The 54,842-nt window shown below is 71.4% G+C and carries 50 protein-coding genes and 2 tRNA genes (1 of these 52 running past the window's edge); 27 read left to right on the forward strand and 25 right to left on the reverse strand.

The window, feature by feature from the left end:
* Positions 1-210 precede the first annotated feature (210 nt).
* Entirely contained in the window at positions 211-1,125 is a 915-nt protein-coding gene (locus tag ACE3TA_RS14315; RefSeq protein WP_374574845.1) for a mechanosensitive ion channel family protein, read from the reverse strand.
* 257 nt (positions 1,126-1,382) lie between these two features.
* Here ACE3TA_RS14315 and ACE3TA_RS14320 point away from each other — a divergent pair, with 257 nt between their 5' ends.
* From ACE3TA_RS14320 to leuA, 4 genes are all read left to right on the forward strand, one after another.
* Positions 1,383-1,994 (forward strand): hypothetical protein, encoded by a 612-nt coding sequence (locus ACE3TA_RS14320; RefSeq protein ID WP_374574847.1) that lies wholly within the window; start codon positions 1,383-1,385, stop codon positions 1,992-1,994.
* A gap of 297 nt (positions 1,995-2,291) precedes the next feature.
* Entirely contained in the window at positions 2,292-3,899 is a 1,608-nt protein-coding gene (locus tag ACE3TA_RS14325; protein ID WP_374574849.1) for a GMC family oxidoreductase, read from the forward strand.
* An 85-nt stretch (positions 3,900-3,984) separates the two neighbouring features.
* Positions 3,985-5,118, forward strand: a complete 1,134-nt coding sequence (locus tag ACE3TA_RS14330) for a zinc-binding dehydrogenase (protein WP_374574851.1) — start codon at positions 3,985-3,987, stop codon at positions 5,116-5,118.
* A gap of 310 nt (positions 5,119-5,428) precedes the next feature.
* Positions 5,429-7,099: a 2-isopropylmalate synthase gene (gene leuA / locus ACE3TA_RS14335; RefSeq protein ID WP_374574853.1), complete on the forward strand. Its 1,671-nt coding sequence runs from the start codon at positions 5,429-5,431 to the stop codon at positions 7,097-7,099.
* A gap of 133 nt (positions 7,100-7,232) precedes the next feature.
* Here the strand turns inward: leuA and ACE3TA_RS14340 are convergent, their stop codons facing one another.
* Positions 7,233-8,528: a cytochrome P450 gene (locus ACE3TA_RS14340; protein ID WP_374574855.1), complete on the reverse strand. Its 1,296-nt coding sequence runs from the start codon at positions 8,526-8,528 to the stop codon at positions 7,233-7,235.
* 199 nt (positions 8,529-8,727) lie between these two features.
* Here ACE3TA_RS14340 and ACE3TA_RS14345 point away from each other — a divergent pair, with 199 nt between their 5' ends.
* From ACE3TA_RS14345 to ACE3TA_RS14355, 3 genes are all read left to right on the forward strand, one after another.
* The gene (locus ACE3TA_RS14345) at positions 8,728-9,630 is read left to right on the forward strand and encodes a LysR substrate-binding domain-containing protein (protein ID WP_374574857.1); all 903 of its coding nucleotides are present in this window, start codon (positions 8,728-8,730) and stop codon (positions 9,628-9,630) included.
* Between the two features lie 47 nt (positions 9,631-9,677).
* Positions 9,678-10,490, forward strand: coding sequence for an acyl-CoA thioesterase (locus ACE3TA_RS14350; RefSeq protein ID WP_374574859.1), 813 nt, complete (start codon positions 9,678-9,680; stop codon positions 10,488-10,490).
* Positions 10,491-10,591: 101 nt separating this feature from the next.
* Positions 10,592-11,881, forward strand: a complete 1,290-nt coding sequence (locus ACE3TA_RS14355; RefSeq protein ID WP_374574861.1) for a spinster family MFS transporter — start codon at positions 10,592-10,594, stop codon at positions 11,879-11,881.
* A 6-nt stretch (positions 11,882-11,887) separates the two neighbouring features.
* Here the strand turns inward: ACE3TA_RS14355 and ACE3TA_RS14360 are convergent, their stop codons facing one another.
* Entirely contained in the window at positions 11,888-12,706 is an 819-nt protein-coding gene (locus ACE3TA_RS14360) for an enoyl-CoA hydratase/isomerase family protein (RefSeq protein WP_374574863.1), read from the reverse strand.
* Between the two features lie 81 nt (positions 12,707-12,787).
* On the reverse strand, positions 12,788-14,554 hold the full coding sequence (locus ACE3TA_RS14365) for a DEAD/DEAH box helicase (RefSeq protein WP_374574865.1): 1,767 nt from the start codon (positions 14,552-14,554) through the stop codon (positions 12,788-12,790).
* Between the two features lie 166 nt (positions 14,555-14,720).
* Here ACE3TA_RS14365 and ACE3TA_RS14370 point away from each other — a divergent pair, with 166 nt between their 5' ends.
* Positions 14,721-15,068, forward strand: coding sequence for a GIY-YIG nuclease family protein (locus tag ACE3TA_RS14370; RefSeq protein ID WP_374574867.1), 348 nt, complete (start codon positions 14,721-14,723; stop codon positions 15,066-15,068).
* A 4-nt stretch (positions 15,069-15,072) separates the two neighbouring features.
* On the opposite strand, the gene ACE3TA_RS14375 is transcribed toward ACE3TA_RS14370, so the two are convergent.
* The 3 genes from ACE3TA_RS14375 to ACE3TA_RS14385 all read right to left on the reverse strand — a co-directional run bounded on the left by ACE3TA_RS14375 (position 15,073) and on the right by ACE3TA_RS14385 (position 17,944).
* Positions 15,073-15,570, reverse strand: coding sequence for an FKBP-type peptidyl-prolyl cis-trans isomerase (locus tag ACE3TA_RS14375; RefSeq protein ID WP_374574869.1), 498 nt, complete (start codon positions 15,568-15,570; stop codon positions 15,073-15,075).
* Positions 15,570-16,778: a threonine ammonia-lyase gene (locus ACE3TA_RS14380; RefSeq protein ID WP_374574871.1), complete on the reverse strand. Its 1,209-nt coding sequence runs from the start codon at positions 16,776-16,778 to the stop codon at positions 15,570-15,572. The genes ACE3TA_RS14375 and ACE3TA_RS14380 overlap by 1 nt, the downstream gene beginning before the upstream one ends.
* 77 nt (positions 16,779-16,855) lie before the next feature.
* Entirely contained in the window at positions 16,856-17,944 is a 1,089-nt protein-coding gene (locus ACE3TA_RS14385) for a GNAT family N-acetyltransferase (protein WP_374574873.1), read from the reverse strand.
* Positions 17,945-18,070: 126 nt separating this feature from the next.
* On the opposite strand from ACE3TA_RS14385, the gene ACE3TA_RS14390 reads away from it, so the two are divergent.
* Positions 18,071-19,195: an AGE family epimerase/isomerase gene (locus ACE3TA_RS14390; protein WP_374574875.1), complete on the forward strand. Its 1,125-nt coding sequence runs from the start codon at positions 18,071-18,073 to the stop codon at positions 19,193-19,195.
* On the opposite strand, the gene ACE3TA_RS14395 is transcribed toward ACE3TA_RS14390, so the two are convergent.
* The 3 genes from ACE3TA_RS14395 to ACE3TA_RS14405 all read right to left on the reverse strand — a co-directional run bounded on the left by ACE3TA_RS14395 (position 19,192) and on the right by ACE3TA_RS14405 (position 22,150).
* Positions 19,192-19,995, reverse strand: a complete 804-nt coding sequence (locus ACE3TA_RS14395; RefSeq protein ID WP_374574877.1) for a metallophosphoesterase family protein — start codon at positions 19,993-19,995, stop codon at positions 19,192-19,194. The two genes, ACE3TA_RS14390 and ACE3TA_RS14395, sit on opposite strands and share 4 nt — an antisense overlap.
* Positions 19,996-20,111: 116 nt before the next feature.
* Positions 20,112-21,608, reverse strand: coding sequence for a globin-coupled sensor protein (locus ACE3TA_RS14400; protein WP_374574879.1), 1,497 nt, complete (start codon positions 21,606-21,608; stop codon positions 20,112-20,114).
* Positions 21,609-22,074: 466 nt separating this feature from the next.
* Positions 22,075-22,150: transfer RNA gene (locus ACE3TA_RS14405), tRNA-Ala, on the reverse strand.
* A 122-nt stretch (positions 22,151-22,272) separates the two neighbouring features.
* Between ACE3TA_RS14405 and ACE3TA_RS14410 the strand changes: the two genes are divergently transcribed.
* Positions 22,273-22,578: a YggT family protein gene (locus ACE3TA_RS14410; RefSeq protein WP_374574881.1), complete on the forward strand. Its 306-nt coding sequence runs from the start codon at positions 22,273-22,275 to the stop codon at positions 22,576-22,578.
* Between the two features lie 5 nt (positions 22,579-22,583).
* Complete coding sequence (locus tag ACE3TA_RS14415) at positions 22,584-22,859, forward strand: DUF167 family protein (protein WP_374574883.1); 276 nt, start codon at positions 22,584-22,586, stop codon at positions 22,857-22,859.
* A gap of 9 nt (positions 22,860-22,868) precedes the next feature.
* Here ACE3TA_RS14415 and ACE3TA_RS14420 read toward each other — a convergent pair whose 3' ends face one another.
* Together ACE3TA_RS14420 and ACE3TA_RS14425 are read right to left on the reverse strand one after the other, a co-directional pair.
* Entirely contained in the window at positions 22,869-23,336 is a 468-nt protein-coding gene (locus tag ACE3TA_RS14420) for a chemotaxis protein CheW (RefSeq protein ID WP_374574885.1), read from the reverse strand.
* Between the two features lie 145 nt (positions 23,337-23,481).
* Positions 23,482-24,234 (reverse strand): NAD-dependent deacetylase, encoded by a 753-nt coding sequence (locus tag ACE3TA_RS14425; protein ID WP_374574888.1) that lies wholly within the window; start codon positions 24,232-24,234, stop codon positions 23,482-23,484.
* 57 nt (positions 24,235-24,291) lie between these two features.
* Here ACE3TA_RS14425 and ACE3TA_RS14430 point away from each other — a divergent pair, with 57 nt between their 5' ends.
* A complete protein-coding gene (locus ACE3TA_RS14430) occupies positions 24,292-25,278 on the forward strand; it encodes a D-2-hydroxyacid dehydrogenase (protein WP_374574890.1) in 987 nt (328 codons plus the stop codon).
* 7 nt (positions 25,279-25,285) lie between these two features.
* Here the strand turns inward: ACE3TA_RS14430 and ACE3TA_RS14435 are convergent, their stop codons facing one another.
* Complete coding sequence (locus ACE3TA_RS14435) at positions 25,286-25,672, reverse strand: PaaI family thioesterase (protein ID WP_374574892.1); 387 nt, start codon at positions 25,670-25,672, stop codon at positions 25,286-25,288.
* 120 nt (positions 25,673-25,792) lie between these two features.
* Between ACE3TA_RS14435 and ACE3TA_RS14440 the strand changes: the two genes are divergently transcribed.
* From ACE3TA_RS14440 to ACE3TA_RS14450, 3 genes are all read left to right on the forward strand, one after another.
* On the forward strand, positions 25,793-26,824 hold the full coding sequence (locus tag ACE3TA_RS14440; RefSeq protein ID WP_374574894.1) for an aspartate-semialdehyde dehydrogenase: 1,032 nt from the start codon (positions 25,793-25,795) through the stop codon (positions 26,822-26,824).
* Positions 26,821-27,753 (forward strand): EamA family transporter RarD, encoded by a 933-nt coding sequence (gene rarD, locus ACE3TA_RS14445; RefSeq protein ID WP_374574896.1) that lies wholly within the window; start codon positions 26,821-26,823, stop codon positions 27,751-27,753. Before ACE3TA_RS14440 ends, rarD begins: the two co-directional genes overlap by 4 nt.
* An 80-nt stretch (positions 27,754-27,833) precedes the next feature.
* Positions 27,834-28,913: an MBL fold metallo-hydrolase gene (locus ACE3TA_RS14450; RefSeq protein ID WP_374574898.1), complete on the forward strand. Its 1,080-nt coding sequence runs from the start codon at positions 27,834-27,836 to the stop codon at positions 28,911-28,913.
* Positions 28,914-28,917: 4 nt separating this feature from the next.
* Here the strand turns inward: ACE3TA_RS14450 and ACE3TA_RS14455 are convergent, their stop codons facing one another.
* The 4 genes from ACE3TA_RS14455 to ACE3TA_RS14470 all read right to left on the reverse strand — a co-directional run bounded on the left by ACE3TA_RS14455 (position 28,918) and on the right by ACE3TA_RS14470 (position 33,991).
* Complete coding sequence (locus ACE3TA_RS14455; RefSeq protein WP_374574900.1) at positions 28,918-30,048, reverse strand: serine hydrolase domain-containing protein; 1,131 nt, start codon at positions 30,046-30,048, stop codon at positions 28,918-28,920.
* Positions 30,049-30,055: 7 nt separating this feature from the next.
* Positions 30,056-30,886, reverse strand: coding sequence for a PfkB family carbohydrate kinase (locus tag ACE3TA_RS14460; RefSeq protein WP_374574902.1), 831 nt, complete (start codon positions 30,884-30,886; stop codon positions 30,056-30,058).
* Between the two features lie 107 nt (positions 30,887-30,993).
* Positions 30,994-32,385: an adenosylhomocysteinase gene (gene ahcY / locus ACE3TA_RS14465; protein ID WP_374574904.1), complete on the reverse strand. Its 1,392-nt coding sequence runs from the start codon at positions 32,383-32,385 to the stop codon at positions 30,994-30,996.
* A 109-nt stretch (positions 32,386-32,494) separates the two neighbouring features.
* A complete protein-coding gene (locus tag ACE3TA_RS14470; protein ID WP_374574906.1) occupies positions 32,495-33,991 on the reverse strand; it encodes a CHAD domain-containing protein in 1,497 nt (498 codons plus the stop codon).
* Between the two features lie 62 nt (positions 33,992-34,053).
* Between ACE3TA_RS14470 and bioB the strand changes: the two genes are divergently transcribed.
* The 3 genes from bioB to ACE3TA_RS14485 all read left to right on the forward strand — a co-directional run bounded on the left by bioB (position 34,054) and on the right by ACE3TA_RS14485 (position 35,541).
* Entirely contained in the window at positions 34,054-35,055 is a 1,002-nt protein-coding gene (gene bioB / locus ACE3TA_RS14475; RefSeq protein WP_374574908.1) for a biotin synthase BioB, read from the forward strand.
* Positions 35,052-35,405, forward strand: coding sequence for an Inorganic pyrophosphatase (locus ACE3TA_RS14480; protein WP_374574910.1), 354 nt, complete (start codon positions 35,052-35,054; stop codon positions 35,403-35,405). Before bioB ends, ACE3TA_RS14480 begins: the two co-directional genes overlap by 4 nt.
* Before the next feature lie 59 nt (positions 35,406-35,464).
* Positions 35,465-35,541 (forward strand) — tRNA-Arg (locus tag ACE3TA_RS14485).
* A 29-nt stretch (positions 35,542-35,570) separates the two neighbouring features.
* Here ACE3TA_RS14485 and ACE3TA_RS14490 read toward each other — a convergent pair.
* From ACE3TA_RS14490 to ACE3TA_RS14500, 3 genes are all read right to left on the reverse strand, one after another.
* Positions 35,571-37,991 (reverse strand): TonB-dependent receptor, encoded by a 2,421-nt coding sequence (locus ACE3TA_RS14490; protein ID WP_374574912.1) that lies wholly within the window; start codon positions 37,989-37,991, stop codon positions 35,571-35,573.
* Between the two features lie 31 nt (positions 37,992-38,022).
* The gene (locus ACE3TA_RS14495; protein ID WP_374574914.1) at positions 38,023-39,009 is read right to left on the reverse strand and encodes a FecR domain-containing protein; all 987 of its coding nucleotides are present in this window, start codon (positions 39,007-39,009) and stop codon (positions 38,023-38,025) included.
* Between the two features lie 97 nt (positions 39,010-39,106).
* Positions 39,107-39,628 (reverse strand): RNA polymerase sigma factor, encoded by a 522-nt coding sequence (locus tag ACE3TA_RS14500; RefSeq protein ID WP_374574916.1) that lies wholly within the window; start codon positions 39,626-39,628, stop codon positions 39,107-39,109.
* Between the two features lie 171 nt (positions 39,629-39,799).
* Here ACE3TA_RS14500 and ACE3TA_RS14505 point away from each other — a divergent pair, with 171 nt between their 5' ends.
* The 6 genes from ACE3TA_RS14505 (at position 39,800) to ACE3TA_RS14530 (ending at position 44,274) form a co-directional block, all read left to right on the forward strand.
* Positions 39,800-40,462 carry a thermostable hemolysin gene (locus tag ACE3TA_RS14505; protein ID WP_374574918.1) on the forward strand — a complete coding sequence of 221 codons (663 nt, stop codon included), beginning with the start codon at positions 39,800-39,802 and terminating at the stop codon, positions 40,460-40,462.
* A complete protein-coding gene (locus tag ACE3TA_RS14510; RefSeq protein WP_374574920.1) occupies positions 40,459-41,913 on the forward strand; it encodes an AMP-binding protein in 1,455 nt (484 codons plus the stop codon). The genes ACE3TA_RS14505 and ACE3TA_RS14510 overlap by 4 nt, the downstream gene beginning before the upstream one ends.
* 31 nt (positions 41,914-41,944) lie before the next feature.
* Complete coding sequence (locus tag ACE3TA_RS14515; RefSeq protein WP_374574922.1) at positions 41,945-42,628, forward strand: TenA family transcriptional regulator; 684 nt, start codon at positions 41,945-41,947, stop codon at positions 42,626-42,628.
* Complete coding sequence (locus ACE3TA_RS14520; RefSeq protein WP_374574924.1) at positions 42,618-43,373, forward strand: SDR family NAD(P)-dependent oxidoreductase; 756 nt, start codon at positions 42,618-42,620, stop codon at positions 43,371-43,373. Before ACE3TA_RS14515 ends, ACE3TA_RS14520 begins: the two co-directional genes overlap by 11 nt.
* 17 nt (positions 43,374-43,390) lie before the next feature.
* Positions 43,391-44,047, forward strand: a complete 657-nt coding sequence (locus ACE3TA_RS14525; protein ID WP_374574925.1) for a tetratricopeptide repeat protein — start codon at positions 43,391-43,393, stop codon at positions 44,045-44,047.
* A 65-nt stretch (positions 44,048-44,112) separates the two neighbouring features.
* On the forward strand, positions 44,113-44,274 hold the full coding sequence (locus tag ACE3TA_RS14530; protein WP_374574927.1) for a hypothetical protein: 162 nt from the start codon (positions 44,113-44,115) through the stop codon (positions 44,272-44,274).
* Positions 44,275-44,429: 155 nt separating this feature from the next.
* Here the strand turns inward: ACE3TA_RS14530 and ACE3TA_RS14535 are convergent, their stop codons facing one another.
* Complete coding sequence (locus tag ACE3TA_RS14535; protein WP_374574931.1) at positions 44,430-45,500, reverse strand: aromatic ring-hydroxylating dioxygenase subunit alpha; 1,071 nt, start codon at positions 45,498-45,500, stop codon at positions 44,430-44,432.
* 87 nt (positions 45,501-45,587) lie between these two features.
* Positions 45,588-46,262, reverse strand: coding sequence for an OmpA family protein (locus ACE3TA_RS14540; protein WP_374574933.1), 675 nt, complete (start codon positions 46,260-46,262; stop codon positions 45,588-45,590).
* Positions 46,263-46,644: 382 nt separating this feature from the next.
* Between ACE3TA_RS14540 and ACE3TA_RS14545 the strand changes: the two genes are divergently transcribed.
* Entirely contained in the window at positions 46,645-47,628 is a 984-nt protein-coding gene (locus tag ACE3TA_RS14545) for an NADP-dependent oxidoreductase (RefSeq protein WP_374574935.1), read from the forward strand.
* Here ACE3TA_RS14545 and ACE3TA_RS14550 read toward each other — a convergent pair.
* Entirely contained in the window at positions 47,612-48,574 is a 963-nt protein-coding gene (locus tag ACE3TA_RS14550) for a LysR family transcriptional regulator (RefSeq protein ID WP_374574937.1), read from the reverse strand. The two genes, ACE3TA_RS14545 and ACE3TA_RS14550, sit on opposite strands and share 17 nt — an antisense overlap.
* A gap of 136 nt (positions 48,575-48,710) precedes the next feature.
* Here ACE3TA_RS14550 and ACE3TA_RS14555 point away from each other — a divergent pair, with 136 nt between their 5' ends.
* Positions 48,711-49,379, forward strand: coding sequence for a glutathione S-transferase family protein (locus ACE3TA_RS14555; protein WP_374574939.1), 669 nt, complete (start codon positions 48,711-48,713; stop codon positions 49,377-49,379).
* Positions 49,380-49,474: 95 nt separating this feature from the next.
* On the forward strand, positions 49,475-52,291 hold the full coding sequence (locus ACE3TA_RS14560) for a M16 family metallopeptidase (protein ID WP_374574941.1): 2,817 nt from the start codon (positions 49,475-49,477) through the stop codon (positions 52,289-52,291).
* Between the two features lie 204 nt (positions 52,292-52,495).
* On the opposite strand, the gene ACE3TA_RS14565 is transcribed toward ACE3TA_RS14560, so the two are convergent.
* Together ACE3TA_RS14565 and ACE3TA_RS14570 are read right to left on the reverse strand one after the other, a co-directional pair.
* Positions 52,496-53,797, reverse strand: a complete 1,302-nt coding sequence (locus tag ACE3TA_RS14565; protein WP_374574943.1) for an Hsp70 family protein — start codon at positions 53,795-53,797, stop codon at positions 52,496-52,498.
* Between the two features lie 95 nt (positions 53,798-53,892).
* Positions 53,893-54,842 carry the 3' portion of an NADP-dependent malic enzyme gene (locus ACE3TA_RS14570; RefSeq protein WP_374574945.1) on the reverse strand. It continues 1,342 nt past the right edge of the window, so only the last 950 of its 2,292 coding nucleotides appear in the window; the start codon falls outside the window, past its right edge; it ends in the stop codon at positions 53,893-53,895.

The raw sequence follows: 54,842 nt of genomic DNA on the forward strand, positions 1-54,842 counted from the left end.
GGTCCCCCTCCCCCACAGGGGGAGGAGAATTCACGCCCATCCCCGCTCATTCCCGCGAAAGCGGGAGCTTAGGCTTCTCGCCCCCCACGCCGTCATCCTCCGGTCGGCCGCAGGCCGATCCGGGGGACCCAAGCTGCGGCCCCGCCTGGATCGCCCGGACAAGCCGGACGAAGACGCTTGGCGATGGCGCCGCCCCACCGCAGGCGCCCCTTAAGCCCCGCGCCGGTCGCGCAGGGTCACCTCCAGCGGGGCGAGCTTTTCGATGTTGAGGGTCGAGGCGGCCACGCCCACCCGGCCCTCGGAGGCGTCGATCTCTTCCAGAAGGCGCGTGAACAGCCGGTCCTTGGTCGAGCGGCGGGCCTTGTAGTCGACCACGTAGCGCAGGGTGAAGGCGATCCAGTTCTCGTCGGCGATCAGCGAAACGGTCGGCTTTACGCTGGCCGGCTCGATCAGGTAGCGGCGGGTCACCGGCGCCCAGGCCTTCTCGGCCTCGCGGGCGTAGTCGCCGACCACCTCGGCGGCCACCCGTTCGATCATCCGGCGGGCGAAGGCGTGATCGGAACCATACTTGATGGGCACGACGATCTCGTCCCACAGGAAGGGGAAGTCGGCCGAGTAATTGAACACCGGCTCCTTGAAGACAAACGAATTGGCCACCCGCACGATGCGGCCGTTGTACTGGTCGCCGTGCACCCACTCGCCGATCTGCATCAGGGTGGTGCGCAGGGCGCCGATGTCGATCACATCGCCCTTGATGCCGCCCAGCTCCACCCGGTCGCCCACCTTGAAGAAACCGCCGAAGGCGATCGCCAGCCAGCCGGCCACCGAGGCGATCACCTCCTGCAGGGCGAAGGCGATCCCAGCGCCGGCCACGCCGAACGCCACGGTCAGCCCGCCGAGCTGACGGGCGAAGATGGTCAGCGCCGTTACCCCAACGGCCACATATCCCAGCAGGCTGACGGCCTTGCGCAGCTTGTAGCGCCGGTCGGCGTCGCCCACCCAGTCGGTCACCAGCCGCCGCGCGAGGTTGGCGGCCAGCCAGACGACCGCTAGGCCGATCGCCAGACGCGCCCAGCGAGTCCCCAGCAACGCGGCGGCCGTCGCGCCGATATCGTTCAGCTCCATCCGGGCTCCTCCGCCCGGATCGTTCCACACCCCGCCCCGCCGCTCCAGCCCTCAGCGCGCGCGGCGTCGCACGGCGAGCAGCCCCTCCACCGCTTTGCAGTCCCCTTCCCCGTCATCCTCCGGTCGGCCGAAGCCGATCCGGGGGACCCAGGCTGAGCCCTGGATCGCCCGGACAAGCCGGGCGAAGACGCCTGGGGATGGCGCCGCTCCCCCGAAAATCCTTGACTTCGGGCTTGACCTATGTTCTCTTTTTGTTCATGTTCGACGCGGCCGACATCGCTGACCGGCAGGGCCGCATCCTCGGCGAACTCGCCGACATGGGCCTGGAGATCGCCCGCGACCTGAAGGACCGCGCCCTCAAGGCCGCCTCCCGCGAGGAGGCCGAGGGCTTGGCGCTCGCCTTCCACCGCATCTCCCGCTCGATCCGCCAGTCGCTCGCCCTGGAGGTCAAGCTCGCCAAGGACCGCTGCGAGGCCGCCAGGCTCCAGCGCATCGACCGCGACCGCAGGACCCAGGCCCGCAAGGCCCAGGTCCGCGCCGCCGTCGGCCGCCTGATCTGGACCGAGCACGAGCCCGCCGAGGCCGAGCGCCTCACCGAGGACCTCGACGGCTTCCTCGCCGAGGACGCCCTCTTCGAGGCCTTCCTCCGCGCGCCCCTCGACGACCTCGTCGCCCGCCTCGCCCAGGACCTCGGCCTGCCCGCCAACGACCCAAGGGAAGACGCCCCCTCCACCCCTTCGGGGTCCCCCTCCCCCGCTGGCGCGGGGGAGGAGATCGAAGCGGCGCGCGCCAATTCTCCTCCCCCATTGGGGGAGGGGGACCGCGAAGCGGTGGAGGGGGCCGCGCCCACCTACCAGAACTCGGCCTGAAAGATCCTTCTCCCCTTGCGGGGTTCGGCGCGGCCGCGCCCAAACTCGCATGGCCCGAGCACCGCCAGATGCTCCCCTCTTGGGGGAGCTGGCCCGAAGGGCCTGAGGGGGACTTTGACTCCAGCACAGCGACTCCAGCACAGCCGCGCGGAACGGCCGCGGCGGGCTTGCAGCCCCCCTCCGTCGGCTTCGCCGACACCTCCCCCAAGAGGGGAGGATCAAGGCGCTGGCCCCCGCCTGGTTCAAACATCGCCCCGCCTCGGCTAGACCTGCCCCAACCACGAGGGGCGGGAACGCATGGACGCGGCCTACGACTACATCGTCATCGGCGCCGGCTCGGCCGGCTGCGTGCTCGCCGACCGGCTCTCGGCGGACCCGAAGACCCGCGTGCTGGTGCTGGAGGCCGGCGGGCGCGACGACTGGATCTGGTTCCACATCCCGGTCGGCTACCTCTTCTCCATCGGCAATCCCCGCGCCGACTGGATGTTCGAGACCCAGCCGGTGCCCGGCCTGGGCGGCCGCTCGCTGAAGTATCCGCGCGGCAAGGTGATCGGCGGCTCCTCGGCGATCAACGCGATGATCTACATGCGCGGCCAGGCGGCCGACTACGACCGCTGGCGCCAGATGGGCCTGTCCGGTTGGGGCTGGGACGACGTGTTGCCGCTCTTCATGGACCAGGAGGATCACATCGATCCGCCCTCGGCCCTGCACCGCTCGGGCGGCAAGTGGCGGGTGGAGCATCCGCGCATGCGCTGGGACGTGCTGGAGGCGTTCGGCGAGGCCGCCGCGGCCGAGGGCGTTCCGCCCGTCGCCGACTTCAACGGCGGCGACAACTTCGGCGCCGGCTACTTCCAGGTGAACCAGAAAGCCGGCGTGCGCTGGAGCGCCGCGCGCGGGTTCCTGAAGCCCGCCCTGAAGCGGCCGAACCTTCGCCTCGTCACCGGCGCCCTGGTCGAGCGGCTGATCATCGAGGACGGCCGCTGCACGGGCGTCGCCTGGCGGGACGGCGGCGGCGCGCGGCATGAGGCCCGCGCGGCCGGCGAGGTGGTCGTCTCCTCCGGCGCCGTCGCCACCCCGGCCCTGCTCGAGCGCTCGGGCCTGGGCGACGGCGAGCGGCTGCGCGCCCTGGGCGTCGAGGCCAGGGCCCACCTGCCCGGCGTCGGCGAGAATCTGCAGGACCACCTGCAGATCCGCCCCTATTTCGCCGTCTCCGGCGTGCCGACCATGAACGCGCTCTACGCCTCGCTCTGGCGGCGGCCGCTGATGGCCGCCGAATACGCCCTCTTCCGGCGCGGGCCGATGTCGATGGCGCCCAGCCAGTTCGGCGCCTTCGCCCGCTCCTCGCCGGAGGTGGAGACGCCGAACCTGCAGTTCCACGTCCAGCCCCTGTCGCTGGACCGCTTCGGCGAGCCGCTGCATCCCTTCCCGGCGATCACCATCAGCGTGTGCAACCTGCGCCCGGCGAGCCGCGGCTCGATCCACGCGGCGAGCGCCGATCCGGCCGCCGCGCCCGCCATCCAGCCCAACTACCTCTCCGCCCCCGAGGACGAGCGCGTCGCCGTGGAGAGCCTGAAACTCGTGCGCCGCATCGTCGCCCAGCCGCCGCTCGCCCGCTTCCATCCGCAGGAGCGCGGCCCCGGCGCGGACGCGCGGTCCGAAGACGAGCTGCTCGCCGCCGCCCGGGCGCTGGGCGCGACCATCTTCCATCCGGTCGGCACCGCGAAGATGGGCGCGGCCGCCGATCCGATGGCCGTGGTCGACGAGCGCCTGCGGGTGCGCGGGATCGCCGGCCTGCGGATCGCCGACGCCTCGATCATGCCCACCATCACCTCGGGCAACACCAACTCGCCGACCCTGATGATCGCCGAGAAGGCCTCGCGGATGATCCTCGAGGACGCCCGCTAGCAATCGGCGCCCGCCCGCCCCATCTGCCCGCTGGGGCCGATGCGCGTTCGCGCGTCCAACAACGAGATCAATGGGGAGCCGCCACGTGGCCGACACCGGAAAAAGCCTGCAACTGCGCTCGCTGGTCAAATCCAGCGGCGAGCTCGAACTGTCGCTCGTGGAGGTTCCGATCCCCGAGCCGGGGCCCGACGAGGTGCTGGTGCGCATCGAGGCGACGCCCATCAACCCCTCCGACCTCGGCCTCCTCCTCGGCCCGGCCGACCTGTCGACGGTGCAGGTCGCCGGCACGGCCGCCTCGCCGGTGGTCACCGCCAAGCTCCCGCCGCGGGCGATGCCGATGCTGGCCGCGCGGCTGGACGAGTCCATGCCCGTCGGCAACGAGGGCGCCGGGACCGTGGTCAAGGCCGGCGCGTCGGCCGAGGCCCAGGCGCTTCTTGGCAAAACCGTCGCCATCCTCGGCGGGGCGATGTACGCCCAGCACCGCTGCGTGAAGGCCGCCGACTGCCTCGTGCTGCCCGAGGGAGCCACCGCGGCCGACGGCGCCTCCTGCTTCGTCAATCCGCTGACCGCGCTCTCGATGGTCGAGACCATGCGCCTGGAGGGCCACACCGCCCTGGTGCACACGGCGGCGGCCTCCAACCTCGGCCAGATGCTCAACAAGATCTGCCTGAAGGACGGGGTCGGCCTGGTGAACATCGTGCGCAACGCGGCGCAGGCGAAGATCCTGCGCGACATCGGCGCCAGGCACATCGTCGATTCCAGCGCGCCGAGCTTCCTCGACGACCTCACCGCCGCCCTGGTCGAGACCGGCGCGACGCTCGCTTTCGACGCCATCGGCGGCGGCAAGCTGGCCAGCCAGATCCTCGCCTGCATGGAGGTGGCGGCCAACAAGACCGCGACCAGCTACAGCCGCTACGGCTCCTCGACGCACAAGCAGGTCTACATCTACGGCAGCCTGGACACCGGCCCGACCGAGCTCTTCCGCGCCTACGGCATGGCCTGGGGCCTGGGCGGCTGGCTGCTCACCCCGTTCCTGGCGAGGCTCGGGCCGGAGGGGGTGCAGCGCCTGCGCGCCCGCGTCGCCGCCGAGCTGAAGACCACCTTCGCCAGCCACTACACCGCCGAGATCTCGCTGGCCGAGGCGCTGAAGCCGGAGGTGATGGCCGCCTACAACAAGCGCGCCACCGGCGAGAAGTACCTGATCAATCCCAGCAAGTGATCGCGCCCCGCCGGCGGTCCCGCCCTTGACAGGACCGCCGGCGGCAGGGCACGGCTTGGCCCATGAACGCCGCGCGCGCCCTCGACCTGCGACTTCTTCGCCCGACCCTCTGAGGGGGTCGGGACCGATAGCTGTCGTTCAGGGCGTGGAGCCGAAAAATGCCGTTCGCAATTCCGCAGTATCTTGTCGCCAAACCCGCGCCGGGCCACGCCTGGGCGCGACTTAGGGGCGGCCGCCGGGCCTGACGGCGACCCGGCGGCGGCGCGCCAGCCGCACCCCTGACCCCAGACGACAAGCAAAGGCGCGACCCATGATGCTGCGCGATCCTTCGACCAAGTACCGACCCTTCCAGCCCATCGACCTGCCGAACCGCCAGTGGCCCTCGCGGGTGATCGACAAGGCGCCCCGCTGGCTCTCCACCGACCTGCGCGACGGCAACCAGGCGCTGATCGACCCCATGGACGGGGAGAAGAAGCGGCGCTTCTTCGACCTGCTGGTGAAGATCGGCCTGAAGGAGATCGAGGTGGGCTTTCCCTCGGCCTCGCAGACCGAGTTCGACTTCATCAGCGGCCTGGTGCGCGGCGGGACCATCCCGGCCGACGTCTGCATCCAGGTGCTGACCCAGTCGCGCGCCGACCTGATCGCGCGCACCTTCGAAGCGCTGGACGGCGCCGAGCAGGCCTGCGTGCACCTCTACAACGCCGTCTCGCCGGCCTTCCGCAAGATCGTGTTCGGCATGGACCGGGCCGGGATCAAGGACATCGCCGTGACCGGCGTCACTCTGCTGCGCGAAGAGGCCGAGAAGCGCCCCGGCACGCGCTGGACCTTCGAATATTCGCCGGAGACCTTCTCCACCACCGAGCTCGACTTCAGCCTGGAGGTCTGCGAGGCGGTGCTCGACGTGCTGGAGCCGACGCCCGAGCGGCCGGTGATCCTGAACCTGCCGGCGACGGTGGAGGCGGCCACGCCGAACATCTACGCCGACCAGATCGAATGGTTCTGCCGCCACATCTCGCGGCGGGATTCGGTGGTGATCAGCCTGCACCCGCACAACGACCGCGGCTCGGGCGTGGCCGCCGCCGAGCTCGGCCTGATGGCCGGCGCCGACCGGGTGGAGGGCTGCCTGTTCGGTAACGGCGAGCGCACCGGCAACGTCGACCTGGTGACCCTGGCGCTCAATCTCTACACCCAGGGGGTCAGCCCGAACCTGGACTTCTCCGACATGGAGGAGGTGGTCAACACGGTCACCTACTGCAATCAGATCGGCGTGCACCCCCGCCACCCCTACGCGGGCGAGCTGGTGTTCACCGCCTTCTCCGGCTCGCACCAGGACGCGATCAAGAAGGGCTTCGCCGCCCGCGAGCAGCAGAACGACGACCATTGGGAGGTGCCCTACCTGCCGATCGACCCGGCCGACCTGGGCGCCTCCTACGAGGCGGTGATCCGGGTGAACAGCCAGTCGGGCAAGGGCGGCGTGGCCTGGGTGCTGCAGCAGGACAAGGGCCTGAAGCTGCCCAAGCGCATGCAGGGCAGCTTCAGCCGCGTGGTCCAGGCCCTGGCCGACGAGACCAGCCGCGAACTCAACGCCGCCGACATCTGGAGCGCCTTCGTCAAGGCCTACCACATGGACGGCCCGCAGCGCTTCGAGCTGGTGGACTACCGCGAGACCGGCGCCCCGCGGGCCGGCGGCGAGCGGGTGTTCTCCGGCGAGATCAAGGTCGACGGCCAGATGAAGTCGGTCAGCGGGCGCGGCAACGGCTTGCTCTCCAGCGTGCTGGCCGCGCTCAAGGAAGGCTGCGGCGTGTCGCTCGACATCCTGGACTATACCGAGCACGCCATCGGCCACGGCGGCGGCGCCCAGGCGGCGGCCTATGTGGAGTGCCAGACCTCCGACGGCCGCATCGTCTACGGCGCGGGCATGGACACCGACGTCGCCACCGCCTCGGTCCGCGCGATCCTCTCGGCCGCCAACGGGCTGTAGGGCGTCGGCCCCCTCCACCCCTTCGGGGTCCCCCTCCCCCGCTGCACGGGGGAGGAGAGCGCGCGGCCAGGCAGTGAATTCTCCTCCCCCTCTGGGGGAGGGGGACCGCGGAGCGGTGGAGGGGGCTCGCCGCCTAGCTCCGCACCTCCACGCGCAGCGGCAGGCCGCCCTTGGGGCGCAGGGCGATGTCGGCCTGGACTTCGACCTGGCGGCCGGGAACCGGACTGAAGCGGTAGCGGGAAAGCCAGGTCGCCAGGATGAGCTGGGCCTCGGCCAGGGCGAACTGGGCGCCGATGCACACCCTGGGGCCCGCGCCGAAGGGGATGTACTGGAAGCGGTGGTGGCCCGCCTTGGCCTCCGGGCTGAAGTTCTCCGGATCGAACAGGTCCGGGTCCTTCCAGAGCGCGCGATGGCGGTGCACGACCCAGGGCCAGACGGAAACGAGGTCGCCCTTCCTGATCTCGTGGCCGCAGAGCTCGTCGTCGGCCACGGCCTGGCGCTCGATGCGCGGCGCGGGCGGATAGAGCCGGAGCACCTCGTCGAGCACCCAACGCAGATAGGGCGTCCACTCGATGATCGCGTCCGGGTCGGTCTCGGTGAGCGCGTCGCGCGCCTCGGCCGCCAGGACGTCCTGCACGTCGGGCTGTTCGCTCAGCACGTAGAGCGCCCACGACAGAGCATTGGCGGTGGTCTCGTGGCCGGCCACCAGGAAGGTCACGGCGTTCTCCAGGGCGAGTCGGGCGGCCTCGTCGGGCGGGTGGGTCTCGGCGAAGACCCGCAGGAGCCGGGTCATGAAGTCGTCGGGCGGATCGTCCGCCGCGCGGCGCTCGGCCAGGAACCGCGCCATGGCGTCCCGGATGAAGGCCCGCCCCTTCGCGGCGCGGCGCAGGCGCGGCGAGGCGTCGAGCCAGGGCACGCCCATCAGCGCCCCGGCGCGGAAGTCGCCCAGGCTGGCGAGCGCGGCGGCGACGTTCTCGGCCGCCTCGTCGGTGGCCATCAGCGGCTCGGACGAGCACAGCGCCCGGCAGATCACCCGGAAGGTCGTGGCGGTGGCCGCGGCCGCCACGTCGATCACGCCGGGCGCCTCCGCAGCCCAGCCGTCGGCGGTGACCCGCGCTTCGTCGAGGAAACCGGGCATGAAGCCCTTGATCGCCGCGGGCGTGAACACCGGGGCCATGAGGCGGCGCTGCTCGCGCCAGTCCTCGCCCTCGGCGGCGAAGATCCCGCGCCCTAGAAGGTCGCCGGCCAGGCGGCCGAGCAGCGCCGGCTTAGCGTAGGTCGACACCCGGTCCAGCAGCACCGCGCGGATGGCGTCCGGATCGTTGACCGCATGGAAGTGGAAGCCGAACAGCGGCCGGCTGAGGATCGGAACCTCGTAGGCCTCCTCGGTCCAGCTCAGGATCACGTTGCGGCGAAGCTCGCCCGTCATGAATTCCCAGAGCGGCGGGGACTTGGAACGCGGGACGGGCGCAGCAGGTCGGAAGCGACCGTCATCGGCCGCATAGGCGAGGCTATCCATGGTCTCCCCCGGACGGGCCGCAACCCGCCGTTGCTTTTCGCGGAGCATGGGTATTCCGCCGCAACGCAGCAAACGATATAAGGGCCTGATCCTTGTGAGCTGAAATCACATGGCGAGACGCGATCTTCCGCCGCTGACAGGCCTGCGCGCCTTCGAGGCCTTCGCGCGGCTGGGGCAGATGACCCTGGCGGCGGACGAGCTGTGCGTCACCCACGGGGCGATCAGCCGGCAGATTCGCAGCCTGGAGCGGGCCACCGGCCTGACGCTGACGCAGGGGCCGCGCCACCGCCTGCGCCTGACCGAGGCGGGCGCGCGGCTGGCGGCCACGCTGTCGGCGAGCCTGGACTCCATCGAGCGCACCTTCCTGGACCTGCGCGGCGCCGCCGACCGGGAGTTGCGCCTGTCCTGCGTGGGCACCTTCGCCATGCGCTGGCTGATCCCGCGGCTGCCGGCGTTCCATGCCGCGCATCCGGAGCTGAAGGTCACGGTGACCGAGTCCTACGCGCCGGTGGATTTCTCCCGCCAGCCGTTCGACGCGGCGATCCGCCTGACCGAGCAGCCGCCCACCGGCGGGGTCTCGGCGCTCGCCTTCCTGGACAACTTCCACGGCCCGGTGCTGTCGCCGGCGCTGGCGGCCCAGGCCGGCGGGGGCCTGGGCGGGCTCTCGCGCCTGCCGCGGCTGGACACCAGCCCGCGGCTGCAAGCCTGGGCCGAATGGCAGGCGCACTCCGGCCAGATGCTGGACGAGCCGCCGCAGCACCAGCAGTTCGAGCACGTCTTCTACATGCTCGCCGCCGCGGCCGCCGGCCTGGGTGTGGGTGTGAGCCCCTGGATCTACGTGGCCGGCGACGTCGCGGCGGGCCGGCTGGCGGCGCCGCTGGGCTTCATCCGCACGCCGGCCAAGTTCTACTTCCTGGCGCCGGAGGCCGCGCCGAAGCCCGCGGTGGAGGCGTTCCGCGACTGGCTGACGGCTGAGGCCGCCGAGGCGCCCGAACCGCCGGCCGCCGCCTGACGCCGCGGGGACTTGCCGCAGCGCAGCAAGGCGATCATGAGAGCGGCATGAGCGAGACCTTCTTCGACCTGAAATCGACCCACAATCCGCACCGCTGGTACCTGCCGCTGCACAACGGCCTGTGCGTGGGGCCGCCGGGGAACCTGTTCATGTTCGGCGGCGTGGGCCTGGCCTCGGCGATCTCGGCGATGGAGCGCACCCTGGACCGGCCGGTGATCTGGGCCACGGCCCAGTACCTGTCCTACGCCCGGCCGCCGTCGATCGTGGACCTGGACGTGTGGGTGCCCGCCCACGGACGCAACACCAGCCAGGCGCGGGTGATCGGCCACGTGGGCGACAAGGAGATCCTGACCGTCAACGCCGCGCTGGGGACGCGGCCGCACGACGTGTCGCACCAATGGGTCTCCATGCCCGACATGCCGCCGCCGGAAGACTGCGCGCCCTCCGACATCTGGCCGCGCGACGAGGCCGACGACCTGCACAGCCGCATCGAGACGCGGGTGGCCAAGGGCCGCTACGGCGACCGGGCGCGCGACGGCACGCTGAGCGAGGACGGCCGCTCGGTGATGTGGATCCGGCCGATCGGCGACCACCCGATCGACGCGGGGATGCTGGCGGTGTTCGCCGACTACGTGCCCTCGGGCTTCGGCGCGGCGCTGGGGCGCAATGGCGGCGGCAACAGCCTGGACAACACCCTGCGCATCCGCCGCATCGTGCCCACCGACTGGGTGCTGTGCGACATCCAGATCATCGGCGTGCACGCCGGCTTCGGCCACGGGATCATGAACCTGTTCTCCCGCGACGGGGAGCTGATGGCCACGGCCAGCCAGTCGGTGATCCTGCGCATGCGCGAGAGCTGAGGCTGCCGTAGGGTCAGCATTCCCAGGCGGAAAATCCGGTCTAGTCTGAATTCTGCAGCGACGGCGGCCAGCCAAGAGCCTCCGCGCCACGGGAGGAAGCCATGTCGCAGCCAGACGGCGGCGGGGCGAAGGCGGGCTATGGCCTGCTCGTGCTGCTGACCTTGATGAACGTCCTGAACTTCGTCGACCGCCAGCTCCTGGCGAGCTTCGCCAACTACATCGTTCCCGACCTGGGGCTCAGCAACACCGAGTTCGGCCTGCTGACCGGCCTGGTGTTCATCGTCTTCTACGCGGTGGCGGGACTGTTCATGGGCGGGCTGGCCGACCTGGTGAACCGGCCCCGGCTGATCGCCGCGGCGATGCTGGCCTGGAGCGCCCTGACGGCGGCCTCGGGCATGGCCAGGAACTTCGTCACCCTCGCGCTCCCGCGGGTGTTCATCGGCGTGGGCGAATCGGCGCTGACGCCCACGGCCATGTCGCTCTTGGCCGACCGCTTTCCGCCTTCGCGGCTCGGGTTCGCCACCGGCTTCTACTACATGGGCGTGCCGATCGGCGTGGGGGTGAGCCTGCTGGTCGCCGGGGTGCTGGGCGAGGCGATCGGCTGGCGCAACTGCTTCTATCTCTTGGGCGCGCTCGGCGTCGCCTTCGCCGCCGTGGTGTTCCAGGTGAAGGAAACCCGCGGCCACGGGCTGGACGCGGCCGCCCGCGCCACCCGGCCCAAGGTGGGCGAACTGATGGCCGTGTTCTTCGGCGCGCTGAAGGGCTCGCCCGCCCTGCAGCTCACCATGGCCGGCGGCGTCATGGTGCACCTGATCCTCGGCGCGGCCAGCTTCGACCAGCTCTGGCTGGTGCGCGAGCGCGGCTTCGAGCGGGCGGACATCGCCATCATCAGCGGGGTGATCGCCTCCATCGCCGGGGTGTGCGGCAACCTGTTCGGCGGCATGGCCTCCGACCGCTGGGTGCGCGCCACGGGCCGCAGCCGGGCAATGTTCATGGTCTGGCTGCTCGCCGCGCTGCTGCCGGTCAACCTCGCCTACCGGCTGGTCCCGGCGGATAGCTGGATCTTCTGGGTCGGCATCTGCGTGGCCTACTTCCAGCTCGGCGCCTTCTACGGCCCGACCTTCTCGGCGGTGCAGGAGCTGTGTCCGCCGCAGGTGCGCTCCACGGTGGTGGCCTTCTACATCATGGCGCTGAACGTGGTCGGCCTGGGCCTGGGCGTGACCGGCAGCGGGGTGCTGGCGGACGAGCTGGTCGCCCAGGACGTCGCCCATCCCTATAGCTGGACGCTGTTCGTCTTCACCTGCCTCTCGGCCCTGGCGATCCCCTGCTACTTCCTGGCCGCGCGCTCGGCGCGAAGGTCGGCGGCCGCGGGCGCGGCGGCCGCCGCCTGAGCCGGATCAGCGGCCCTTGAACTGCGCCGGGCGCTTTTCGAGGAAGGCCAGCATGCCCTCGCGCGCGTCCTCGGTGCGGATCAGCGGCAAGAGCTGCAGATAGACGTGGTGGACGTGGTCGTTGAAGGTCTCCGACAGGCCCATGCGCATCATCCGCTTGGAAGCCTGGACCGCCAGCGGCGCGTTGTCGGCGATCTCGCGGGCCAGGGCGCGGGCGAAATCCATCAGCTCGGCGTCCGGGACCACGTGGTTGGCCAGGCCCATCTCCAGCGCCTCGTGCGACAGCAGGGTGCGGCCGGTGAAGATCAGCTCGGCGGCCTTGGCCCAGCCGATCATGCGCGGCAGGAACCAGGTGCCGCCGCTTTCCGGCACGATGCCGCGCTTGGTGAAGGCCGCCGCCAGCTTGGCGCTCTCGGCCATGATGCGGATGTCGCAACCGAGCGCGGTGTCCATGCCGTAGCCCGCGGCCGAGCCGTTCAGCGCGCAGATGGTGGGCTTTTCCATGTTGAAGAGCACCGTCGGCGGGGTGGTCTTCAGATCCAGCGTCGGCGACTGGGCGGCGGTCTGCGAGCCGATGCCCTCGCCCCGGGTGGCCGAGCCCAGGTCCAGCCCCGCGCAGAAGGCCCGGCCCGTGCCGGTGAGGATGACGCAGCGCACGTCCTTGTCGGCCTCGGCCTTCAGCAGGAGCTGGCCGAGCTGGTTCAGCATCGGCCCGGAGATGGTGTTCAGCCGCTCCGGCCGGTTCAGGGTGATGGTGGCGATCGCGTCCTCGACCGCATAGAGGACCTCGTCGCCCGTCCTGGCGAGCGGTTCGACCTGGCTCATGTTTCCGTCCCTTCTATCTGAGGCCGTCAGCTAAGGACCGAAACGCGCCGGGCGCAACGGCGCCCTTGGGGAAAGGCCGGCTCAGTCCCGCCGGCCGGCCTTAGGCGGACGGCGCTCCTTTTCCCGCTGGGGCTTGCCCTTGAACGGGCGCCTCGGCGCCTCGTCGGCGCCCTGCCGCGCCTGGGGCTTTCCACGCGGCGGCTTGGGCGCGGGCGCGCCGGCCGGCGTGATGCGCAGCCCCTCCTCGGCGGGACCGGCGATCGCCGCGGAGAACTGCGCCTCCACGCTCCGGGCGATCTCGAACTTGGTCTCGTTCTCGAAGATGCGGATCTGGCCGATGTCCTTCTTGGTCACGTGGCCCTGGCGGCAGATCAGCGGGATCAGCCACTTGGGGTCGGCGTTCTTGCTGCGGCCGATGGCCAGGCGGAACCAGGCGACCTCGTCCGGCGCCAGGCGCTGGGGCCGCTCGGGGCGTTCGGGCCGGGCCGGATCGTAGCCGCCGCGCTGGGGCCCCTCGCCGCGCGGGCGCTGGCCGCCGCGATCGTCGAACAGCTCCTCGGGCGCGGGCAGGCGTTCGCGGTTCTGGCGCGCCAGGGCCGCGGCGATCTGCTCGGGCGCGTGACGCTCCAGAAGGGCGCGGGCCAGGGCCAGGTCCTCCTCCGCGGCGGGCTCGGCCAGGCGGGGATCGTCGAGGAAGCGGGCCCGGTCCTGGGCGCGGATCTCGTCGGCGCTCGGCGGGGCGCTCCATTCGGCGTCGATGCTGGCCGAGTTCAGCAGCATCTCGGCCTTGCGCCGGCGCGTGTGCGGCACGAGCAGGATGGAGACGCCCTTGCGTCCCGCCCGCCCGGTGCGCCCCGAGCGGTGCAGCAGGGCCGCGCGGTTCACCGGCAGGTCGGCGTGGATCACGAGGCCGAGGTCGGGCAGGTCGAGGCCGCGGGCGGCCACGTCGGTCGCCACGCAGACGCGGGCGTGGCCGTCGCGCAGGGCCTGCAGGGCTTCGCTGCGCTCGCGCTGGCCCATCTCGCCCGACAGGCCGACGGCGGCGAAGCCGCGCTCGCGCAGGGCCAGGTGGAGGTGGCGCACGGCCTCGCGGGTGGCGCAGAAGACCAGCGCGCCCGGGGCCTCGAAATAGCGCAGCACGTTGACCACGGCGTGCTCGACGTCGTTGGGCGCGATGCGCAGCGCGCGGTACTCGATGTCGCCGTGCGGCTGGTTGCGGGTGGTGGTGTCGATGCGCAGGGCGTTGCGCTGGTAGCGCTTGGCCAGGGCGGCGATCTCGCGGGCGATGGTCGCGGAGAACAACAGGGTGCGGCGCTGCGGCGGCGCCGCGTCGAGGATGAACTCCAGGTCCTCGCGGAAGCCCAGGTCGAGCATCTCGTCGGCCTCATCGAGCACCAGGGCGTCGAGCGCCGACAGGTCCAGGTTCCCGCGCTCCAGGTGGTCGCGCAGCCGCCCGGGGGTGCCGACCACGATGTGCGCGCCGCCGGCCAGAGCGCGCTGCTCGCGCCGCGGATCCATGCCGCCCACGCAGGTGGTGATGACGGCGCCGGTCTGGGCGTAGAGCCAGGCGAGCTCGCGGCCGACCTGGATGGCCAGCTCGCGGGTCGGCGCGATGATCAGCGCCAGCGGCGCGGCCGGTTCGGCGAAGGCCTCCGCGCCGCCCAGCAGCGTCGGCGCCAGCGCCAGCCCGAAGGCCACCGTCTTGCCCGAGCCGGTCTGGGCCGAGACCAGCAGGTCGCGGTCGGCGGCCTCGCGCTCGATCACGGCGCTCTGCACCGGCGTGGGGTCGCCATAGCCTTGCGCGGCCAGCGCGCGGTCGAGCGCGGGATTGATCGGGGGGAAGGCCATGGGAAGTCCAGTCGGTGGGCGCCGGCGAGGGCGGCGGCGCGCGGGGGCGTCTTACGACGCGACAATCGCGCCCAGGGCAAGCCCGCGAGGGCGTAAATCGTCCACAGCCGCCGCTATTCCAGCGTGGTGTGTTGACGCGGCCATTTATACCCGGATAAAAGTTACCATGGACAACGCCCGCCGCAAGGACCTGATCCGCGCCTTCAAGGAAGCCCCCAAGAGCCAGGGGGTGTTCGCCGTGCGCTGCGCGGCCAGCGGCGAGGTGTGGGTGTCGGCCTCGCGCAACCTGGAAAAGCAGCAGACCGGCCTGTGGTTCAGCCTGCGCATGGGCGGCAATCACAACAAGGCGATGCAGGCGGCGTGGAAGGCCCACGGCGAGAGCGCCTTCAGCTACGAGGTGCTGGAGACGCTGGAGATCGAGGACGATACGCCGGCCTATGTCGCGCAGACCCGGCTGAAGGACCGAGAGGCCCACTGGCGCCAGGCGCTGAACGCGCCTCGGGCGCTGGGCTGAGGCGTCAGCCCTGGGCGATGCGGCCGGGGCCCGGCAGCACGTCGATCAGCTCGATGCGGAAGATCAGCACGCTGTTGGGCGGGATGTCGCCCACGCCCTGGTCGCCGTAGCCGAGCTGAGGCGGCACGTAGAGCGTCCATTCGTCGCCGGGCCGCATCAGCTTCAGGGCCTCGACCCAGCCGGGGATCAGCGCCTTCAGCGGCATGGCCGCGGGCATGCCCCGTTCGTAGGAGGAATCGAAGACCTTGCCGTCCAGCAGCTTGCCTTCGTAGTGGACCTTGACCTCGTCGGTCTCCTGCGGGCGCAGGCCGTCCTTCGGACCGGAGCGGACGATCTTGTACTCCAGGCCCGACGGCAGGGTGACGACGCCCTCTTCCTTGCCGTTCTTGTCCATGAAGGCCTTGGCCTCGGCGGCCGCGGCGGCCACCGCCGGATCGGCCGGCTTGGGCCCGCACGAGGCGAGCAGCGCGGTCGCGGCGAACGCGAGGATCAGGCGGCGCATCAGACGATCCTCGGCGGATAGCCCTGGTCGCGCAGGGCGGAGATGATTTCCTGGGTGTGCTGGGCGTCGCGGGTCTCGATCATCACGTCGAATTCCGCGCCCTTGGCCGGCACGTCGAGCGCCAGGCGGTTGTGGGCCACCTCGACGATGTTGGCGCCCATCTCGCCGATGATCCGCGAGACGTTGGCCAGCAGCCCCGGCCGGTCGTCGCCGATGATCCTGAGGCTGACGAGGCGCTGGTCGCGCACCAGCTCGCGCGTCAGCACCGAGGCCAAGAGCCGCGTGTCGATGTTGCCGCCGGTGAGGATCAGGCCGGCCTTCTTGCCGCGGAAGCGCTCGGGATAGGCGAGCAGGCCCGCGAGCGAGGCCGAGCCGGCGCCTTCGGCCACCGTCTTCTCCACGTTGCAGTAGAGGGCCACGGCGCGCTCGAAATACGGCTCCTCGATGAGCAGCACGTCGTCGATCAAGGGACGGGCCACCGCGTAGCTCACGTCGCCCACCTGCTTGACGGCGATACCCTCGGCGATGGTGGAGCCGCCCACGTGGTTGGCCGCGTTGACGCCGCGCATCTTGGCGGTGAACGAGGGGTACATGGCCGGCTCCAGGCCGATCACGCTGACGTCGGGACGCACGTGCTTGGCCGCGGTGGCGACGCCGGCGATCAGCCCGCCGCCGCCGATCGGCACCGGCAGGACCTCCAGGTCCGGCATGTCCTCGAACATCTCCAGGGCCACGGTGCCCTGTCCGGCCATCACGTCCAGGTCGTTGAACGGATGGACGAAGACCAGGTCGCGCTCCTCGCACAGCCGCCGGGCGTGGGCGGAGGCCTCGTCGTAGCCGTCGCCGTCGATCACCACCTGGGCGCCGAAGGCGCGAGTCTGCTGCACTTTCACGAAGGGCGTGCCCGCCGGCATGACGATGGTGACCGGGATGCCCAGGCGCGTGGCGTGGTAGGCTAGGCCCTGGCTGTGGTTGCCGGCCGAGGCGGCGATGACGCCGCGCTTGCGCTCGGCCTCGGTGAGCTGCAGCAGCTTGTTCAGCGCGCCGCGCTCCTTGTAGGCGGCGGTGAACTGCAGGTTCTCGAACTTCACCCAGACTTCGGCGCCGGTGATCTCGGACAAGGTGCGCGAATGGCGCAGGGGCGTGCGCTCGATGTGGCCCTTCAGCCTTTCGGCTGCGGCGCGGATGTCTTCGATGCTGAGAGTCATATGGAAGCCGGGGGAGCGGAAGGCGCGCAAACTAGCGGCGCCAAGGCCCTACCGCAATGCACAGGTCGCGCGGCGGCTCAGCGCAGAGCGCGCCAGCGGTCCATCCGGCGCATGGCCTTGCCCGGCAGGTCCGACACGCGGCCGAGCGGCAGCGCCTCGGCCGCCGCGCGCACGCCGTAGGCGGCGCTGCGCACCAGGGTGGCCGCCGACGGCACGCCGACGAAGCCGTGGCTCATGCCCTGGCTGGCGTTGGCCAGCTCGCGCTTGAAGCGGTAGTCGCCGGGGCCGAGGTCCAGGCGGTGATAGGGCGTCTCGTCCATCCAGCGCAGGATCGACTGGAACAGCAGCAGGCCCGGCGACAGCTTCTCGAACGCCGGGTCGTGGGCGATGATCCAGCCGTGAATGGTGCGCCGGCCGCGCAGGTGCAGGTGCGCAGCGGCCAGCCGGTCGCCGATGTCCAGGGTGAACAGCACGCCGCCGAAGTCGGGATCGCGGCTGGCGAACAGGTCGCGCAGCAGGTCGACCGTCCAGTCGGAGGCGAAGATGTCGGTCTGGCCGGTGGCCTGATACTGGGCCCGCTTCCAGGCGATCAGGGTCTCGAAAGCCGTTTCGGAACGCGAGAAGGCGGTGAAGACCACCGGGCCGGCGTCGCGCTCGGCCTTGCGGCGCTTCTTGTCGCAATCCTTGAGCACGCCGACGCCGGCGGCCTTGCGCTCGGCCTCGTAGGCCGCATAGCCCTCGGCCACGTCGACCACGTAGGAGTTCATGCGCCCGCGGGCGAAGGCGTCGAAGGGCTCCACGCCCTCGAGCCAGTGGGTGAAGTCGAAGCGGTGCACGCCGAGCGCCTGGACAAGGTCGCGGGCGGCGATCTTCACGCCCGGCTCGGCCACCAGGCCCTGGTAGTCGCACATCGGCGCGCCGGCGGGCATGGCGGTGAAGGCGCCGACCTTGGCGGCCAGGAAGCCCACGTCGCGGCCGCCGTCCCTGGCGACCACCACGCGCACCCCGTCGGCGGGCGCCTGGGCCTGGGCCACCGCGCGCGCCCAGTGGGGCGACAGGTAGGGACTGTCGAAGACGATGTCCTGTTCCTGCAGATGCGACCAATGCGCGATCCGCGAGAGGGACAGCTCCTGCGGTCGGACGACCTCGAAATCCAAGGGACGCATCCTGCGGGCGACGGGAACAAGCCCGAAGGCTAGCGTTGAACCCTTTCCGCGAGGTTGCCGGATCGACAGGCCTGTATCGCCTGCATAAGACACGGACGGAGCGCGGCGAGCGGAGCGGAGACAGGCATGGGTGCGACGAGCCTTCAGGCCGCGTGGATCGAGGCCCGCGACTGGCTCTTCGACGAGGCCCTGCCGCTCTGGGCGAGCGCCGGCGTGGACCCGGCGGGCGGCTTCCACGACCAGATCGGCGACGACCGCCGGCCGGTGGAGACGGCCAAGCGGCTGCGGGTGCAGGGCCGGCAGATGTTCGTCTTCGCCGAGGCCGGGCGGCTGGGCTGGGGCGGGCCCTGGCGCGAGCTGGTGCGCCACGGCCTGGCCTTCCTGACGGCGCATGCGCCGGCGCCGGGGCGGCTCTATCCCTCGTTCTTCCACGACGATGGCCGGACCGAGGGCGAGGAGCTCTACGGCCAGGCGTTCGTGCTGCTGGGCCTGGCCCACGCGCGCCGGGCGCTGGACGAGGCCGCCGCCGAGCCGATGGCGCTGGATCTGCTGGCGAGCCTGCGCGCGCGGCTGGGACGGACGGACGGCGGCTTCAACGAGGTCGAGCCGTCCGAGGCGCCGTTCCAGGCCAATCCGCACATGCACCTCTACGAGGCCGCCCTCGCCTGGCGCGCGGGCTCGCCGGCCCCCGCCTGGGCGGGGCTGGCGGCCGACATGCGCCGCCTGGCGCTGGACGTCTTCATCGAGCCGAAGAGCGGCCGGCTCCTGGAGTTCTTCGGCGCGGACGGCGCGCCGGCGCCCGGCGCCCCGGGCCGGGAGGCCTGGCCGGGGCACCTGTTCGAATGGGCGAGCCTCCTGCTGCTGGACGGCCGGGGCGACGAGGCGCTGGCGGAGCGGCTGGCGCGGCTGGCGGCGGAGACCGGCGTGGACCGCGCCCGCCAGGTGGCGATCGCCAGCCAGGAGGCCGCCGACGGCGCGCCCATCGACCGCGGCGCGCGGCTGTGGGCGCAGACCGAGCGGCTGCGCGCCTGCCTGCTGCTGCGGGGGCGCGACGGGGGGTTCTGGACGGACGAAGCGCTCGAGGCCTTCGCCGGACTGCGGCGCTATCTGGCGGTTCCGGGCGGCGGCCTCTTCCGCGACCACATGGATGCGGACGGCGCCCTCGACGGCGGGCCGGCGAAGGCGACCTCGCTCTATCACATCGTGGGCGCCTATGCGGAGCTGGCCGCGGCGGCGGAAGCCGTCGGCTAGGACGGCGCGCCGGGCCGCCGGGCGGCGGCCTGCAGCACGCGCTGGCCCTGGTCGTCCAGGCGCACGGCGGTAAGCACGCCGGTGGCGTAGGCGCCGGTGTCCAGGCCGATGCGGTGGGGCAGGACCTGGGGCGTCTCGGTGGGCGTGTGGCCGTGGACGATGACCTTGTCGAACGTCGGACGCGCCTCCAGGAAGTCGCCGCGGATCCACAACAGGTCCTTCTCGACCTGGCGCTCCAGCGGCACGCCGGGACGCACGCCGGCGTGGACGAAGGCGTAGTCGCCGATGGTAACCATCAGCTCCAGGGTCTCGTAGAACCTGCGGTGCCGCTCGGGCAGGCGCTCGGCGAAGGCGTCGCGCGCCGCCGCCCAGGCGGCCTCGTCGCTGCGCCCAGCCGGCGGCGTCACGCCGTAGGAGGCCAGGGTCGCGGCGCCGCCGTGGTCGAACCACACCTCGCCGAAGGCCGGATCGTTGAGGAAGGCGAGGAGCGCCTCCTCGTGGTTGCCCTTCAGGGCGCAGATCTCGAAGGCGCCGGAGCCCTCGACGTCGAGCACCAGGTCCACCACCCGGGCGCTGTCCGGGCCGCGGTCGACGTAGTCGCCCAGGAACACCAGCATCGGCTGGCGCTGGGGCGCGCTCTCCAGCGCGTCCTCGGCGATGGTCCGCATCAGGGGCTCGAGCAGGTCGTACCGGCCGTGGACATCGCCCACCGCATAGACCAGCCGGCCCGCCGTGGCGGGCGCCGCCGCCAGCGCGGGCTTTCGACCGGAGAACAGCTTGGAGAACAGGGCTGAGGACATGCGGAACGGCTTCGAAGATAGGCTGGACCGGTCCGACGTCAACGCGCTGCGGCGCCGCTCCGCTCCGGTCCTAGTCCTGCACAAACGGCGCCATCGCGGCGGGACCGTGGCGGGGTCTAGGCCGCCCTGCGGCGCGCCCCGGCGGCGCGCGCCGGCGCCCCGTCGATCCTGAATTGGCGCACCAGATCGATCAGCCGTCCCATTTCGGTTTTCAGCGAATGGGTGGCCGCGGTGGCCTGCTCGACCATGGCCGCGTTCTGCTGGGTCGTCTGGTCCATCTGGTTGACCGCCGAATTGACCTGGCCGAGGCCGGACGCCTGGTCGGTGGCCGCCTCGGCGATGTCGGCCACTAGGCCGTCGATCTCAACGATGCGGCCGACGATGGTCTCCAGGGCCTGGCCGGTCTGGCCCACCAGGTCGACGCCGGCCTCCACCTGCTCGCTGGAGGCGTTGATGAGTTGCTTGATGTCCTTGGCCGCCTCGGCCGAGCGCTGGGCGAGCGCGCGCACTTCGGAGGCGACGACGGCGAAGCCGCGGCCGGCCTCGCCCGCGCGGGCGGCCTCGACGCCGGCGTTGAGGGCCAAGAGGTTGGTCTGGAAGGCGATCTCGTCGATCACCCCGATGATCTGGCCGATCTCGTGCGACGACTGCTCGATCTTGCCCATGGCCGCCACGGTCTCGGCGACCACGCTTTGCGAGCGCTGGGCCTCGGCGCGGGTGGTGGAGGCCGCGCTGGAGGCCTGCTTGGCGTCGGCGGCCGTGCGCTGGACGCTGGAGGTGAGCTCGTTGAGCGCGGCGGTGGTCTCCTCCAGGCCGGCCGCCTGGTGCTCGGTGCGATTGGCCAGGTTGTCGGCGGCCAGGGCGATCTCGTCGGAGCCGACGCGGATGGCCTCGGCCGCCTGGGCGACGCCGCCCATGGCTTCGGCCAGACGCGCGGCGGTCTTGTTGAAGTCGGCCTTGAGCTTGTCGAACTGCGGCGCGACCTCGGCCTGGAGCTGGACGGTCAGGTCGCCGCCGGCCAGGCGGTCGAGCGCCTCGGCCAGGGCGTCCATCGCCGCGGCCCGCTCGGCCTCGGCCTGGCGCTGGGCGGCCTCGGCGGTCTGGCGCTGCTGCTCCAGGGTGTCCAGGTAGATCGAGATGGCCAGGTCCATGTCGAGCATGGCCGCCTTGACCAGGACGCCGAGGGCCTGGGACAGCCCCTGCGCGCCCTTGCGGTCGGACAGCACGCCGCGGGGCCAGCGGTCGGCCACCAGCGCGGCCGCCAGCGCCTCGGTCAGCCGCGCGTAGCCGCCGATGTACCAGCTCGGCTCCAGACCCAGGCGGGCGTGGGCGTGGCCGATGGCGCGCACGTTGCGCTCATAGGCCGCGCCGTAGTCGCCCGAGGCGATCACGTTCCAGTGCTCGCTCTGCTTGGACTTGGCGTGGGTGATGTGGCTTTCGTCGTCGAAGAAGGCCCGCGTGTGCGGCGTGGTCCGCACCTTGTCGTAGAAGCCGTCGAGGGCCGGGCCGATCGACTTTTCGATCAGCGGCTTGAGCGAGCGCAGCAGGGCCTGCTCGCTCGGCCCCAGGCCGATGAAGTCCAGGCGTTGATCGAGGGTTTGCTCGGCGGCCATGTGGAACCTTGCGCAGAAACTTGGACGCGCGATCGATGCGGGATCGCAAAGCTTCGCGCCTGCCCGAACGGTTCAACGACATGATTAAAAAAGGATATATCCTAAGTTCTAGGCCGCCTGACACGGCGCATAAGACCCGTCGCTAGACTTCAGGTCGGGCCTTTCGGCCAAGAAACGCCACCGAAAGTAGACTAAGAGGAGAACGGTGTTCTGTTGAGGAAGCTCGCGGCGCGCGAAGAGCCGAGCACGCCAAATGTAAGTGAAAGTGAGAAATACTCGCAGAACCAGCTTTTGCAGCAGCCACGCCGCGCGCGCCAAGCTTGACCTTAAGCATATTGGCGCGCGACGCGCCGATAGGGGCGCAGCCGAGGCGATCGACTGTCGCCGCCAAGCCGCGACCGCGCACGCAACGGCCGCGGCGCGCCCCAAGCCTTGAGGCGCAAGTTTCACGAAGTTCGGAAGGTCCTGGTGGAGCCGAGGGGAGTCGAACCCCTGACCTCCTCATTGCGAACGAGGCGCTCTACCAACTGAGCTACGGCCCCAGGAGGCGCGGAATAAGGCGTCAGACGCTCGTCCTGTCAAGCGGCTGCGAGCGACGCGGGCGCGATAGCCGCACGCTTGCGGCTTTGCCGCCGCGTCGAAGACCGCTAGAACCGGCGGCGTCATGGGCAGCTTCCTCTATTTCGTCGTCGGCGGGCTCCTGGACCTCCTGGTCTGGGCGATCATCATCAGCGCCATCCTCTCGTGGCTGGTCGCGTTCGACGTGATCAACCTGCGCAACCGCTTCGTCTACAGAGTGAGCCAGGCGCTGGACGCGGTGACGCGGCCGGTGCTGCGGCCGTTCCAGAAGATCATCCCGTCCCTGGGCGGCGTGGACATCAGCCCGATCCTGGCGATCCTGGTGATCCAGGGCGCGCGCATCTACCTGCTGCCGATGATCTTCTCGCCGCTCGTGAACGCATTGGGCTGAGGCCCGTGCGGCTGGCCGTGCGGGTGACGCCAAAGGGCGGCCGCGACGCGGTCGACGGCTGGGCCCGCGATCCCGACGGGCGGCCCTACCTGAAGGTGCGGGTGACGGCGCCGCCGGCCGACGGGGCGGCGAACGCCGCGCTGACCGCCTTCCTGGCCAAGACGCTGAAGCGGCCGAAGTCGGCCGTGCGCGTGGTCTCGGGCGAAACCGCGCGGCTGAAGATCCTGGAGATAGAGGGCCTGGACGAGGCCGAACTGACCGCCGCCTTCGGCGCGCCGTGAGGGCGGCCGTCAGGCCGCCTGGGCGATCTCGGCCGGCAGGACGCTGGAGAGCGACAACAGGCTGACGATGCCGGCCTGGGTGGTCATGACGCCGCGGACGAACTCGCGCACCGCCTCGTCGCCGATGTCCGGCGGCGGCTGCAGCAGGCCCTCGGTGACGGTGATGATGTCGCACACCGCGTCGACCAGCAGGCCGACCTCGCGCCCGTTGATGTGGGCGACCACGACGACGGAGGAGGCGCTGGGGGTGGTCGAACCGATCCCCAGGCGGGCGCCCAGGTCGACCACCGGCAGGATCGCGCCGCGCAGGTTGATCATGCCCAACACGTGGGCCGGCGCGTGCGGCAGGGGCGTGGACGTGGTCCAGCCGCGGATCTCGCGCACCGACATGATGTCGATGGCGTATTGCTGATCGCCGATGCGCACCTCGATCAGCTCTTCCCCCGCCTGAGGGAGCCGTTGCGCGAAGTCTTCCATCCTTTGGTCTCCAGCAGCCGGCCGCGCGCCCGCACGGGCCCCGACTCGACGGTCACTGTGGCGCAAAACTCCATCCAGCAGATTAACGGGCCGCCCCGCCCCCGGGCGCGGCGGGATGTCGCACCAGCCCGCCGTCAGACCACCGTCAGACCGGCGCGGGGGCGGCCTCGGTCATCACCGGACCGATCTCGTCGTGCAGCACCAGGTCCGCCATGGGATCGAGGTCGGTGGGCTCGCGGTTGACGATCGCCAGGCGCGCGCCGCCCCGCTTGGCCGTGATCGGCACGCCCGCGGCCGGATAGACCACCAGGGACGAGCCCAAGACCAGGCACAGGTCGCAGCGGCGGGCCTCGAACTCGGCGCGCAGCATCTCGCGCTCGGGCATGGGCTGGCCGAAGGAGATCACGGCGGTCTTCACCAGCCCGCCGCACTCGCGGCAGACCGGGATCTCGCCGGTTCCCAGAAAGCTCTGCTTGAGCACGTCCAGCTCATGGCGCGTCTCGCACTCCAGGCACTTGGCGTAGCTGGCGTTGCCGTGCACCTCGATGACCTTCTCCGGGGGCACGCCGGAATCCTGGTGCAGGTTGTCGACGTTCTGGGTGACCACGGCGCTCACCTTGCCCTGGGCGACGAGGCGGGCGACCGCATAGTGGCCGGCGTTGGGCTCGCGCCCCGTCCAGCCGGCCGAGCCGGCGAAGGTGCGGGTCCAGGCCTCGCGGCGCTTCTCCTCCGAGCGCACGAACTCGTCGAAATAGATCGGCTTCATCCGGCTCCACACCCCGCCGGGGCTGCGGAAGTCGGGGATGCCGGACTCGGTGGAGATCCCCGCCCCGGTGAACACCAGGATGCGCTGGGATTCCTCGATCAGCCGGCGCAGGCTCGCGCGGTCGGAATTCATGCGGTCGATTGTGGCGCAGGGCTTCGCGGGCGCCAACCGGGCCGCTAGGGTCGAGCCATGCAAGCCCTGCTCCTGCGCCCCGCCTACGACCGCATCGCCGACCGCCTGACCAAGATCGCCCCCGACCTGGAGGTCGCCGTGATGGAGCCGGACGGGTCCGTCACCGTCGGCGGCGCGGCGGTCGACCCGGACGGGCTGGCGGCCGAGGTCTGGTGGCTGACCCTGGAAGCCTTCGGCAAGGCCGGCCGCGGCTATCTGCCGGCGCTGGCCGCCGCCAAGCACGCCAAGTGGGTGCAGACCGCCTTCGCCGGCCTGGAGAACCCGATGTTCAAGCCGCTGGCGCGGCCGGGACTGACGGTGACCAACTCCTCGGCCCAGGCGCCGGCCATCGCCGAATATGTGACGATCCACGCCCTCAGCCTGTTGCACCCGATCGCCGAGCAGGCCGCCTATCAGCGGGCGCACGAATGGACGGCCGTGAACTTCCGCGAGGTGGGCCAGAGCCGCTGGCTGATCGTCGGCTTCGGCCACATCGGCCAGGAGGTGGCCAGGCGGGCCAAGGCGTTCGGCGCGGCGGTGGAGGCCGTGCGGCGCAACCCCGACGCCGAGGGCCTGGCCGACGCGGTGTGCACGCTGGCCGAGCTTCCCGAGCGCCTGCCGCAGGCCGACGTGGTGGTGCTGGCCTGCGCCCTGAACGAGGAGACCCGCGACCTGGCGGACGCGGCGTTCTTCGCCGCCATGAAGCCGGGGGCGATCCTGGTGAACATCGGCCGCGGCGGGCTGGTGGACGAGGATGCGCTGAAGGCCGGGCTGGAGCGCGACCAGCCGGGCCATGCGGTGCTGGACGTCTTCAAGACCGAGCCGCTGCCGGCCGACGCCTGGTTCTGGGATCATCCCAAGGTGCGGGTGACGCCGCACGCCTCCAACCGCGGGGCGCTGACCGGCGCACGGGGCGAGGCCCTGTTCCTGGAGAACCTGCGCCGCTACCTGGCCGGCGAGCCGATGCTCAACCGGATGCGCGCGGCGGACATCGGCGTGGGGTGAGGCCGGCCTAGCCCTCCACCGTCATCTGGGTCTGGACGACCAGGGCCAGGAGCTTGCCGGCCTCGTTGACGACGCGGGTCTGCCAGACGCTGGAGCGGCGGCCGATGTGCAGGGGCGTGGCCTCGCCGATCACCGTGGTTCCGACCGGCGCGGCGCCCAGGAAGTTGGTCTTGCTCTCCAGCGTGGTGGTGCGCGCCCCGGCCGGCAGGTTGAGGAAGCCGCCGATGGCGCCCAGGGCGTCGGCGAAGGCCATGAAGGCGCCCCCGTGCAGGATGCCGCCGGCGGTGCACAGGTCCTCGCGCACCACGAGCCGGCCGACCACCTTGTCCTTCGCGCGTTCGACGATCTCCACGCCCATCAGGTTGGAGAACGGCATGCCTGTGTCCTGGGCCATCTGACCTCCCTATCGCGACCTTCGGTCCCTATATCCGCGCCCATGGCCGCGCCCGCCTTGCGCGGCGATTGCGCGTGGCGTAACGGGACGCTCCGCTTCTGTATGACTTAGGAGACCGCCATGGGCTACCGAGTGGCCGTGGTCGGCGCCACGGGCAACGTGGGCCGCGAGATGCTGAACATCCTGGAGGAAGTGAACTTCCCCGTGGACAAGATTCACGCGATCGCCTCGCGCAAATCCATCGGCGTGGAAGTCTCCTTCGGCGACAAGATCGTCGCCTGCGAGGACGTCGAGCAGTTCGACTTCTCCACTGTCGACCTTGTGCTGATGAGCGTGTCCGGCTCGTTCTCCAAGGAATGGGCGCCGAAGATCGGCGCCGCCGGCCCGATCGTGATCGACAACTCCTCGGCCTGGCGGATGGACCCGGACGTGCCGCTGATCGTGCCGGAAGTGAACCCGGACGACGTGAGCTACGCCCACAAGAAGAACATCATCGCCAATCCCAACTGCTCGACCGCCCAGCTCGTGGTGGCGCTGAAGCCGCTGCACGACCGGGCGAAGATCAAGCGCGTGGTGGTCGCGACCTACCAGTCGGTGTCCGGCGCGGGCAAGGAAGGCATGGACGAGCTCTGGGACCAGACCAAGGACATCTTCGTCCTGGGCGCGCGCGAGCCCAAGAAGTTCCCCAAGCAGATCGCCTTCAACGTCATCCCCTTCATCGGCGCCTTCAACGACGACGGCTACACCGACGAAGAAGCCAAGATGTGGAACGAGACGCACAAGATGATCGACCCTGAGATCAAGCTCACGGTCACCTGCGTGCGCGTGCCGGTGATGGTCGGCCACTCCGAGGCGGTGAACATCGAGTTCCACGAGCCGCTGGACGAGGACGAGGCCCGCGACCTCTTGCGCGAGAGCCCCGGCCTGATCGTCATCGATAAGCGCGACGACAAGGGCTACATGACGCCCAAGGAAGCCCAGGGCGAGTTCCCGGTCTTCGTCAGCCGCATCCGCAACGACCCGACCGTCGAGCACGGCCTGAATCTGTGGGTGGTGGCCGACAACCTGCGCAAGGGCGCGGCGCTGAACGCCGTGCAGATCGCCGAGCTGCTGCACGACCGCGGCCTGATCAAGTCCAAGGCCATCGCATGAGCCAACCGTCGTCCGCGCCCGGCGGCGAGGCCCGCCTGGCGCTGACGGCGGGGATCGGCTGCTATTTCATCTGGGGCTTCGTGCCCCTGGTCTTCCAGGCCATGGGACACCTGGGCGTGGGCGCCTGGGAGATCCTGGCGCACCGCATCTTCTGGGGCGCGCCCACCTCGGCCGTGTTCGTGGCCATGGCCCGCCAGTGGGGCCAAGTCCGACGGGTGCTGCGCCGGCCGCGCGTGCTGGGCCTCTTGGTGCTGTCGGCGGCGCTGATCGCCGTGAACTGGACGATCTTCATCATGGCGGTGAACTCCGGCCGGGTGCTGGAGACCAGCCTGGGCTACTTCATCAATCCGCTGCTCAACATGGCGACGGGCGCGCTGATCTTCCGCGAGCGGCTGGACCGCACGGCCATGGCCGCCATCGGCCTGGCGGTGGTCGGCGTGGTGCTGCAGACCGCCGCCCTCGGCCACCTGCCGATCATCTCGCTGACCCTGGCCGTCTCGTTCCTGGGCTACGGCCTAGTGCGCAAGCAGGTGGCGGCCGAGGCGCAGACGGGCCTGTTCATCGAGTGCCTGGCCCTGGCGCCGTTCGCCGCCGGGCTGATCTTCTGGCTGGAGGCGGGAGGCGGCCACGGCCACTTCCTGACCAACCCGGCCGCGGCCGCCTGGATGGTGGCCTGCGGGCCGCTCACCGCCGCGCCGCTGGTGCTGTTCGCCTGGTCGGCGCGGCGCATGCCGCTGTCGGCGATCGGCTTCCTGCAGTTCATCGCCCCCTCGATCACCTTCTTCATGGGGCTGGCCGAGGGCGAGGCCTTCACGCCGCTGCGGGCGGTCTCGTTCGCCTTCATCTGGGCGGGCGCGGCGGTGTTCGCCCTCGGCGCCTGGCGGCGGGGCCGGCGGGTGGCCACGCTGGCGGCCCAGGCGGACGCCTGAGGCCCGCGCATGAACAAGGCTTAATTGGCGCAGGCCCGGGACCGAGCCTAGCGTGCCCCAAAACCTGGGGAGGCTCGGCCATGCGGCTTGCGGCGGCGGTGTTCACGGGCGCGGCGGCGCTGGTGTTGCTGGGCGCGGCGGCGCCCGGTCCGGAAGAGGTCTTCGCCCGGCGCACCCAGGCCGTCACCCCGCACGTCTGGCTGATCGACAAGCCGGCGGTCACCGATCCGCCCTTCGAGGGCAATGTGGTGGTGATCGAGCAGGACGCGGGCCTGGTGGTGGTGGACGCCGGCGGCTCGCCGGTCTCGGGCCGCAACGTGGTGGACCAGATCCGCGGGATCAGCCCAAAGCCGGTGCGCTTCCTGATCTACACCCACTACCACGGCGACCATAACCTGGGCGCGGGCGCCTTCCGCGCCGCCTGGCCGGGGCTGACCATCATCTCCACCGAGGCCACGCGCCGGAACATGACCGGCGCGCCGATGGACTACGTGAAGACCTACGCCAAGTCCTACGGCGACATGGCCGCGTACGCCGCCAAGCAGGCCAAGGATGAGAGCCTGCCCCAGGGCCTGAGGGACGGCTGGGCGCGCACCGCCGCCGCCGGCCCCGGCATGGTCGCCGGCTACACGGGCATGAGCGTCTATCCCGCCGACGTGACCTTCAGCGACCGCCTGAGCATCCCCGATGCGACCTCTCCGGTGGAGGTGATGTTCCTGGGCCGGGGCAACACCGACGGCGACGCGGTGATCTGGGCGCCCAAGGAGAAGGTGCTGGCGAGCGGCGATCTGGTGGTGGCGCCCGTCCCCTACGCCGCCCACACCTATCCCGGCGAATGGATCGCCGTGCTGCAGAAGCTGAAGGGCTTCGACTTCGCGTTCCTGGTCCCGGGCCATGGGGCGGTGCAGACCGACCGGGCCTATGTGGACAAGGTGATCGCCACGCTGGCCTCGGTGCGCGATCAGGTGGGTCCGCTGGCCAAGGCGGACGTGCCGCTGGACGAAGTGCGCAAGCGCATCGACCTGTCGGCCATCCGCCAGGACTTCGCCGGCGACGATCCCTGGAAGCGCTTCCTGATGGACGCGGCGTTCCTGAACGACCTTGTCTCCAACGCCTACAAGGAGGCCCGCGGCGAGGAGGTGATCCAGGGCAAGGGTTAGGGCTTCAGAGCCCCTGGTAGGCGGCCTCGATCAGCCGGCGCGAGCGGATGTCGCCGATAAGATCCGTGGACTGACGGTTCATCACATAGGCGCCGCCGAGCCGCCGCTCGGGGTCTGCGAAGAGGCAGGAGCCGCCCCAGCCGGCGTGGCCGAAGGTCTCTCTTCCCGGCCCCCAGATCATCACCGGGTCGTTCCTCATGAAGCCGGCGCCCCAGGCCACCACATAGGGCAGGACCAGATCCTGGCCGCGGATGCGCTCGCGGGCGGCCTCGGCGATCACGGCGGGGGAGAGGATCGTCTCGCCCTCCAGCCAGCCGTCGTCGGCCAGGGCGCCCATCAGCCGGGCGAGCGCGGCGGCCGTGGCGTGGCCGTTGGCGGAGGGGAACTCGGCCCGGCGCCACTCGCCCTGACCGCGCCCGCCAGGCGCCGACCAGGGCGTCAGGAACGCGGCCTTGGTGGCGGGGTTCACCTCGCCGAAGTTGGGCAGGCCGTTCGGGCGGATCATGTCGGCGCAGCGGCCGTGCTCGGAATCGGGCAGGCCGATCCACAGGTCCAGGCCGAAGGGCTCGCAGATGTCCTCGCGCAGGGCGTGGCCGATGGTGCGCCCGTCGATGCGGCGGAAGATCTCGCCGGCGATGAAGCCGAAGGTGGAGGGCCCGTAGCCGCTGGCGGTTCCCGGCGGCCAGATCGGCGCGGTCGCCGCGATCCGCGCGCAGACCGCGTCCCAGTCGAACCAGAGGCTGGGCTCCATGGGATCGGGGATGCCGGAGAGGCCCGCCTGGTGCGACAGCGCCTGTTCGATGGTGACCTGGTCCTTGCCCGCCTGGGCGAAGTCCGGCCAGACCTCGGCGACGCGCCAGCCGTAGTCGAGGCGGCCCTGGTCCACCAGCCGCGCCACCATCAGGGCGGCCACCGCCTTGGTGGAGGAGAAGATCGGGGTCAGCGTGTCCTGGGCGAACGGGCGCTTGCGGGCGCGTTCGGCGTGGCCGGCCCAGATGTCCAGCACGGTCTCGCCGGCCTCGACCAGGGTGAAACGCGCCCCGACCTCCAGCCCCTCGGCGAAGTTGGCGGCGAAGGCGTCCTTCACGGCGGCGAAGCGCGGCGGGGCGTGGCCGTGGATCTCCAACCCGCTCACCGGCCCCTCACGCCAGGGTCTCGACGGCGATCTCGGCCTTGGGCTCGGCGATGCGCGCGCCAAGGCCGATGAGCGGCAGGTCGCGGGCGTCCGGGCCGCAGCAGGCGACGGCCTCGGCCACCGCCCGCGCCGCCCGCTCGGCGGAGGCCAGCGGCGTGCGCCCCCTGGCCAGGCCGGCCCCGAACGAGGCGGTGACGACGTCGCCGGTGCCGTTGGGCGCGACCGGAGCGCGGGCGTGGCTGATCAGGCTGGAGCCCTCCGGCGCGGTCAGCACCATGCCGATGCGGCCCTCGCCGGCGGGGATCGAGGTGACGAGCGCTGGCTTGCCCAGCCGCGCGGCCGCCTCCACCGCCGCGGCCGCGTCGCCCGCCGGACGGCCGGACAGGAAGTCGAGCTCCCAGGCGTTGGGGGTGATCCAGTCGGCGAGCGGCACCAGCCGTTCGGCCACGGCCACGGCCACCGCCTCTTTCACGTAGAGGCCCTTGGGCTCGTCGCCGAGGATGGGATCGACCACCACGATCACGCCGGGACGCTCGGCCTTGGCCTGTTCGATCGCGCGGGCGGCGGCCTCCACCTGTTCGGGCAGGGAGAAGTGGCCGGTGAGGATCAGGTCGGCCCGCGCCAGCACGCCGTCGGCGATCACGCCCTGCAGCATGCCCTCGAAGAGCTCGATCGGCGTCGGCCCGCCCCCCGGCGGCGGCCGCGCGGGGCTGCGCCCGAGGAGGACGGTGGGCACCAGCACCGGCTCGATCCCGTCGGCGGCCAGCACGTACTGCTGCGCGCTCCCGCCGATGCGGGAGGCGGCCACGTAGCTGGAGAGGATCAGGCCGTAGGGCATGGCGTGGTTCTAGCAGAGCCCGGAGTCGCGGTCCCCCTCAGTCGCTTCCGCGACAGCTCCCCCAGAGGGGGAGCATCTTGGCTAGGCGCCAATCCGAACCCGCGCCGTCAGTAGCGGTAGTGATCCGGCTTGAAGGGGCCTTGCTGGGGCACGCCGATGTAGTCGGCCTGTTCCTTGGACAGCGTGGTCAGCTTCGCGCCCAGCTTGGCCAGGTGGAGCATGGCGACCTTCTCGTCCAGGTGCTTGGGCAGGGTGTAGACCTTGGTCTCGTAGCTGTCGCGGTTGGTGTGCAGCTCGATCTGCGCCAGGGTCTGGTTGGTGAACGAGGCGCTCATCACGAAGCTCGGGTGGCCCGTGGCGTTGCCCAGGTTCACCAGCCGGCCTTCCGACAGGACGATGATCTTCTTGCCGTCCGGGAACTCCACGTGGTGGACCTGATCCTTGATCTTGTCCCACTTGAAGTTGCGCAGGCCGGCGATCTGGATCTCGGAATCGAAGTGGCCGATGTTGCAGACGATGGCGTTGTTCTTCATCCGCCGCATGTGCTCGACGGTCAGCACGTCCTTGTTGCCGGTGCAGGTGACGAAGATGTCGGCGTTTTCGGCCACGTCCTCGACGGTCTGGACCTCATAGCCTTCCATCGCCGCCTGCAGGGCGCAGATCGGGTCGACCTCGGTGACGATCACCCGCGCGCCGCCGTTGCGCAGCGAGGCGGCCGAGCCCTTGCCCACGTCGCCGTAGCCCATGACCACGGCCACCTTGCCGGCCAGCATCACGTCGGTGCCGCGGCGGATGGCGTCCACCAGGCTCTCGCGGCAGCCGTAGAGGTTGTCGAACTTCGACTTGGTGACGCTGTCGTTGACGTTGATGGCCGGGAACGGCAGCTCGCCGCGCTCGGCGAGCTGGTAGAGGCGGTGCACGCCCGTGGTGGTTTCTTCGGACACGCCCTGGATGGCCGCGCGGATCGCCGAATAGAAGCCGGGCTTTTCCTTCAGATAGCGCTTCATCACCTTGAAGAGCGCCTCTTCCTCGTCGTTGGACGGTTTGTCGAGGATCGAGGGATCCTTCTCGGCCTTGGGCCCCAGCACGCAGAGCAGCGTCGCGTCGCCGCCGTCGTCGAGGATCAGGTTCGGATAGCCGCCGTCGGCCCATTCGAAGATGCGGTGGGCGTAGTCCCAGTACTCCTCCAGGGTCTCGCCCTTGATGGCGAACACCGGCGTGCCGTTGGCGGCGATGGCCGCGGCGGCGTGGTCCTGGGTGGAGAAGATGTTGCACGAGGCCCAGCGGACGTCCGCGCCCAGGGCTTCCAGGGTCTGGATCAGCACCGCGGTCTGGATGGTCATGTGCAGGGAGCCGGCGATGCGCGCGCCCTTCAGCGGCTGGTCCTTGCCGAACTCGGCGCGCACGGCCATCAGCCCCGGCATCTCGGTCTCGGCGATGGCGATTTCCTTGCGGCCGAAATCGGCCAGCGAGATGTCCTTCACGACATAGTCGGGCATGGAGAAATCCTGAGGATGAGGCGCGCGCGGGCGCGGTCAGGCTCTAATAGCGAGCGGGCGCCATCGGGGCAAGAAACACATAAAGATTTCTTTATGTGATTTGCGGCGATCAGCCGCGCCAGAACGGCTCGGCGTCCAGCACCGCGTCCAGGGCCCGGGCCGCGCGGCGCACGCGCCGGCGCTTGCGCCCGCCGGCCTCGCCCACCAGCCGGCCCGCGGCGAACAGGGCCGGCCCGTCCAGCGGCAGCTCGGCGAACAGGGCGGCCAGACCGGCCTCGTCGTTCAGCGCGCCGAGCTCGTCCTGCAGGGCCTTGATCCCCCTGATGAACCGCTGGGCGGCCTTGTCGTCGAACAGCGGCGCGAAGGCCTCGGCGGCGTAGCGCAGCTTCTTGGCCTGGATGCGCGCGCGGTGGCGGCCCTCGTCGTCCTGGCGGGCGATGTCGCGGCCGGCCTTGGCGAGCTTCTTGAAGCGCCGGTCCAGGGCGCGGGCGGCGAAGGGGCCGATGGGCGCGGCGCGGCGTTCGGCGGCGTCCTTGTCGGACAGCCACACGCCGGTCTCCACCCAGGCCTCGGCGTCCAGCACCAGGGCGCGGAAGCGGGCCGAGGCCAGGGTGGCCGCGGTCTTGGCGTGGGCGCGCTTGCGGGCGGCCTCCAGGGTTTCGGCCAGATCGGCCAGGGCCGACGCGCCGTCGTTCCAGCGGCCGTGGGCGAGCGCCGGCTCGATCGTCTCGGCCAGCAGCACGTCCAGGGCGCGGGCCTCGGCGCAGGCGCCGCCCAGCCATTCGATCTCGCCGCGCAGATGCGACGCGCCGGGCTCGTCGAGGATCTGCTCGAACACCGAAAGGGCGCTCTTCAGCCGCCGGGCGCCCACGCGGATCTGGTGCACCGCGCCCGGCGAAGGCGCCTCGCGCTGGATCACCGCGTTGGAGGCGATCTGGGCCAGGGCGTTGCGGGCGATGGCCTGGAAGCCCTTGGCCACGGTCGCCGACCTGCCCAGCCGCGCCTTGTCGCTGCGCCGCGGCTCGTGCAGCACCCCGTCCACCAGGGCGCGGCCCTGGGCGGCCTTGCCCTCAAAGCAGCGATAGAGCGGCGCGGCCTTGCCGAGGTCGCGGGCCAGCGCGAACAGGGCCTGCGGATCGCCGGCCTTCAGCTCCAGCTCCAGCTCGCAGATCGGCTTGACCGCCGCCCCGCCCTGGATCTCGCCCTGGTCGAGCGCCAGCTCGATCTCGGCGCCGCCCAGCTTGAGCTGGCGCTGGCGGCGCTGGACGCGCACGTCGAACACCGCGCCGAGGTCGTCGGGGACGTCGCCCGGCATCAGCGGCGCGACGGCGTCCAGGTCCAGACCGGGGTTCGCCCCGTTCAGCACTTCCTCGTGCTCCTCGCGCGAGAAGCCCTCGCCGCGCTTGAGCGTCTGCACCCGCTTGCCGCCGGCCTGACGGATGCGCAGCGAGACCCCCGCCTTGCGTAACGTCTGGTCAGGTGTGTCGAAGTAGGTGGAGACGAGGTCGCGCACCTCGTCCTCGCCCGCCGGGGCGGCCGCCAGCAGCGCGGCGGCGTCGGCCGGCTCGCACAGGAACTTCAGCTCGATCTCTCGGCCGTCCGACATCCGCGCCTTCCCCAACCAGGCGCGACCGTGATAGCCGCCGCCAGTGTACCCAGGAGTCCTACATGAACGCTCACGTCCGCCCCGTCGACCCCGCCCAGCCGCGCCACGACTGGACCCTCGAAGAGGTGGAGGCCCTGTTCGACCTGCCGTTCGTCGAGCTCGTGTTCCAGGCCGCCCAAGTGCATCGCCGCTGGTTCGATCCGGCCGAACTCCAACTCTCGCAGCTCCTGTCGGTCAAGACTGGGGGTTGCCCGGAGGACTGCGGCTATTGCAGCCAGAGCCAGCACTTCAAGACCGGCACCTCCGCCTCCAAGCTGATGGACGCCGAGCCGGTGATCGCCGCCGCCGCCGAGGCCAAGGCCGGCGGCGCCCAGCGCTTCTGCATGGGCGCGGCCTGGCGCGAGCTGAAGGACCGCGACCTGCCCAAGGTGGCCGAGATGATCAGCGGCGTGAAGGCGCTGGGGCTGGAGACCTGCGCGACCCTAGGCATGCTGACGCCCGACCAGGCGCAGGCGCTGAAGGCCGCCGGGCTGGACTACTACAATCACAACCTCGACACCGGGCCGGAGTATTACGACAAGGTGGTCTCCACCCGCACCTACCAGGATCGCCTGGACACCCTGGCGGCGGTGCGCGAGGCGGGCATCTCCACCTGCTGCGGCGGCATCGTCGGCATGGGCGAGACGCGGCGCGACCGGGCGGGCCTCCTGCAGGCGCTCGCCACCTTGCCGGCCCACCCCGACAGCCTGCCGATCAACGACCTGATGCCGATCCCGGGCACGCCGCTGGGAATGAGCCAGGCGGTCGATCCCCTGGAGTTCGTGCGGATGATCGCGGCCGCCCGCATCGTCTGCCCCAAGGCGATGGTGCGCATCGCCGCCGGGCGCGAGCACATGAGCCGTGAGCTGCAGGCGCTGTGCTTCATGGCCGGCGCCAATTCGATCTTCGTGGGCGGCCGGCTGCTCACCACCGCCAACCCCGACAAGGATTCCGACGCCGCCCTCCTGGCCGAACTCGGCATGAAGCCCATGGGCGCGGGCCGGGCCGCCGAGCCGGCGGCGTGAGCCGGGACCGGGCGTTCTGGGAGGCCCTCGACCGCCTGGCCGAGGGCGCGCGCCTGGTGCTGGACCGGCCGAGGGGCTCGCGCCACCCGCGCTTCCCCAACATCGTCTATCCCTTGGACTACGGCTATCTGGAGGGAACCCAAGCGGCCGACGGGGGCGGCGTGGACGTGTGGCGCGGCTCGCTGGCCGAACCGCGCGTCTGCGGCGCGGTGGCGACGGTCGACCTTCTGAAGCGCGACACCGAGCTGAAGCTGCTGATCGGCTGCACGGCCGAGGAGCGGGCCGCCGCGCTGGCTTTCCACAACGACGGCGGGCCGATGAAGGCCCTCATGATGGAAAGGCCCGACTGAGCGCCAACGCCGTTTGCGGCGGGCCGAGCTTTCGGCTAGATACGCGCTCCGCTGAAGACGCACCCGTAGCTCAGCTGGATAGAGCGTTGCCCTCCGAAGGCAAAGGTCACACGTTCGAATCGTGTCGGGTGCGCCATTCCTCCGCCGTGGGGCGGAGCGGCTCTCTCAGAAATCCACCCTCAAGGTCGCCATGGCCGTGCGCGGGCGCAGCGGCGTGGTGAGCGGCGTGGTGCGCACGATGAAGGGGTTGCCGTAGGCGAAGGTGTCGCCGCGGGCGTTGGCGGCGTTGTCCACGGCCAGGGTGAAGCGCCAGCGGGCGGCCGACAGGGTGGCGGCCAGGCGCGTGGTCGCGTAGTCGCCCATCTTCACCGGGTTCTGCGGGTCGAAGGCGAGCCAGGACTTGCCCACGTAGGCGAGCCGCCCGTCGACGGCCAGGTCGAAGCCGCCCGGCAGGGCCCAGGCGTAGTGGGCCGAGGCGCCGCCGGAGATCTCCGGCACGGCGGCCAGGCTGAGGTCGGTGGTCGAGGAGAAGCCGGCGGCGGGCTTCTCCAGCTCCGGCGCATTGACCAGGAACTCGCCGCGCAGCTCCAGCGCCCCGTCGCGCCAGGCGCCCTCGGCCTCGAGCCCGCGGTTGCGCCCGTCGCCGAGGTTGGCCGTGTAGGGCAGGCCCGAGGCCAGGAGCTGATCGCTCTGGATGTTGGTCCAGCGCGCCTCGAAGGCGGCCAGGCGCAGGGCCAGCCGGTCGTCGAACAGCTCGAGACGGGCGCCGGTCTCGAAGCTCCAGAGCTCGTCGGCGCCGTAGCGCCGCCAGGGGCCGGAGGCGCCCGATTCCGAGGCCAGGCTCTCGCTCATGGTGGCGGTGGTGTTGAAGCCGGCCGCGCGATAGCCCTCGGCGGCCTGCACGTAGAACAGGGTCCGGGGCGAGGGCGTGTAGGCCACCACCAGCTTGGGCGCGAAGCCGACGTGCGACAGGTGGTCGGAGAACCGCGAGGTCCAGGCGGCCGCCGGCTCGGCGATGTCGCTGGTGACGTGGTTCTGGGAATAGAACACCCGCCCGCCGAGGGTGAGGCTGACCTTCGGCGCGACCGGCGCGGTCGCCTCGCCGAACAGGGCCGCCTCGGTCAGCCGGTCGCGGCGGGTCTCGGAAAAGTAGGCGACGGCGGGATCGGCGGGGGCGATCAGGTCCTGGTCGAGGCTCTGGCGGGTGGAGGAGAAGAAGCCGCCCGCGAGCCAGCGGATCCTGGCGGTCGAGGGCGAGGTGAGCGTGGCCTCGGCGACCAGCGTGTGGATCTCGTCGGTCTCGTCGAAGGCGAGCGGGCCGGCCGGGGCGGGCACGGGCGGGGCCGCGGTGGCGTCGTAGCGGCTGGCCAGGTTGTGGCGGATCATGGCCACGGTGGCGTCCAGCCGGCCGATGTCCAGATCGCCCTTCAGGTCGAACGAGGTCTCGATGAAGTCGTTGTCGTGCGGCTCGCGCAGGGCGTTGGCGCGGGTCAGGGCCGGGGCGTCCCTGGGCGTATACTGGGTGTCGTCGGAGTTGATCGCCTGGTTGGCGGTGCGCGCGGTGAGCGTCCAGCGGTCGGAGAGCTCCATCCGGGCGGCGAGGCGCAGGCCCTCGCGGCGGGTGCGGTTCACGTCGGTCAGGCCGAGCGCGGCGTCGTCCAGATAGCCGCCCTGCACGTCGCGATAGATCACCGCGCGCAGGGCCGCGCGCCCGCCGAGCAGAGGCAGGTTGACCATGCCGGCCGCGTCGCTGGAGGCCGCGCCGTCGTGGGTGGCGCCGCCGCCGACGGAGATCCAGCCGCTCCGCCGCGAGGGATCCGGCTCGGCGGTCACCAGATGCAGCACCCCGCCCAGGGAGCCGGCGCCGTAGAGCGCCCCCTGCGGCCCGCGCAGCACCTCCACCTGGGCCATGTCCACCAGCCTCAGGTCGGGATCGGGGGCGTTGTAGGTGACGCGCACCTCGTCCAGATAGATGCCCACCATCGACTGGGTGCGGCCGGTGAGCGGGCCGTCGGACAGGCCGCGCAGCATGATCTTGTCGCGCCCTGGCCCGAGGTTGGTGACGGCCATGGAGGGCGTGGCCAGCGCCAGGTCGCCGGCGTCGGCGATCCCCTCGCGGCCCAGGGCGTCGCGGCCCAGCGCGCTGACGGGATAGGCCAGCCGGTTGGCCCGCGTGGGCCGGCGGGTGGCGGTGACCACCAGCTCGGACATCTGGCGCGGCGGGGCGGGCTTCGGCTCCGGCGCGGGCGGCGGCGCGGGGGCGGCCGGGGGCAGGCGGACGATCTCCCAGGCGTTGCTGTCGATCATGCGCGCGCCGCAGCCGGTGCCCTCGAGCAGGCGCTCCAGGCCCGCGCGCACGGTGTAGCGGCCGGCGAGCGGGCCGCCGAGGGCCGCGCAGCCCTTGGCCTGGCCGGTGCTGACCGACACCCCCGACTGCAGGGCGAAATCCACGAGGGCGATGGCCAGCGGCTTGCGCGCGATGTGGAAGTCGAAGACCGCCTCGGCGGCGCGGGCCGGCTGGGCGGCCAGGGCGACGCAGGCCACGGCGACGCCGCACATCAAGCTGCGCACAGTGTCATGCGGCAAGGCGGGCGCCCTTCGAAACTTCGTCCGGGGCTCAGCCTAGGATGATTTCCGTCTGCGTGCGATTCACCGGCACCGACAGGTATTGGCCCAGCCGGCGGGCCACCGCGTCCTCGCCGTCGCCCAGCTCCAGCACGCCGGAGAAGCGCTTGCCGGCCGCCGCCGCGGTGACGCGGATCGGCGTGGCGTAGCGCCGGCTCAGCCGCGCGGCGATGTCGGCCAGGGTCTCGTCCTGGCAGATCAGCCGGCCCTCGGTCCAGGCGAAGGCGATCGCCGGATCGGTCGTGCTCTCGGCGGAGGTCTTGGCGCCCTCCACGTGGCGCAGCTCATGGCCGCGGGTCAGGCGGGCGATCGGCTGGCCGCCCATGTCCTTCTGGCGCACCTCGACCACGCCCCGGCGCACGGTGACGACGATATGGCGGTCGTAATGGCTGATGTTGAACTGGGTGCCGACCACCCGCACCTGCTGGTCGCCCACCGCCACCAGGAAGGGCCGGCCGGGGTCCTTGGCTACGTCGAAGCTGGCCTCGGCCTGGCCCATGGCGACATGGCGCGCGCGCCAGCCCAGGCGCACGCTGATCTGCGAGGCGCCGTTCAGCCGGATGTGCGAACCGTCGGCCAGGGCGATGTCGCGCACCTCGCCCGGGGCGGTGCGGTAGACCTGGGTCTGGCCCTCCGCCGCGCGCCAGACCATGGGCGCGACCACAAGGGCGGCGGCCGCGGCGGCGAGCGCGGCGACGACCCCGCCCCGGCGGGGCCGCGCGGGCCCGCGGCGCAGGGCCACCACCTTGGCGTCCGGCGGGGCGAGCGCCTGGCCCAGGGCCTCTCGCTGGTCGTCCAGCTCGGCGGCGACGAGCTCGGCCTCCTCGAAGGCGGCCAGGTGATCGGGCGAGGCCTCCAGCCAGCCGGTCAGGGCGGCCCAGTCGTCGGCGGTGGCGGCGTCGGACTGAACGCGCACGAGCCATTCGGCCGCCTCTCGGCGGACCGCTTCGGCCGGTTCGTTTGCGCGCGCGTCGGTCATCGACCTTCACATCTCCCGAGCAACCGACAGGGGGTGCTCGCCGTAAAGACGCCACAAAGGACCAAGTCCCTCAAAACCGCGTGGATGAGCGCCGTCGTCATCGGCCGAGCTTCTCCACGATGCGCCTGAGGCTGGTCATGATGTACTTCTCCACGCTGGAGCGGGACACGCCCATGGCCTTGGCGGTCTCGGCGTGGCTGAGGCCCTCGATCTTGTGCAGCCGAAAGGCCTCGCGCACCGGTTCGGGCAGATCGCGCACCACCTCGACCACCTTCTCCAGGCGCTGGCGCGCGGCCAGCGCCTCGTCCGCCGCCGGCTCGTCGGCCACGTCCTCCTGACCCGCCGAACTGGTGGTCGCCTCGCGCCAGGCGCCGTCGCGGCGGGTGGCGCGGCGCTGCTGCTTGAGCTTGTCCAGCATGAGGTTGGAGCCCAGGCGGTAGAGGTAGGCGGCGGGATTCTCCACCGGCCGATCCGGCGGCTCGGCGATCTTCAGATAGATGTCCTGCACCAGGTCCTCGGCCGCCGCCTCCGAGCGCAGGCGCACCTTGAAGTACCGCACCAGATCGGCGCGGCGCTCCAGATAGGCGGCCAGCAGGGGGTGGGCGTCACCTTCGTCCAAGACGCGACCTCGACTCATCGGCCCGACGGCCGGCGTGGGCGCCGATCATCCCGAAGTCCTCTCCAAGCGCAATCCCGCACGGCGTTGAGGCGGTCGGCGCATGGCGTCGTCATGGCTCATCGAGGGGGCGTCGAGACGGCGAAGGCCGGGCTCGAAAGTCGGAGGTGAGTTGTGCTGCATGTCATGAGGACCCCGGGCGAGGCCCCGCCCGCACCGGCCTCGGCGATCGCCCTGCATCCCCTGTCGGACCCCGGCCGGCCCGAGGTCGAGGCGTTCGTCGAAGACGTCTACGCCCACGCCTTCGACGGGCGCGCCCGGAGCCACTACCCGTTCCTGATGAGCCTGCGCGACCAGGCCGGCCGGCTGCTGGCCGCCGCCGGCTTCCGCCTCGCCGCGCACGGGCCGCTGTTCCTGGAGCAATATCTGGACGAGCCGGTGGAGGCCGCCGTCGGCCGCGTCGGCCTGGGCGCCCGCCGCGAGGCGATCGCCGAGATCGGCGGCCTGGCCTCGGCCTGTCCCGGCGCCTCGCTGGCCCTGTTCCGCGCCCTGGCCGGCCATCTCGACGCGAGCGGCTGCACCCACGCGGTCGCCACGGCCACCCGCCAGCTCCGCCGCACCTTCCGCCGCTTCGGCCTCGCCGCCGAGCTGGTCGGCCCCGCCGACCCCGGCCGCCTGGGCGAGGCGGCCCGCGAGTGGGGCGGCTACTACCGGCGCGATCCCCAGGTGCTGGCCGGCGCCATCGCGCCCGCGCTCGGCGGCCTCGACGGCGCGGCGACCCTGGCGCTGCTGCGCCGCCGCGCCGAGGGCCGCGCCTTCGCGGGAGGCGTGCAATGAGCCAGGTGCTTCACGCCGTCGCCCGCCACGCCTTCCAGCAGCCGAGCGCCATCGCCCTGTCCGACCTGGAGAGCGCCCTCACCTATGGCGAGCTCCAGACCGAGGTGGAGGCCGCCGCCCGCGCCCTGGTCCGGCTCGCGCCCCTGACGCGGCCGGGCGCCCCCGTGGCGGTGGCCATGGGGAACGGCCCGGCCTGGGTGGTGCTGGACCTGGCGCTGATCCGCCTGGGCTGGCCGAGCCTGCCGCTGCCGGGCTTCTTCACCGCCGCCCAGAGCGCCCACGCCATGGCCGACGCCGGGGCGGGCCTGCTGATCACCGACCGCCCGGCCGAGGGCGCGGCGATCGAGGTGGCGGGCCGACGCCTGTCGGTCGAGGTGGTCGACGCGCCGCCCGCGGTCCTGCCGGCCGGAACCGCCAAGATCACCTACACCTCCGGCTCCACCGGCAAGCCCAAGGGCGTGTGCCTGTCGCAGGCGCAGATGGAGGCCGTCGCCCAGAGCCTGGTGGAGGCCATCGGCTCCGAATACGCCGGCCGCCACCTGCCGATCCTGCCGCTCGCCATCCTCCTGGAGAACGTGGCCGGGCTCTACGCCACCCTCTTGGCCGGCGGGCGCTACCACGTGCTTTGCGCCGACGAGCTGGGCCTGGGCAATCCCTTCGCCCCGGGCGTGCTGCGCCTGGTCTCAGTGATCGAGCGCGAGGGCGCCGAGAGCCTGATCCTGGTGCCGGAGCTCCTGCGCGCCATCCTGATGGTGCTGAGCTTCACCGGGGCGCGCCTGCCCAGGCTGAAGCTGGTCGCCGTGGGCGGGGCCAAGGTCTCGCCGCGCCTGCTGGCCCAGGCCGACGCCCTGGGCCTGCCGGTGTGCGAAGGCTACGGCCTTTCCGAATGCGCCTCGGTGGTGGCGCTCAACACGCCGGCCGCGCGCCGCGTCGGCGCCGCCGGACGGCCGCTGGCGCACCTGCAGGTCGAGATCGATGGCGAGGGCCAGATCGTCGTCGGGCCCGAGGGCTTCCTCGGCTACGCGGGCGGCGAGCTCCACCGCGGCCCGGTGCGCACCGGCGACCTTGGCCGGCTCGACGCGGACGGCTTCCTGCACATCGACGGGCGGGCGGACAACACGATCATCACCGCCTATGGCCGCAACGTGGCCCCCGAATGGGTGGAGAGCGAACTCCTGGCCCAGCCGGAGATCCGCCAGGCCGTGGTGTTCGGCGAGGCCAGGGCCGGCCTGCGCGCCCTGATCGTGCCGCTGCACCACGAGGTGGGCGAGGAGGCGGTCGCCGCCGCCGTCGCCCGCGCCAACGAGGCCCTGCCCGACTACGCCCAGGTCAAGCGCTGGCGCCTGCGCAAGCCCTTCGACCCCGCCGCCGGCGAGCTCACCGGCAACGGCCGCCCCCGCCGCGCGGCCCTGCTCGCCAACGAACGCCAGTTCGTCGACGCCGAAGACTGACCCCCTAAAGACCGAATTTCCGGAGAGTCCCTTGAGCTTCTTCCAGAGACTGATCGCCGAGACCGCCGAGGGCCGCATGGCCCTGGCCGCGACGCCCCAGATCCAGGACGGCCTGGCCGGCGCCATCTCGCGCGAGACCTATGTCGCCTACCTCACCGAGGCCTATCACCACGTCAAACACACCGTGCCGCTCCTGCGGGCGGCCAAGGCGCGGCTGGACGAGGCGCACGCCCCGTTCAAGGCCGCCCTGGACGAGTACATCGCCGAGGAGACCGGCCACGAGCTGTGGATCCTGAACGACATCCGCAACAGCGGCGGCGACGCCGAGGCCGTGCGCAGCGGCCAGCCGCGCGAGGCCACCCGGCGGATGGTGGAGTTCGCCTACGACTACATCGACCGCGTCAATCCGATGGGCTTCTTCGGCATGGTGCTGGTGCTGGAGGGCACGAGCGTGGCCCTGGCGACCCAGGGCGCCGAGGCGGTGGCCAAGAGCCTGGGCCTGGGCCCGGCCAGCTTCACCTACCTGACCTCCCACGGCGCGCTCGACCAGGACCACATGGTCTTCTTCCAGCGGCTGATGGACCGCGTGGACGATCCCGCCGACCAGGACGCCATCGTCGAGATGGCCAAGGCGATGTTCGGCCTGTTCGCCGATGTCTTCCGCGCCATTCCCCACGAGCGGCCCCAGGGCCGGGAGGCCGCCCATGCCGTTTGACGGAAAGCGCATCCTGCTGACCGGCGGCGCGGGCGGGCTGGGCTCGCTGATCGGCCACCAGCTCGTGGCCGAGGGGGCGCACGTGACCGTGCTCGACCGCGCGCGGCCCACCACCTACGGCCATTTCATGCAGCACGACCTGGGCTCGGCCGAGGGGCTCGAGGCCGCCGCCGCGGACGTGGCCGCGCGGGACTGGGACGTGGTGGTCAACCTGGCCGGCATCCAGCATTTCGGCCCGTTCGAGCGCCAGTCGCCCGAGCACCTGACGGCCAGCTACCTGGTCAACCTGATCGCGCCGGTGCGGCTGAGCCAGGCCGTGCTGCCGAAGATGAAGGCCAGGGGCTCGGGCCAGATCGTCAACGTCGGCTCGATCTTCGGCTCGATCAACTTCGCCCACTTCGTCACCTACTCCAGCGCCAAGGCGGGCCTGCGCGGCTTCAGCCAGGCGCTGCGCCGGGAACTGTCCGGCACGGGCGTGGACGTGACCTATGTCGCCCCGCGGGCCGTGCGCACGGCGCTCAACTCGCCGGCGGTGATGGAGTTCGCCAAGCTCACCCACATGAACATGGACGCGCCCGAGAAGATCGCCGAGCGCATCGTCGGGGCCATCCGCGCGCGCAAGCGCGACGTCTACTTCGGCTTTCCCGAGGCCCTGTTCGTGCGGGTCAACGCCCTGTTCCCCGGCCTGGTCGACGGCGCGCTGGCCGCCAACGACCGCAAGGCCGCCCGGCTGTTCGCCGGCTGATCCGGAGTCATTTCCCCATGAGACGTTTCGCCTTCGCCGCCGCCGCCCTCGCCCTGGCCGCGGCGCCCGCCCTGGCCGCCGATCCGGCCTTCGACAGCCAGGTGGACGGCCTGGCCCGCGGCTGGGCCCACGCCAACTTCCAGGTCGCCGACGGCTCGGCCCGCGCCGCCGAGGCCGACCGGGTGGCGCATGAGGCCGAGACCCTGGCCAAGCGGTATCCCAACCGCGCCGAGCCGCTGGTGTGGGAGGCCATCGCGCTCTCCACCGAGGCCGGAGCCAAGGGCGGGCTCGGCGCGCTGGGCCTGGCCAAGGACGCGCGGGCGCTGCTGGAGCGGGCGGAAAAGATCGACGCCAACGCCCTGGGCGACGGGTCGGTCTACACCTCGCTCGGCTCGCTCTACGCCCAGGTGCCGGGCTTCCCCATCGGCTTCGGCGACCCGGCCAAGGCCCGCGCCTATCTGCAGAAGGCGCTGGCGGTGAACCCCAACGGGATGGATCCCAACTTCTTCTACGGCGACTTCCTGATGCGCCAGGGCGACTACGCCGGCGCGGTGAAGGCGCTGGAGCGCGCCGTGGCCGCCCCGGCCCGGCCCGGCCGCGAGGTGGCCGACCACGGCCGCCGCGCCGAAGCCGCCGCCCTTCTCGCCAAGGCCAAGCAGAAGCTGAAGGCCTGATCCTCCAGGGCCCGCGGCGCCAGAAGGCTCCCCGCGCGGCCGAGCATCATCGAAAGGACAGTTCCATGAGCATTTCCCCGATCGGCTCCACCCCGCCCGCGGTCCCCACGCAGGAGGCCCTGGAGCCCAAGGGCGCCGACGTGGTCAACGATCACGACGGCGACGACGCCAAGCCCAAGGCTCCGCTGCAGCCCGGCGTCGGCGCCAACGTCGACAAGAGCGTCTGAATTTCACCGGACCCCTGAGCCCGCTTTCCCCCTGGGCTCAGGACTTCTCGTCACCGCGGCCGAGACGCCGTCTGACCCAGCTCCAGGCGGCGGCCGCGGGGACGAGAAGAACAACGCCCGCCTTGAGGGCCCGTCTTGAGGGCGGCCCGGCGCGCCTAGTTTCCGAAGCAGGCGCGCAGGTGGCGATGGAAGCGCCAGAGCGGCGCCTCCAGGCGGCTTAGCGGCCCGGGCTCGTAAAGCGGGCTGGCCATGCCGGACTGCGCGCCCGCGCAGGCCGCGATGTCCTCCAGATGGACGGCGTTCACCAGCCCCTTCATCCCCTCGGCGAAGGCGCCGTCGCGGGCCACGTCCGGCGGCGCGAGCAGGTGGATGCGCAGCAGGAAGCCGTCGGCCCGGATGCGGTCCATCTCGTACCAGACCCCGGTGCGCGAGCCGTCCTCGACGAAGGACATCAGCGTCAGCGGGAAGGCCGCGGCGACGCTGAACGGCGCCTGGCTGTCGTCCACCGGCGGGTTCTCCAGCACGGTGAACGCCTCGCTTCCCAAGCTCTCATAGGTGCCAAGCCCCGGATTGGTGAGCTGCAGGGTCTGAGCGTGCGGGCCGATGTGGTGGTAGGACTCCAGGAAGTTCTCCACCATCAGCTTCCAGTTCCACGGCGAGTCGAACTCGAGGAAGCCGGCCGACACCAGCGACGCCGGATCGACGGCGGCGAGCCGTTCGGCCAGCGGCGCCAGCCGGGGCGCCAGCGGCGGCGCGCGGCCGTCGACGTTGGCGAACACCCAGCCGCCCCACAGCTCCGTGGCCACCTTGGGCAGGGCGCAGTCGGCGCGGTCGAACACCTCGGACCCGTCCATGGCCGGGGCGGCGGCGAGCCGGCCGTCCAGGCCGTAGCGCCAAAGATGGTAGGGGCAGGTGAAGGCCTTGGCGTTGCCCGAGCCCTCCACCACCGGCATGCCGCGGTGACGGCAGGCGCGCGACAGCACCTGGATGGTTCCCGATGCGTCGTGCACCGCCACCAGCGGCGCGCCCGCCAGGTCGACCGAGCGGTAGTCTCCGGGCTTGGCCAGGTCCGAGACGCGGGCCACCGGCGCCCAGCCGGCGTGCATCACCTGGCGGACCTCGCCGGCGAAGACCTCCGGATCGACATAGGCCGCGCCCGGCAGGGCCCTGGCCTGCTCCAGGCGGTCAGCCACCCCGCCAAACACGCTCCAAGCCGCTTCGAACATGCCCGTCCCCGTTCCTGAACGGGGTTCAGTCTGGGCGAGGTGACGCGGCGTCGTCCAGCACGACGCGCCTTCGCGGCGAGCGGGGCGTCAGCTTGTCAGCGGACGCAGCACGACCTCGACCCGGCGGTTCTGGGCCCGGCCCTCGGGCGTGTCGTTGGAGGCGATCGGCTGGCTCTCGCCGCGACCGGCCACGTAGAGGCGGTCGCGCAGCACGCCGTGGCTGACCAGATAGCTCGCCACGGAAGAGGCCCGCCGTTCGGAGAGCGCCTGGTTGTAGGCGTCCGAGCCGGTGGAGTCGGCGTGGCCGATGATGTCGATCGTGGTCTGCGGATAGTTGTTCAGGGTCTCGGCCACCTTATCGAGGGTGGGATAGAACCTGGACTGGATGTCGGCCTGGTCCACCGCGAAGGTCACGTCCGAGGGCATGTTTAGGACGATGTTGTCGCCCTGGCGCTCCACGTCCACGCCCGAACCGGCGAGCTGGGCGCGCAGTTCGGCCTGCTGCCTGTCCATGTAGTTGCCGACGGCGGCCCCGGCCAGCGCGCCGACGCCGGCGCCGATCAGGGCGTTCTTGCGGCCCTGCTCGCCCCTGTTGGTGTTGGTCAGATAGCCCAGGAGCGCCCCGCCCGCCGCGCCGGCCAGAGCGCCGGTCTTGGTGTTGCTGCGCACGACCACGCCGGTGTTGGGATCGACGGTGGTGCAGGCGGCCGCGCCCAGGGCGAGACTGCCCGCGAGGCTGACGGCGATAAGTCGGCGGATCATGAATGACTTCCCCAGATGGTGTCTTTGCTCTCCCGCGACAGCCAAGCCGCCGCGTCGATCATTAATGCGCGGGCCGGCGGTTCGATCCGGTGGCGGCAATGCGGCGGAAATGGTGCAGGCCGGCCCGGCGAAGCGGGAAGGCGGGATGTCCGCCGGGCCGACCTGTCGGCGCGCGCTCGTGTCCGACAGGCAAGTCGTTGAGCAGGCTTGAGAATAACCGGAGCCGGGCGCGCCGGGTTCCCGTGTGGCGCGAATTCCCCGCCAAGGGGAAACACCGCGTCCGGGTTGGCGCTGGCCGGCGCTCTGCGCCAGATTGCCCGGCCGGCCGCCCGTTCGGCCGAGGCAAACCATAGATTTGTTCATTTCAAGGGATCGAAACGCCATGCCTTCCAGCCGCGAAATCCACCTCGTCCGCCGCCCCGACGGCATGCCCAGGCCGGAAGACTTCGCCGAGGTCGAGACCGCCGTCGGCGACGCCGCCGACGGGCAGGTGCTGGTGCAGAACCTCTACATGTCGGTGGACCCGGCCATGCGCCCGCGGCTGACCGCCGGCCAGGCGCTGAACGAGGCGATGATGGGCGGCGCCCTGGGCCGCGTCGTCCAGTCGAAGACCGACGCCTTCGCGGTCGGCGACCTGGTCACCAGCCGCATGGGCTTTCGCGAGTACTTCGTCTCCGGCGAGAAGGGCCTGACCAGGCTCACGCCCGACCCGGACCTGCCGCTGACCGTGCACATGCACGCCCTGGGCATGACCGGCTTCACCGCCTATGGCGGCATCCTGTTCATCGGCCAGCTCAAGGACGGCGAGCAGGTGTTCGTCTCCACCGCCGCGGGCGCGGTGGGCTCGGTCGCCGCCCAGATCGCCAAGATCAAGGACTGCTACGTGGTCGGCTCGACCGGCTCGGCCGACAAGGCCGCCTGGCTGAAGGACGAGGTCGGGCTGGACGCGGTGATCAACTACAAGGAGACGCCAATCCGCGAGGCGCTGGAGGCGGCCACGCCCAAGGGCCTGGACGTCTATTTCGAGAACGTCGGCGGCGCCCACCTGGAGGCCGCCCTGCGCCGCATGAACACGCTGGGCCGCATTCCGGTCTGCGGCATGATCAGCGGCTACAACGACGGCCAGTCCGCCGTGCGCAACCTGTCGAACATCATCTATTCGCGGGTGATGCTGCGCGGCTTCGTCGGGACCGACTTCATGCACCTCTACGGCGACTTCCAGCGCGACATGGCCGGCTGGCTGAAGGACGGCAAGGTCAAGTACCAGGAGACGATCCTGGAGGGGATCGACAACGCCCCGGCGGCGATGATCGGCCTGATGGAGGGCCGCAACACCGGCAAGATGCTGGTCAGACTGGCGAGCTGACCTCGCCGGGGCCGGCGGCCGCCGGGCCGTCGGCGCCCTCGCGCAGCGCCTGTCCCTTGGCCTCCAGCGCGCGCACCGTGGCGGTGATGTAGGGCACGATGAAGTCGATGAAGGCGCGCACGCGCGGCGTGTCCTTCAGCTCGCGGCGGGTGACGATCCAGGCCGCGCCGGAAATGCCCGGAATCTGCGGCGAGCAGCGCATCAGGTCCGGGTCGGCGTCGCCCACCAGACAGGCGATCGGCCCGACCCCCAAGCCCGAGCGCACCGCCTGCGCCAGGTTTGACATGGTGTTGTACAGGGCCGCCGGCTTGGCGCCCGGCGCCTGGGCGAACATCCACTGCACGCCGGGCAGGCCGGCCAGCTCCGCGCCGCCGCCCACCAGATCGTGCGTCGCCAGGGTCTCCAGCGTCGGCGCGCCACGGCGCTCGGCGTAGTCGCGGCTGCAGTAGAGGGCGAAGTGGAAGTCGGCGACCTTGCGCGCGAGCAGCGTGGAATCATTCAGCGCCAGGGCCCCGCGGATCGCCACGTCGGCCTCGCCGCCCTCGATGTCCAGGAGCCGGTCGCTGATGATCAGCTCGAGCTGCACGTCCGGATAGAGCTTGCGGAACTCGGCCAGGGCCGGCGTGACCATGAGCTGGGCGATCAGTTCGTTGGCGGTGAGGCGGATGGAGCCGGCCATGCCGCGCACGTGGGCCGAGGCCCGGCTGGCGAACCCCTGGGCGGCGGCCTCCACCTTTTCCGCCTCGCCGACGAGGTCGCGGCCGGCCTCGGTGAGGCGGCTGCCGGTCTGGCCCCGCTCGAACAGCTTCAGGCCCAGGGCCTGCTCCAGGGCCTCGACGCGGCGCGCGACGGTGGTCTGGTTCACGCCCAGCGCGCGCGAGGCGGCCAGGGTCGAGCCGCCGCGAGCGACGGAGAGGAAGGCGCGCAGGTCGTTCCAGTCGAACATTCGCGCATTCTGCAGTTGTGCAGAGCCGGCCTGCAATAGAGCTGATTGGCCAAGACACGATGGGCGAATAGTTGGGCCGGCGACGACTTCATTCGCGCCGCGCCGCCCCAAGGCCGCGCCCCTAAAGAGACCGGCCATGAAACTCTACTGCGATCCGATTTCCACCACCTCGCGCCCGGTGCTGCTGTTCGTGGCCGAGCACCGCCTGCCGGTGGAGATCGTGCATGTGGACCTGATGAGCGAGGACAACCGCTCGGCGGCCTATCTGGCGCTCAATCCCAACGGGATCGTGCCGTTCCTGGTGGATTGCGACCTGCGGCTGGGCGAGTCGACGGCGATCCTGCGCTACCTGGCCGACAAGATCGGATCGCCCGCCTATCCGCGCGAGCCGGCGGCGCGGGCCAAGGCGGACGAGGCGCTCGACTGGTTCGCCACCAACTTCCACAGCTACTTCTGCACGATGACGATCTACCCCAACTTCGGCGTGCCGCGCGGGCTTGATCCGGCCGTCGCCCAGGGGCTGATCGCCTATGGCGAGACCCGATCGCCGAAGTGGCTGGAGATCCTGGACCGGCACATGCTGGGCGGCCGGCCCTTCGTCTGCGGCGACCAGATCACGCTGGCCGACTATCTGGGCGCCTCGTTCGTGACGCTCGGCGAGGCGGCGTCGTTCGACTTCTCGCCATGGCCCAACGTCGTCGCCTGGATCGCGCGGATGAAGGCGCGGCCGCACTGGGACGCGACCTACGCCGGCTTCTACGGCCTGGTCAGCGGCCTGCGCGACGCCGCGGCGGCCCAGGCCTAGCGCGCGGACCGCGCAGATGACATTCCGGTAAGCTTCCCCGCGGGCGCGGCGGTGCTAAGGGTGGGGCCGGTTCGAATTTCCGGAATTAAGCGCCCATGCTCCGCCACGCCGCCCGCGCCGCCTGCCTCGCCCTGGCCCTTGTCGTTCTTGCGCCGGCGGCGCGCGCGGCGGAGGTGCCGCCCATTCCGTTCAAGGAGCGCACCCTGCCCAACGGGCTGGTGGTGCTGTCGTCGATCGACAAGACCACGCCCAACGTGACGGTGCAGGTCTGGTACGGCGTCGGCTCGAAGGACGATCCGGCCGGCCGCTCGGGCTTCGCCCACCTCTTCGAGCACATGATGTTCAAGGCCACCCGGGACTTTCCGGCCGAGAGCATCGACCGCTTCACCGAGGACGTGGGCGGCTTCAACAACGCCTCCACCTACGACGACTTCACCAACTACTACGAAGTGGTGCCGGCCAATCACCTGCAGCGCCTGCTCTGGGTGGAAGCCGAGCGGATGGGCTCGCTGGTGGTCGACGAGGCCAACTTCAACTCCGAGCGCGACGTGGTGAAGGAGGAGCTGCGCCAGCGGGTGCTGGCCAATCCGTATGGGCGGCTGTTCGCCCTGATGCTGCCCGAGGCGACCTACACCGCCCACCCCTACAAGCGCCCCGGCATCGGCAGCATCGCCGACCTGGACGCGGCGACGATCGACGACGTGCGCGCCTTCCACCAAGCCTACTACCGGCCGGACAACGCCGCCCTGGTGGTGGTCGGCAACTTCGACCAGAAGACGCTGGACGCCTGGGTCGACACGTATTTCGGGCCGCTGAAGCATCCGGCCGCGCCGATCAAGCGGGTCACGGCCGTGGAGCCGCCGCGCAAGGCCGCCGGCGTCTTCACCGGCTACGGCCCCAACGTGCCGCTGCCGGCGGTGGCGATCACCTGGCTCGGCCCGGACGCGGCCGATCCGGACGCTCCGGCGCTGAAGGTGCTGGACGCCATCCTGTCGGCCGGCAAGTCCTCGCGGCTCTACGACAGCCTGGTCTACGACCAGCAGATCGCCGCGCAGATCTTCTCCAACGCCGACCTGCCCCAGCAGCCGGGCATGTTCATGGTCGGCGCCATCATGTCCGGCGGCCAGACCGTGGAGACCGGCGAGAAGGCGCTCCTGGACCAGGTGGAGAAGCTGCGCGCCGCCCCGCCCAGCACCGCCGAGCTTGACGAAGCCAAGAACGAACTGGTCGCCGGCGCCCTGCGCGACCGCGAGACCATCGACGGCCGCGGCTTCGCCCTGGGCTACGCCCTGCGCATCGAGGGCGACCCGACCCGCGCCAACACCGAGATCGCCGCATTGCAGGCGGTGACCGCCGCCGACGTGCAGCGGGTGGCCGACAAGTATCTGGACCCGGCCAAGCGGATGACCATCCGCTACCTGCCCGAGAGCGACCGGCCCAAGGGCGAGGCGGAAAAGGCCGCGGCGCCCGCGCCGAAGATCGCCTCGACCAAGTACGACGGCCCGGTGGTGGCGCTCGCCCCCGAGGGCCAGCGCCAGGCCCCGCCGCCGATCGGCGCGCCGGTCAATCCGGTGCTGCCGACGCCCGCCGAGAAGACCCTGGCCAACGGCCTGCGGGTGATCGTCGCCCGCTCGTCGGACCTGCCGCTGGTGACCGCGGACCTGACCATCAAGACCGGCGCCTGGGCCGACCCCTCGGGCCTGGCCGGCGCGGCCTCGATGACCGCCGGCATGCTCACCGAGGGCACCACCACCCGCAGCGCCCAGGAGATCGCCAAACAGACCGAGGCCCTGGGCGCCTCGCTGGACGCCGACGCGGGGCTGGAGTCCTCGCAGGTGAGCCTCAACGTCATGCCCGACAAGCTGGACACGGCCATGGCCATCCTGGGCGACGTGGCGCGCAACCCGGCCTTCGCCGAGGACGAGCTGGAGCGGCAGCGGCAACTGGCGCTGGATTCCCTGTCGGTCAGCTACAAGTCGCCCGGCTCGCTGGCCGGCTTCGCCGCCGCGCCGGTGGTGTTCGCCGGCACCCCCTTCGGCCACGTCGCCGACGGCACGCCGGCCTCGATCGAGAAGCTGACGCCCAAGGACCTGGCGGCCATCCACTCGGCCTACTACCGGCCGGACAACGCCATCCTGGTGCTGACCGGCGACATCTCGCCCGACGAGGGCTTCGCCATCGCCGAGAAGACCTTCGGCGACTGGGCCTCGCCGAAGACGCCGGCGCCGGCCCAGCCGACGGTGACGCCCAAGGCCGCGCCGCGCGACCTGGTGATCGACCTGCCGGGCTCGGGCCAGGCGGCGGTGACGGTGGTGGCGCCGGGCATCGCCCGCAACGCCCCCGACTACTACCCCGGGATCGTCGCCAACACGGTGCTGGGCGGCGGCTATTCGGCCCGGCTGAACGAGGAGATCCGCATCAAGCGCGGCCTGAGCTACGGCGCGGGCTCCAGCCTGGCGACCCGGCGCACCACCGGCGCCTTCCTGGCCAGCGCCCAGACCAAGAACGAGTCGGCGCCCCAGGTGCTGCAACTGATCCGCCAGGAGATGACCAGCCTGGCCGCCGCGCCGGCGGGCGCCGACGAACTGGAGGCGCGCAAGTCGGTGCTGATCGGCGGGTTCGGCCGCCAGCTCGCCACCTCCGGGGGGCTGGCCGGCATCCTCGGCAACCTGGCGCTCTACGACATCCCGCTCGACGAGGTGGGCCGCTACACCGCCAAGGTCGAGGCGGTCTCGGCCGGCCAGGTCCAGGCCTTCGCCAAGACGACGATGGATCCGGCCAAGGCCAGCGCCATCGTCGTCGGCGACTCCAAGGCGTTCGTGGACGGGCTGAAGACGGAGGCCCCCGACCTGGAGGTCATCCCCGCCGACCAGCTCGACCTGGACAGCCCGACCTTGAAGAAGGCGGACTGACGCCGCCACGGATGCTCCCCCTCTGGGGGAGCTGACGGCGAAGCCGGCTGAGGGGGACTGAGAGCCAGGGAGCACCCGGGCTAGGCGCGATCCCCGCCCAGCGGGACCCGTTCTGATCGAGGAGTCAAAGTCCCCCTCAGTCCCTTTGGGACAGCTCCCCCAAAGGGGGAGCATCGCGCCGACATGGCGGCCCGACCGGCGCCCCTACGCCCGCATGGTCCAGTGGGAGAGGTCGCGTTCCCAGCCCATCAGGGCCAGGCCCGAGGCGATGGATTCCAGTTCGCTGCCGGCGGCGATCCGCTCGGCGGGGAAGCGGCGGTGGAAGATGGCCCGCACCGCCGGCACCAGCGAGGAGCCGCCGGTGAGGAAGACCCGGTCGATCCCCTCGGGCTTGAGGCCCGCATCGGCCAGGGCCTCGTCGACGGCGGTCTCGATGAGGGAAAGCTCCGGGGCGATCCAGCCTTCGAACTCGGCGCGGGCCACCGGCCGGGCGATGTCGATGGAGCCGGCGGCGAAGCGGAAGAGATCGCCTTCGCGGCTGGAGAGCGACTCCTTCAGGGTCGAGACCGCCTTGTAGAGCTGGTAGCCGAGGTTGTCGTCCAGCACCTCGACCAGCCGCTCCAGCTTCTCCTTCTCCACGGCCTCGCGCACCAGGGCGCGGATTTCGCGCATGTCGCGGCTGGCGCGCATCAGGGCGAGCTGGTCCCAGCGGGCGAAGGCCGAATAGTAGCGGTTGGGCACCGGCAGGATCTTGCCGAAGGTCTTGTAGCTGGAGCCCTTGCCGAGCTCGGGCGAGACCAGGTGGTCGATGATCCGGTAGTCGAAGGCGTCGCCGGCCACGCCGACGCCGGAGCGGCCGAGCGGGACCGCCTGGATCTCGCCGTCCTGGCGATGGAAGCGGATGATCGAGAAGTCGCTGGTGCCGCCGCCGAAGTCGCCCACCAAGACCGTGGCGTCGTGGTCGAGCTCGCGGGCGAAGAAGAAGGCCGCCCCCACCGGCTCGTAGGCGTAGAGGATGTCGGTGAAGCCGAGGCGCTCGAAGGCGGTCTCGTAGCGGCGCATGGCCAGGTCGGGGTTGGGCGAGGCGCCGGCGAAGTTCACCGGCCGGCCGACGATCACCCGCTTCGGCAGGTCGGCCATGGCCGACCCGCCATGGTCGCGCAGCTTGATGAGGAAGGTGGAGAGCAAGTCCTCGAACAGGTAGCGGCGGCCGAGGATCTGGGTCTCGGTGAAGGATTCGGAGGCCGCGAAGGTCTTGAACGACTGGATGAACCGCGTCTCCAGCGGATCTTCCACATAGGCGTCGATCGCCCAGGGACCGGCCTCGATCGTGCGCTCGGACGGCGTCTCGGGCGGGGCGTGGAAGCTGAGCGCCGAGCGGAAGGCGAAGACCTCACGCTCGGGGGCCGGGAAGCGGACCAGGCGCGCCGGCTCGCCTGGCGCGGCGAACGCCACCACGGTGTTGGTGGTGCCGAAGTCGACGCCGAGAGTGACGCCCTGGGTCATGGGAAGCGCTCCTTTGCGGGGCCGGACGAAGGATCGCCCGCAGCCCCTAAGGCGAGCGATCCGCTAGATGACGATGACGCGGCTGTGGAGACGCATCAGACGACGGCCTCCACGCTCAGGCTTTCCAGGGCGGCCAGGGTGGCCATGTGCAGGATCTTCGAGACCGAGGCCGACAGCGGGCAGATCTGCACCGACTTGGACAGACCCAGCAGCACCGGGCCCACCACCGTCGCCCCACCCATCGCCTGGACGAGCTGGGTGGAGATCGAGGCCGAATGGATCGCCGGCATGATCAGGACGTTGGCCGGGCCGGTCAGGCGCATGAACGGGTAGTTGGCCCGCAGCTCGGGCAAGAGGGCGACCTCGGGGGGCATCTCGCCCTCGTACTCGAAGTCGATCTCCTCCATCTCGTCGAGGATGGCCACCGCCTCGCGCACCTTCTCCGAGCGCATCCCCATGGGGTTGCCGAAGGTGGAGTAGCTCATGAAGGCCAGTCGCGGGGTGAAGCCCAGGGCGCGCACCGCGCGGGCCGCCTCGATGGCGATCTCCACCAGCTCCTCGGCCTCGGGCATTTCGGTGACGTTGGTGTCGGCGATGAACAGGGTGTGGGCCTTGGAGAGCACCACGCTCATGCCCATCACCCGGCCGGTCGGCGCGGGGTCGATCACCCGCAGCACCTCCTCCAGCACCTGGTCGTAGCTGCGGGTCACGCCGGTGACCATGCCGTCGGCGTGGCCGAGCGCCACCATGGAGGCGGCGAAGGAGTTGCGGTCCTGGTTGATCAGCCGCTGGACGTCGCGCTTCAGGTAGCCCAGCCGCTGCAGCCGCGCGTAGAGGAAGTCGACGTACTCCGGATTGCGGTGCGACAGGCGCGCGTTGATCACCTCAAGGCTCGCCTCGTCGGGATTGAGGCCGACGCTGGCCATGTTCTCGCGCACCAGTTCCTCGCGGCCGACCAGCAGGGCGTGGCCGAGGCCGGCCTGCTGGAAGGCGTAGGCCGCGCGGATCACCGCCGGCTCCTCGCCCTCGGCGAAGACGATCCGCT

It is taken from the genome of Phenylobacterium sp. (genome assembly GCF_041916435.1).
In the GTDB taxonomy this organism is placed as follows: Bacteria; Pseudomonadota; Alphaproteobacteria; order Caulobacterales; family Caulobacteraceae; genus Phenylobacterium.

Excerpts from the sequence above, each read along its gene's own strand:
- ACE3TA_RS14315 (WP_374574845.1), bottom strand. The coding sequence starts at position 1,125 with ATGGAGCTGAACGATATCGGCGCGACGGCCGCCGCGTTGCTGGGGACT.
- ACE3TA_RS14320 (WP_374574847.1), top strand. The coding sequence starts at position 1,383 with ATGTTCGACGCGGCCGACATCGCTGACCGGCAGGGCCGCATCCTCGGC.
- ACE3TA_RS14325 (WP_374574849.1), top strand. The coding sequence starts at position 2,292 with ATGGACGCGGCCTACGACTACATCGTCATCGGCGCCGGCTCGGCCGGC.
- leuA (WP_374574853.1), top strand. The coding sequence starts at position 5,429 with ATGATGCTGCGCGATCCTTCGACCAAGTACCGACCCTTCCAGCCCATC.
- ACE3TA_RS14340 (WP_374574855.1), bottom strand. The coding sequence starts at position 8,528 with ATGACGGGCGAGCTTCGCCGCAACGTGATCCTGAGCTGGACCGAGGAG.
- ACE3TA_RS14345 (WP_374574857.1), top strand. The coding sequence starts at position 8,728 with ATGGCGAGACGCGATCTTCCGCCGCTGACAGGCCTGCGCGCCTTCGAG.
- ACE3TA_RS14350 (WP_374574859.1), top strand. The coding sequence starts at position 9,678 with ATGAGCGAGACCTTCTTCGACCTGAAATCGACCCACAATCCGCACCGC.
- ACE3TA_RS14355 (WP_374574861.1), top strand. The coding sequence starts at position 10,592 with ATGTCGCAGCCAGACGGCGGCGGGGCGAAGGCGGGCTATGGCCTGCTC.
- ACE3TA_RS14360 (WP_374574863.1), bottom strand. The coding sequence starts at position 12,706 with ATGAGCCAGGTCGAACCGCTCGCCAGGACGGGCGACGAGGTCCTCTAT.
- ACE3TA_RS14365 (WP_374574865.1), bottom strand. The coding sequence starts at position 14,554 with ATGGCCTTCCCCCCGATCAATCCCGCGCTCGACCGCGCGCTGGCCGCG.
- ACE3TA_RS14370 (WP_374574867.1), top strand. The coding sequence starts at position 14,721 with ATGGACAACGCCCGCCGCAAGGACCTGATCCGCGCCTTCAAGGAAGCC.
- ACE3TA_RS14375 (WP_374574869.1), bottom strand. The coding sequence starts at position 15,570 with ATGCGCCGCCTGATCCTCGCGTTCGCCGCGACCGCGCTGCTCGCCTCG.
- ACE3TA_RS14380 (WP_374574871.1), bottom strand. The coding sequence starts at position 16,778 with ATGACTCTCAGCATCGAAGACATCCGCGCCGCAGCCGAAAGGCTGAAG.
- ACE3TA_RS14385 (WP_374574873.1), bottom strand. The coding sequence starts at position 17,944 with ATGCGTCCCTTGGATTTCGAGGTCGTCCGACCGCAGGAGCTGTCCCTC.
- ACE3TA_RS14390 (WP_374574875.1), top strand. The coding sequence starts at position 18,071 with ATGGGTGCGACGAGCCTTCAGGCCGCGTGGATCGAGGCCCGCGACTGG.
- ACE3TA_RS14395 (WP_374574877.1), bottom strand. The coding sequence starts at position 19,995 with ATGTCCTCAGCCCTGTTCTCCAAGCTGTTCTCCGGTCGAAAGCCCGCG.
- ACE3TA_RS14400 (WP_374574879.1), bottom strand. The coding sequence starts at position 21,608 with ATGGCCGCCGAGCAAACCCTCGATCAACGCCTGGACTTCATCGGCCTG.
- ACE3TA_RS14410 (WP_374574881.1), top strand. The coding sequence starts at position 22,273 with ATGGGCAGCTTCCTCTATTTCGTCGTCGGCGGGCTCCTGGACCTCCTG.
- ACE3TA_RS14420 (WP_374574885.1), bottom strand. The coding sequence starts at position 23,336 with ATGGAAGACTTCGCGCAACGGCTCCCTCAGGCGGGGGAAGAGCTGATC.
- ACE3TA_RS14425 (WP_374574888.1), bottom strand. The coding sequence starts at position 24,234 with ATGAATTCCGACCGCGCGAGCCTGCGCCGGCTGATCGAGGAATCCCAG.
- ACE3TA_RS14430 (WP_374574890.1), top strand. The coding sequence starts at position 24,292 with ATGCAAGCCCTGCTCCTGCGCCCCGCCTACGACCGCATCGCCGACCGC.
- ACE3TA_RS14435 (WP_374574892.1), bottom strand. The coding sequence starts at position 25,672 with ATGGCCCAGGACACAGGCATGCCGTTCTCCAACCTGATGGGCGTGGAG.
- ACE3TA_RS14440 (WP_374574894.1), top strand. The coding sequence starts at position 25,793 with ATGGGCTACCGAGTGGCCGTGGTCGGCGCCACGGGCAACGTGGGCCGC.
- rarD (WP_374574896.1), top strand. The coding sequence starts at position 26,821 with ATGAGCCAACCGTCGTCCGCGCCCGGCGGCGAGGCCCGCCTGGCGCTG.
- ACE3TA_RS14450 (WP_374574898.1), top strand. The coding sequence starts at position 27,834 with ATGCGGCTTGCGGCGGCGGTGTTCACGGGCGCGGCGGCGCTGGTGTTG.
- ACE3TA_RS14460 (WP_374574902.1), bottom strand. The coding sequence starts at position 30,886 with ATGCCCTACGGCCTGATCCTCTCCAGCTACGTGGCCGCCTCCCGCATC.
- ahcY (WP_374574904.1), bottom strand. The coding sequence starts at position 32,385 with ATGCCCGACTATGTCGTGAAGGACATCTCGCTGGCCGATTTCGGCCGC.
- ACE3TA_RS14470 (WP_374574906.1), bottom strand. The coding sequence starts at position 33,991 with ATGTCGGACGGCCGAGAGATCGAGCTGAAGTTCCTGTGCGAGCCGGCC.
- bioB (WP_374574908.1), top strand. The coding sequence starts at position 34,054 with ATGAACGCTCACGTCCGCCCCGTCGACCCCGCCCAGCCGCGCCACGAC.
- ACE3TA_RS14495 (WP_374574914.1), bottom strand. The coding sequence starts at position 39,009 with ATGACCGACGCGCGCGCAAACGAACCGGCCGAAGCGGTCCGCCGAGAG.
- ACE3TA_RS14510 (WP_374574920.1), top strand. The coding sequence starts at position 40,459 with ATGAGCCAGGTGCTTCACGCCGTCGCCCGCCACGCCTTCCAGCAGCCG.
- ACE3TA_RS14520 (WP_374574924.1), top strand. The coding sequence starts at position 42,618 with ATGCCGTTTGACGGAAAGCGCATCCTGCTGACCGGCGGCGCGGGCGGG.
- ACE3TA_RS14525 (WP_374574925.1), top strand. The coding sequence starts at position 43,391 with ATGAGACGTTTCGCCTTCGCCGCCGCCGCCCTCGCCCTGGCCGCGGCG.
- ACE3TA_RS14530 (WP_374574927.1), top strand. The coding sequence starts at position 44,113 with ATGAGCATTTCCCCGATCGGCTCCACCCCGCCCGCGGTCCCCACGCAG.
- ACE3TA_RS14535 (WP_374574931.1), bottom strand. The coding sequence starts at position 45,500 with ATGTTCGAAGCGGCTTGGAGCGTGTTTGGCGGGGTGGCTGACCGCCTG.
- ACE3TA_RS14540 (WP_374574933.1), bottom strand. The coding sequence starts at position 46,262 with ATGATCCGCCGACTTATCGCCGTCAGCCTCGCGGGCAGTCTCGCCCTG.
- ACE3TA_RS14545 (WP_374574935.1), top strand. The coding sequence starts at position 46,645 with ATGCCTTCCAGCCGCGAAATCCACCTCGTCCGCCGCCCCGACGGCATG.
- ACE3TA_RS14550 (WP_374574937.1), bottom strand. The coding sequence starts at position 48,574 with ATGTTCGACTGGAACGACCTGCGCGCCTTCCTCTCCGTCGCTCGCGGC.
- ACE3TA_RS14555 (WP_374574939.1), top strand. The coding sequence starts at position 48,711 with ATGAAACTCTACTGCGATCCGATTTCCACCACCTCGCGCCCGGTGCTG.
- ACE3TA_RS14560 (WP_374574941.1), top strand. The coding sequence starts at position 49,475 with ATGCTCCGCCACGCCGCCCGCGCCGCCTGCCTCGCCCTGGCCCTTGTC.
- ACE3TA_RS14565 (WP_374574943.1), bottom strand. The coding sequence starts at position 53,797 with ATGACCCAGGGCGTCACTCTCGGCGTCGACTTCGGCACCACCAACACC.